The organism is Gammaproteobacteria bacterium (assembly GCA_017999615.1).
Classification (GTDB): Bacteria; Pseudomonadota; Gammaproteobacteria; order JAABTG01; family JAABTG01; genus JAGNLM01.
The window spans coordinates 1-57,671 of sequence record JAGNLM010000002.1 but is presented as its reverse complement, the minus strand read 5'-3'; the positions used below and the strand labels follow the sequence as shown (position 1 = coordinate 57,671).

At 71.5% G+C, this 57,671-nt stretch carries 42 protein-coding genes and 1 tRNA gene (1 of these 43 running past the window's edge); 20 read left to right on the top strand and 23 right to left on the bottom strand.

Annotated elements, in window-relative coordinates; genetic code table 11:
* The 5 genes from mgtA to KA217_03450 all read right to left on the bottom strand — a co-directional run.
* A protein-coding gene (gene mgtA, locus KA217_03470; protein ID MBP7711511.1) for a magnesium-translocating P-type ATPase crosses the window boundary here: on the bottom strand, positions 1 to 647 show its start. It extends 1,843 nt beyond the left edge of the window; only the first 647 of its 2,490 coding nucleotides appear in the window; it begins with the start codon at positions 645 to 647; its stop codon lies beyond the left edge, outside the window.
* A gap of 57 nt (positions 648 to 704) precedes the next feature.
* On the bottom strand, positions 705 to 4,601 hold the full coding sequence (gene purL, locus KA217_03465) for a phosphoribosylformylglycinamidine synthase (protein ID MBP7711510.1): 3,897 nt from the start codon (positions 4,599 to 4,601) through the stop codon (positions 705 to 707).
* An 896-nt stretch (positions 4,602 to 5,497) separates the two neighbouring features.
* Positions 5,498 to 7,510: an HDOD domain-containing protein gene (locus tag KA217_03460; protein ID MBP7711509.1), complete on the bottom strand. Its 2,013-nt coding sequence runs from the start codon at positions 7,508 to 7,510 to the stop codon at positions 5,498 to 5,500.
* A gap of 112 nt (positions 7,511 to 7,622) precedes the next feature.
* Entirely contained in the window at positions 7,623 to 10,073 is a 2,451-nt protein-coding gene (gene lon / locus KA217_03455; protein MBP7711508.1) for an endopeptidase La, read from the bottom strand.
* A 7-nt stretch (positions 10,074 to 10,080) separates the two neighbouring features.
* Positions 10,081 to 10,485: an Hsp20/alpha crystallin family protein gene (locus KA217_03450; GenBank protein ID MBP7711507.1), complete on the bottom strand. Its 405-nt coding sequence runs from the start codon at positions 10,483 to 10,485 to the stop codon at positions 10,081 to 10,083.
* A gap of 197 nt (positions 10,486 to 10,682) precedes the next feature.
* On the opposite strand from KA217_03450, the gene KA217_03445 reads away from it, so the two are divergent.
* Positions 10,683 to 12,107 carry a glutamine synthetase gene (locus KA217_03445; GenBank protein ID MBP7711506.1) on the top strand — a complete coding sequence of 475 codons (1,425 nt, stop codon included), beginning with the start codon at positions 10,683 to 10,685 and terminating at the stop codon, positions 12,105 to 12,107.
* Between the two features lie 27 nt (positions 12,108 to 12,134).
* Here KA217_03445 and KA217_03440 read toward each other — a convergent pair whose 3' ends face one another.
* The 4 genes from KA217_03440 to KA217_03425 form a co-directional block, all read right to left on the bottom strand.
* The gene (locus KA217_03440; GenBank protein ID MBP7711505.1) at positions 12,135 to 12,986 is read right to left on the bottom strand and encodes a hypothetical protein; all 852 of its coding nucleotides are present in this window, start codon (positions 12,984 to 12,986) and stop codon (positions 12,135 to 12,137) included.
* Positions 12,983 to 13,492, bottom strand: coding sequence for an acyltransferase (locus tag KA217_03435; GenBank protein ID MBP7711504.1), 510 nt, complete (start codon positions 13,490 to 13,492; stop codon positions 12,983 to 12,985). Before KA217_03435 ends, KA217_03440 begins: the two co-directional genes overlap by 4 nt.
* A complete protein-coding gene (locus KA217_03430) occupies positions 13,492 to 14,796 on the bottom strand; it encodes a hypothetical protein (protein ID MBP7711503.1) in 1,305 nt (434 codons plus the stop codon). The genes KA217_03435 and KA217_03430 overlap by 1 nt, the downstream gene beginning before the upstream one ends.
* A 118-nt stretch (positions 14,797 to 14,914) precedes the next feature.
* A complete protein-coding gene (locus KA217_03425) occupies positions 14,915 to 15,862 on the bottom strand; it encodes a transglycosylase SLT domain-containing protein (protein MBP7711502.1) in 948 nt (315 codons plus the stop codon).
* 296 nt (positions 15,863 to 16,158) lie between these two features.
* On the opposite strand from KA217_03425, the gene soxA reads away from it, so the two are divergent.
* The 3 genes from soxA (at position 16,159) to KA217_03410 (ending at position 18,805) form a co-directional block, all read left to right on the top strand.
* Entirely contained in the window at positions 16,159 to 17,247 is a 1,089-nt protein-coding gene (gene soxA / locus KA217_03420; GenBank protein ID MBP7711501.1) for a sulfur oxidation c-type cytochrome SoxA, read from the top strand.
* 119 nt (positions 17,248 to 17,366) lie between these two features.
* Positions 17,367 to 18,308, top strand: coding sequence for a glycosyltransferase (locus tag KA217_03415; GenBank protein MBP7711500.1), 942 nt, complete (start codon positions 17,367 to 17,369; stop codon positions 18,306 to 18,308).
* A gap of 86 nt (positions 18,309 to 18,394) precedes the next feature.
* Positions 18,395 to 18,805 carry a GtrA family protein gene (locus tag KA217_03410; protein ID MBP7711499.1) on the top strand — a complete coding sequence of 137 codons (411 nt, stop codon included), beginning with the start codon at positions 18,395 to 18,397 and terminating at the stop codon, positions 18,803 to 18,805.
* Positions 18,806 to 18,813: 8 nt separating this feature from the next.
* Here KA217_03410 and KA217_03405 read toward each other — a convergent pair whose 3' ends face one another.
* Positions 18,814 to 19,692, bottom strand: a complete 879-nt coding sequence (locus KA217_03405) for an RluA family pseudouridine synthase (protein MBP7711498.1) — start codon at positions 19,690 to 19,692, stop codon at positions 18,814 to 18,816.
* A 57-nt stretch (positions 19,693 to 19,749) separates the two neighbouring features.
* On the opposite strand from KA217_03405, the gene KA217_03400 reads away from it, so the two are divergent.
* From KA217_03400 to KA217_03390, 3 genes are all read left to right on the top strand, one after another.
* Entirely contained in the window at positions 19,750 to 21,201 is a 1,452-nt protein-coding gene (locus KA217_03400) for a potassium transporter (GenBank protein ID MBP7711497.1), read from the top strand.
* Between the two features lie 84 nt (positions 21,202 to 21,285).
* The gene (locus KA217_03395) at positions 21,286 to 21,750 is read left to right on the top strand and encodes a CBS domain-containing protein (protein ID MBP7711496.1); all 465 of its coding nucleotides are present in this window, start codon (positions 21,286 to 21,288) and stop codon (positions 21,748 to 21,750) included.
* Entirely contained in the window at positions 21,747 to 23,093 is a 1,347-nt protein-coding gene (locus KA217_03390; GenBank protein MBP7711495.1) for an ArsB/NhaD family transporter, read from the top strand. Before KA217_03395 ends, KA217_03390 begins: the two co-directional genes overlap by 4 nt.
* 64 nt (positions 23,094 to 23,157) lie before the next feature.
* On the opposite strand, the gene KA217_03385 is transcribed toward KA217_03390, so the two are convergent.
* Complete coding sequence (locus KA217_03385; GenBank protein MBP7711494.1) at positions 23,158 to 23,886, bottom strand: Crp/Fnr family transcriptional regulator; 729 nt, start codon at positions 23,884 to 23,886, stop codon at positions 23,158 to 23,160.
* A gap of 306 nt (positions 23,887 to 24,192) precedes the next feature.
* On the opposite strand from KA217_03385, the gene KA217_03380 reads away from it, so the two are divergent.
* The 7 genes from KA217_03380 to KA217_03350 all read left to right on the top strand — a co-directional run bounded on the left by KA217_03380 (position 24,193) and on the right by KA217_03350 (position 35,136).
* Positions 24,193 to 25,875, top strand: coding sequence for an ammonia-forming cytochrome c nitrite reductase subunit c552 (locus tag KA217_03380; GenBank protein MBP7711493.1), 1,683 nt, complete (start codon positions 24,193 to 24,195; stop codon positions 25,873 to 25,875).
* A 115-nt stretch (positions 25,876 to 25,990) separates the two neighbouring features.
* Entirely contained in the window at positions 25,991 to 28,399 is a 2,409-nt protein-coding gene (locus KA217_03375; protein ID MBP7711492.1) for a heme lyase CcmF/NrfE family subunit, read from the top strand.
* Positions 28,396 to 29,310, top strand: a complete 915-nt coding sequence (locus KA217_03370) for a tetratricopeptide repeat protein (protein ID MBP7711491.1) — start codon at positions 28,396 to 28,398, stop codon at positions 29,308 to 29,310. Before KA217_03375 ends, KA217_03370 begins: the two co-directional genes overlap by 4 nt.
* A 158-nt stretch (positions 29,311 to 29,468) precedes the next feature.
* Positions 29,469 to 29,933 (top strand): peroxiredoxin, encoded by a 465-nt coding sequence (locus tag KA217_03365; GenBank protein MBP7711490.1) that lies wholly within the window; start codon positions 29,469 to 29,471, stop codon positions 29,931 to 29,933.
* Between the two features lie 40 nt (positions 29,934 to 29,973).
* Positions 29,974 to 31,806: a M61 family metallopeptidase gene (locus tag KA217_03360; GenBank protein MBP7711489.1), complete on the top strand. Its 1,833-nt coding sequence runs from the start codon at positions 29,974 to 29,976 to the stop codon at positions 31,804 to 31,806.
* A 70-nt stretch (positions 31,807 to 31,876) separates the two neighbouring features.
* Positions 31,877 to 32,593 carry an ABC transporter ATP-binding protein gene (locus tag KA217_03355; GenBank protein MBP7711488.1) on the top strand — a complete coding sequence of 239 codons (717 nt, stop codon included), beginning with the start codon at positions 31,877 to 31,879 and terminating at the stop codon, positions 32,591 to 32,593.
* Entirely contained in the window at positions 32,590 to 35,136 is a 2,547-nt protein-coding gene (locus KA217_03350; GenBank protein MBP7711487.1) for an ABC transporter permease, read from the top strand. The genes KA217_03355 and KA217_03350 overlap by 4 nt, the downstream gene beginning before the upstream one ends.
* Positions 35,137 to 35,182: 46 nt before the next feature.
* Here KA217_03350 and prsT read toward each other — a convergent pair whose 3' ends face one another.
* From prsT to KA217_03320, 6 genes are all read right to left on the bottom strand, one after another.
* On the bottom strand, positions 35,183 to 37,963 hold the full coding sequence (gene prsT / locus KA217_03345) for a PEP-CTERM system TPR-repeat protein PrsT (protein MBP7711486.1): 2,781 nt from the start codon (positions 37,961 to 37,963) through the stop codon (positions 35,183 to 35,185).
* A gap of 239 nt (positions 37,964 to 38,202) precedes the next feature.
* Complete coding sequence (locus KA217_03340; GenBank protein ID MBP7711485.1) at positions 38,203 to 39,147, bottom strand: PEP-CTERM sorting domain-containing protein; 945 nt, start codon at positions 39,145 to 39,147, stop codon at positions 38,203 to 38,205.
* A 433-nt stretch (positions 39,148 to 39,580) separates the two neighbouring features.
* Entirely contained in the window at positions 39,581 to 40,369 is a 789-nt protein-coding gene (locus tag KA217_03335) for a matrixin family metalloprotease (GenBank protein ID MBP7711484.1), read from the bottom strand.
* Positions 40,370 to 40,776: 407 nt separating this feature from the next.
* A complete protein-coding gene (locus KA217_03330; GenBank protein ID MBP7711483.1) occupies positions 40,777 to 41,769 on the bottom strand; it encodes a hypothetical protein in 993 nt (330 codons plus the stop codon).
* A gap of 215 nt (positions 41,770 to 41,984) precedes the next feature.
* Positions 41,985 to 42,986: a UDP-glucose 4-epimerase GalE gene (gene galE / locus KA217_03325; protein MBP7711482.1), complete on the bottom strand. Its 1,002-nt coding sequence runs from the start codon at positions 42,984 to 42,986 to the stop codon at positions 41,985 to 41,987.
* Positions 42,983 to 44,521, bottom strand: a complete 1,539-nt coding sequence (locus KA217_03320) for a sigma-54-dependent Fis family transcriptional regulator (GenBank protein ID MBP7711481.1) — start codon at positions 44,519 to 44,521, stop codon at positions 42,983 to 42,985. Before KA217_03320 ends, galE begins: the two co-directional genes overlap by 4 nt.
* Positions 44,522 to 44,730: 209 nt before the next feature.
* Between KA217_03320 and KA217_03315 the strand changes: the two genes are divergently transcribed.
* The 3 genes from KA217_03315 to KA217_03305 all read left to right on the top strand — a co-directional run bounded on the left by KA217_03315 (position 44,731) and on the right by KA217_03305 (position 46,142).
* Entirely contained in the window at positions 44,731 to 44,892 is a 162-nt protein-coding gene (locus tag KA217_03315) for a hypothetical protein (GenBank protein ID MBP7711480.1), read from the top strand.
* Positions 44,893 to 45,481: 589 nt separating this feature from the next.
* Entirely contained in the window at positions 45,482 to 45,973 is a 492-nt protein-coding gene (locus KA217_03310) for a L,D-transpeptidase (protein MBP7711479.1), read from the top strand.
* Positions 45,974 to 46,050: 77 nt separating this feature from the next.
* Positions 46,051 to 46,142: transfer RNA gene (locus tag KA217_03305), tRNA-Ser, on the top strand.
* A 56-nt stretch (positions 46,143 to 46,198) separates the two neighbouring features.
* Here KA217_03305 and mtgA read toward each other — a convergent pair.
* From mtgA to KA217_03285, 4 genes are all read right to left on the bottom strand, one after another.
* Positions 46,199 to 46,894: a monofunctional biosynthetic peptidoglycan transglycosylase gene (gene mtgA / locus KA217_03300; protein MBP7711478.1), complete on the bottom strand. Its 696-nt coding sequence runs from the start codon at positions 46,892 to 46,894 to the stop codon at positions 46,199 to 46,201.
* A gap of 120 nt (positions 46,895 to 47,014) precedes the next feature.
* Positions 47,015 to 48,046 carry a c-type cytochrome gene (locus tag KA217_03295; protein MBP7711477.1) on the bottom strand — a complete coding sequence of 344 codons (1,032 nt, stop codon included), beginning with the start codon at positions 48,044 to 48,046 and terminating at the stop codon, positions 47,015 to 47,017.
* A 194-nt stretch (positions 48,047 to 48,240) separates the two neighbouring features.
* Entirely contained in the window at positions 48,241 to 48,672 is a 432-nt protein-coding gene (locus KA217_03290) for a hypothetical protein (GenBank protein ID MBP7711476.1), read from the bottom strand.
* 41 nt (positions 48,673 to 48,713) lie between these two features.
* A complete protein-coding gene (locus tag KA217_03285) occupies positions 48,714 to 49,466 on the bottom strand; it encodes a Crp/Fnr family transcriptional regulator (GenBank protein MBP7711475.1) in 753 nt (250 codons plus the stop codon).
* 243 nt (positions 49,467 to 49,709) lie between these two features.
* Between KA217_03285 and metH the strand changes: the two genes are divergently transcribed.
* Positions 49,710 to 53,399 (top strand): methionine synthase, encoded by a 3,690-nt coding sequence (gene metH, locus KA217_03280; protein ID MBP7711474.1) that lies wholly within the window; start codon positions 49,710 to 49,712, stop codon positions 53,397 to 53,399.
* Positions 53,400 to 53,492: 93 nt separating this feature from the next.
* Positions 53,493 to 55,682 carry a carboxy terminal-processing peptidase gene (locus KA217_03275; protein MBP7711473.1) on the top strand — a complete coding sequence of 730 codons (2,190 nt, stop codon included), beginning with the start codon at positions 53,493 to 53,495 and terminating at the stop codon, positions 55,680 to 55,682.
* 72 nt (positions 55,683 to 55,754) lie between these two features.
* On the opposite strand, the gene pbpG is transcribed toward KA217_03275, so the two are convergent.
* Entirely contained in the window at positions 55,755 to 56,675 is a 921-nt protein-coding gene (gene pbpG, locus KA217_03270; protein ID MBP7711472.1) for a D-alanyl-D-alanine endopeptidase, read from the bottom strand.
* Between pbpG and KA217_03265 the strand changes: the two genes are divergently transcribed.
* Positions 56,668 to 57,084 (top strand): hypothetical protein, encoded by a 417-nt coding sequence (locus tag KA217_03265; protein ID MBP7711471.1) that lies wholly within the window; start codon positions 56,668 to 56,670, stop codon positions 57,082 to 57,084. The two genes, pbpG and KA217_03265, sit on opposite strands and share 8 nt — an antisense overlap.
* A 131-nt stretch (positions 57,085 to 57,215) precedes the next feature.
* Here KA217_03265 and KA217_03260 read toward each other — a convergent pair.
* Positions 57,216 to 57,671 (bottom strand): hypothetical protein (locus KA217_03260; protein MBP7711470.1); only part of this gene is annotated, 456 nt, incomplete at its 5' end.

The window sequence follows — 57,671 nt, the reverse complement described above, 5'->3', positions numbered from 1 at the left end:
GGTGGCTGCGACTTCAGTTGCCTGGCGACGGCGCCGAAGGCCGTGTCCAGGCCGGTCTTCACGACCAGCACCGTGGCCGTGCCACTGCGTACCGAGGTGCCGAGGAATACGCAGTTCGTCCGGGCGGCCAGGGGTGTCTGCGCTGGCACGACACCGGGACGTTTCTCCACCGGCAAGGATTCGCCGGTGAGACTCGCCTCGGTCACCAGGAAGTCCCTCGCCTCGACGATGAGTCCGTCTGCGGGAACCAGGTTGCCCGCGCAGAGCTCGATCACGTCGCCCGGCACGATGGCGCTGGCGCTGGTCGTTCGGGCCGAGCCGTCGCGGCGTACCTGCGCGGTCAAGGCCAGTCGGCGACGCAGCTTGGAAATCGCGGAGGATGCCCGGTGCTCCTGGACGAACCCGAGCAGGGCGCTGCCGATCACGATGGCCAGGATGATCGCGGCGTCGACCCAGTCGCCGGCGAGCATGGAGACGGCGCCGCCGAAGACGAGGATCAGCACCAGTGGGCTCTCGAACTGGTGCAGCAGGAGCCTGGCGGAGGTTCGTTGGGGTTGCTCCTCGAGCGAGTTGGCTCCGTATTGCCGAAGCCGTTCCGCTGCCGTGGTGGCGGGCAGTCCCTGCGGGCCGCTCCCCAGCTGGTCCATCACCACGCGAGCCTGCTCGCTCCAGTAGGAAGCGTGCGGCCCCTGCCTCGTCACGGCTCAGCCCACCCAGGTGCGGGCGTTGCGGAAGAACCGCATCCAGGGTGAGTCCTCGCCCCAGCCGTCGGGGTGCCAGGACCACTGGGGCGTGCGGAAGAGCCGCTCCGGGTGGGGCATCAGGATGGTGAAGCGGCCGTCCGGGGTGGTGAACCCGGTGGCGCCGCCCGGGGAGCCGTTGGGGTTCTCGGGGTAGCGCTCTGCCGGCCGGCCGCGCCCGTTTACGTAGCGCAGGGCCAGCAGGCCGCCGGTGCCGACGGCCGCCGCGTGGGCGGCGTCGCGATGCTCGACCCGCCCCTCGCCGTGGGCCACCACGACCGGCAGGCGCGACCCCGCCATCCCGGCGAAGAAGAGCGACGGGCTCTCGGTGACCTCTACCATCACCAGGCGCGCCTCGAACTGCTCCGAGCGGTTGCGCAGGAACCGCGGCCAGGCCTCGGCGCCCGGGATCAGGTCGTGGAGGAGCGAGAGCGTCTGGCAGCCGTTGCAGACCCCCAGGGCGAAGGTGTCCGGGCGGACGAAGAAGGCCGCGAAGGCGTCCCGGGCCCGTGAGTTGAAGAGGACCGAGCGGGCCCAGCCACCTCCGGCCCCCAGGACGTCGCCGTAGGAGAAGCCGCCGCAGGCCACTAGGCCGCGGAAGCCCTCCAGCCTTGAGCGCCCGGAGAGGACGTCGCTCATGTGCACGTCCACTGCCTCGAAGCCGGCCCGGTCGAAGGCCGCTGCCATCTCCACGTGGCCGTTCACCCCCTGCTCGCGCAGGACGGCCACCCGCGGGCGGGCGCCGGCGAGGTGGGGGGCCGGGGGCGCGGCGGGGTCGAAGGTGAGCGTGACCGAGAGCCCCGGGTCTTCCCCGTCGAGCAGGCGGTCGTATTCCTCGCGGGCGCAGTCCGGGTGGTCGCGCAGGGCCTGCATCCGGAACGTCGTCTCCGACCAGGTCCGGTGCAGCTCGACCCGCGAGAGGTCGAGCAGGATTTCGCGGCCCTGGCGCACGACCACCCGCCCGTGGGTCGCGGGCGCTCCGATGCGGTGCACGTGGCCGCCGAGCCCGGCGCCCTCAAAGGCGCCGAGCACCGCCTGGCGGTCCCCTACGCGGACCTGCAGCACGGCGCCCAGCTCCTCGCTGAAGAGGGTCTCCAGTGACCCGCCGGAGAGGCCGGTCAGGTCCACCTCGAGACCGGTGTGGCCCGCGAAGGCCATCTCGCAGAGCGTCGCCCACAGCCCGCCGTCCGAGCGGTCGTGGTAGGCCAGCAGGAGCCCGTCGGAGCTCAGCCGCTGGACGGCCGCGAAGAAGCCCTTCAGGTCCCCGGGGTGGTCGAGATCGGGCACCTGGTCGCCCAGCTGGCCGTAGACCTGGGCGAGCGCCGAGGCCCCCAGGCGGTTCCGCCCGCGGCCCAGGTCCACGAGCAGCAGGTCGGTCTCGCCCCGGTCGGTCCGCAGCACCGGGGTCAGGGTGCGGGCGATGTCCGCGACCGGCGCGAACGCCGAGGCGATGAGCGAGAGGGGGGCGGTGACGGCGCGCTCCTCTCCGGCCTCGTGCCACACGGTCTTCATGGAGAGGCTGTCCTTGCCCACCGGCACCGCGATCCCGAGGGTCGGGCAGAGCTCGAGCGCCACCGAGCGCACGGTGTCGAAGAGGGCCGCGTCCTCACCGGGGTGCCCCACGGCGGCCATCCAGTTCGCCGAGAGGACCACCTGGCCGAGGTCCTCCACGGCGGCCGCGGCGAGGTTCGTGATGGCCTCCGCCACCGCCATGCGCCCGGATGCCGGCGCGTCCACGAGCGCGAGGGGGGTGCGCTCGCCGATGGCCATCGCCTCGCCCGTGCGGGACCGGTAGCCGGTCGCAGTGACGGCGCAGTCCGCGACCGGGACTTGCCACGGGCCGACCATCGGGTCCCTCGCCACCAGACCGGTCACGCTGCGGTCGCCGATGGTCACGAGGAAGGTCTTGTCCGCGACGGCCGGCAGCCGGAGCACTCTCAGGGCCGCCTCGCGCAGGTCGATGCCCGTGAGGTCGAGGGGCGGGCGGGGCGGGCGCACGTGGGCCGCCTCCCGGTGCATGCGCGGCGGCTTGCCGAGCAGGACCTCGAGCGGCAGGTCGATGGGGGTGTTGGCGAAGTGGCGGTCGTGCATCACCAGGCGCCCGTCGTCCGTCGCCTCCCCGAGCACGGCGTACGGGCAGCGCTCGCGCTCGCACAGGGCCGAGAAGCGCGCCAGGTCCTCGGGGCGCACGGACAGCACGTAGCGCTCCTGGGACTCGTTGCACCAGATCTCGAGCGGCGACATCCCGGGGTCGTCGCTCGGCACGGCGCGCAGCTCCAGCCGCCCGCCGCGGCCGCTCTCGTGCAGCAGCTCGGGGACCGCGTTGGACAGGCCACCGGCGCCCACGTCGTGGACGGCCACGATGGGGTTGGCCTCCCCGAGCTCCCGGCAGCGGTCGATGACCTCCTGGGCCCGGCGCTGCATCTCGGGATTGGCCCGCTGCACCGAGGCGAAGTCGAGCGCCTCCTCGCTCGCCCCGGAGGCCATCGATGAGGCCGCGCCGCCGCCGAGTCCGATCAGCATCGCCGGTCCCCCGAGGACGATGACCTTGGCTCCCGTGGGGATGTGCCCCTTGGCCACGTGGGGCGCGCGGATGTTGCCGACCCCGCCGGCCAGCATGATGGGCTTGTGGTAGCCCCGGACCTCGGGGCCGCCGACGCCGGGGACGCTCTGCTCGTAGGTCCGGAAATACCCCACGAGGTTCGGGCGCCCGAACTCGTTGCCGAACCCCGCGGCCCCGACCGGGCCCTCGATCATGATGTCGAGTGCGGAGGCGATCCTGCCCGGTTTCCCGTGGTCCACCTCCCAGGCCTGCTCGAAGCCCGGGATCCGCAGGTTCGAGACCGAGAAGCCCACCAGACCGGCCTTGGTCCGGGCCCCGCGGCCGGTGGCGGCCTCGTCGCGGATCTCACCCCCCGTGCCGGTGGCGGCCCCGGGGCCGGGGGAGATCGCGGTGGGGTGGTTGTGGGTCTCCACCTTCATCAGGATGTGGACCGGCTCCTCGACGTAGCGGTAGCGCCCGTCGCCGGGGTCGGGGGCGAAGCGGGCGGCGGGGAAGCCGCGCACCACGGCCGCGTTGTCCCGGTAGGCGGAGAGGACGTCCCCGGGGCTGCGGCGGTGCGTCTCCTTGACCATGCCGAAGAGGGTCCCCTCGCCCGGGGCGCCGTCCAGGGTCCAGGTGGCGTTGAAGACCTTGTGGCGGCAGTGCTCCGAGTTCGCCTGGGCGAACATCATCAGCTCGACGTCGTGGGGGTTGCGCCCGAGGGCCCGGAAGCTGGCGAGGAGGTAGTCCACCTCGTCGTCCGAGAGGGCGAGGCCGAGCTCCCGGTTGGCCCGCTCGAGGGCTCCCCGGCCGCCCTCCAGGAGGTCCACGGACTGCAGGCGGGCCGGCTCGGCGTGCTGGAAGAGCCGGCGTTCGGCCTCCGCGAAGTCCGCCGTCACCACCTCCGTCATGCGGTCGTGGACGAGCCCCTGGACGACCGCCAGTGCCCGCGGGTCGAGCCCAGCGCCCGCCTCGCTCTCGAGATACCAGGCGACGCCCCGCTCGATGCGCGACACCGCCGCCAGGCCGCAGACGTGGGCGATGTCGGTGGCCTTGGTGGACCACGGCGAGATGGTGCCGGGGCGGGGGACCACGAGCTGGAGCTGCCCCCGGGGCGGCAAGGAGGTGGGGGGTGGGCCGTAGTCCAGCAGTTGGCGCAGGACGGCGAGGTCTCCTGGGGCGAGGGGCTCGCGCAGCTCGACGAAGTGGACGTACTCGGCGAAGGCGCCGGTGAGCGCGCCGGCCCCTGCGGCTCGGGCCTGGTCGAGGGTCTTGTCCAGGCGAAATCGGGAGAGGGCGGGGGAGCCGCGCAGGTACATGGCTGGGCCTCGGGTGGGAGCGAGCCCCAATGATAGGTCAGGGTCGCCCCGGGCGCGCGGGCGGGGCGCGTCCCTGTGCTAACCTCTCGGCTCCACGCCGGACCAGACCGTCAGGAGTGCGCGACGATGGCCCATTCCGAAACCACCCCCCCACCAGGCCTGGAGTCCCCGGTTCCGCCGGGCTCCGCCGGCCCCTCGCCGCGGACCGCCGTCCCCGGCCAGCTCCCCGAGGTCTCCCCGGAGCGTGAGGCGGCCATCCGGGCGCGGATGGACGAGCTGGGGCTCTCTCGGGACTCGCTCTCGCGGCGCCCCGCCGGCCGGCGCGGGCGCAGGGGGCTCCTCCTGGGGGTGGCCGGGGCCGCGGTGGTCCTGGCCCTCGTCTGGCTCGTCGGCGGCCCGCCGGAACCGATGCCCGAGACGAAGGGGGCCCGTACGGGGTCTTCCGCCGGGACGCCTGCGCGGCCGGCCGCGGCGACCAAGGCCGAGCGGCCCTCGGCGGCGGCGCTCCCGGACCCCGTCTGGCCTGCTCCCGCCCCTGGGCCCGTGCCCTCGGCTGCGCGGGGCTCTGCGCCTGCGCCTGCGCCCGGGTCCGGTCCGGCAGCGGTGCCTGCGCCCGTGCCTGCGTCGGCCTCCGCGTCCGCGTCCGCGTCCGTGCCGGTGTCCGCTCGCGAGCCTGCGCCCGCATCCGGGGCAACGCCCGGGTCAGCGTCCTCTGCCGCGCCGGCACCCTCGTCCGCCTCCGCAGCGGCTGCTGCTGCGTCCGCCCCGGCGTCCTCCTCCGCACCGGCTGCCGCGTCGGCACCTGCGCCCTCGTCCGCCCCGGCGTCCTATCCCTCCTACCCCGCATACCCGGGGTATTCCTCCCCGTACGGCTGGGCCCCCCAGCCCTACTACCCCTACGGGGCGCCGGCTCGCAGCCCGTAACGGGACAACAGCCGGCGCCACCAGCGCCGGCCAGCCTTCGGGGGCTGGGGACCGGGGGCCGCCCCGGTCGTCCGGGTGGGTGGCTCCAGCGGCGGGGCCGGCGGTGCGGGGGTGGAGGAGGGGTCGGTGCCCGGGCCGAGCGCCCTGCGCACGACCTCGCAGGCGTTCGGCTCGAAGCCGAGCACGGGGCCGAATTCCCCGACCTTGCCCGCCGCGGCCGCGACGACGGCCACGAGTGCCGGACTCCGCGACGGGAAGACCACGGCGTACCGCTCGGCGAGCCGGGAGAGAGCCTCGCCGACGCCGTCGGGCGGGGCGTCCGCCAGGGCGTCACAGGCTTCGTTGGCGAGGGCCGCGAAGCGGTGCATCCGTTCCTCCAGCGAGCGCGGGTTTTCGACCTCCCCTTCCGGGGGCGCCTGGATGGCCTGGGTCAGGGTTTCGGGGAAGCGCCAGCTGCGGGCCACCGCGACGCCCAGTTCGTGCAGGGACAGCTCGAGCACGCTGCGCGCGGCCGCGTCCCAATCGAGCCCCTGCTCCCGGAGCCGGCGCCGGATCTCGGCGTATTCCTCGGGGAAGTACACGAGGGTCAGGCTGCGGCCGAGATTGTGGAAGAGGCCGCAAAGAAAGGCGTCTTCCACCGCCTCGAGACCGGCGGCGCGCGCCAGGTGGCGGGCGACGAGCCCGCTCATGAAGGCCGCCGCGATGGACTCCCGGCCCTCCGAGGTGCTGCCGATGCCCATCCGTTGGCCGTAGATGAGGCCGGTCGCCGCCGCGCGGACCTGCCGCAGACCGAGGACCTTGACGGCCTCGGAGACGTTCCGCACCGGCCGGGCCACGGGGCCGTAGAAGGCCGAATTGGCCAGCCGCAGCAGGCGCTTGGTCAGGGCGTAGTCGCGCAGGATGACGTTCGCGAGCTGGGCGGTCGAGGCGCGGGTGTCGGCGGCGGTGAGGCGGTTGAGCTCGCCGAGGGTCTGGGACAGGGCCGGGAAGTCGCCCTTGTGGCGCATGCGCAGCAGCAGGAACTCGAGGGCCGGGATGCGTTCCTCCCCGGCGGCGGGCGCCCGGGGGCCCGCGGCCTCGGCAGGGGAGACCTCCTCCAGCGCCAGGGCCATCGCCCCGGCGTCGGGATAGCGGGCCGTCCGGTCGCGCTCGAGGGCCCGGAGCACGAAGGCGTCCAGCTTCGGGTCCAGGTCCGGCACGACGCTGGAGGGCGCGGGCAGGGGGCCCTCCAGGAGCTCGGCCCGCACCGCCTTCAGGTCGTCTCCGCGGACCAGCCTGCGCCCGGTGATGAGCTCGAAGGCGAGGAGCCCGAGCGCGAAGACGTCGGAGCAGGGCCCCGGCTCGGAGCCGGTGACGTGCTCGGGGCTGAGGTAGTGGAGGGTGCCCATGAGGACGTGGCCTGCGGGGCGCGCGGCCTCCAGCAGGCGCGAGGTCCCGAGGTCCGCGATGCGCGGCGTGCCGTTCGTGGTCAGCAGCACGTTCGCCGGTTTCAGGTCCAGGTGCGCGATGCCCTGCGCGTGGGCGTGGGCGACCCCCGCGAGGACCTGGCGCAGCAGGGCCAGGGCCCGGGGCAGGGGCAGGCGCCCCTCGCGCGCGAGCAGGGCCGCGAGGGTCTCGCCCTCGACGTACTCGAAGACGAGGAAGGGCGCGCCCTCGTGCTCCCCCACGTCGAAGAGGGTGACGACGTTCGGGTGCAGCAGCTTCCCGGCGTTGCGGGCCTCCTGGGGCAGCCGCTCGCGCCAGCCCTCCCCGGCGAGCGCGCCGGAGTGAAGGCGCTTCACGGCGACCGGCCGGTCCAGCACACGGTCGTGGGCGAGGTAGACCTTGCCCTCACCGCCCTCGCCGATGCACCGGTCGAGCCGGAACCGGTCCAGCCGCGTCAGGCCGAAGTTGCCCTCGGAGCGGCCTTCGATCCCGGGAACCCCGGCAGGGGGATGCCCAGCCCTGTCCGAGCTCGTGCCTCGCGCATTCCTGGCGCCCGCCATCGCCCGCTCTCCGCCACCTTGTCTGAGGGAGGTTGTCGGACACCGGCCGGCAAGATTGAGCGCCGGCCGGCGCGGGCGGGAGGCGAGGGGCGCGCCGCGGGGCCGGTGGGCCTCAGCCGGGGGACGAGCCGGGGTCGGCGGACGAGCCGGGGTTTGCCGGCGAGCTGGGGTCCGCGGACGAGGCGGCGCCCGAGGACGGCAGGGTGTCCGAGAACGCGGCGGCGATGGCGTCGTCGACCGTCTCCAGCCAGATGAGCTCGAGCTGCCCGCGAGCGGCGGCCGGGATCTCCTCGAGGTCCTTGCGGTTGCGCGCCGGGAGGAGCACGCGCTTCAGCCCCGCCCGGGCCGCCGCAAGCGTCTTCTCCTTGATCCCGCCCACCGGCAGCACCAGCCCGCGCAGGCTGATCTCACCGGTCATGGCGGTGTCGTTGCGCACGGTTCGGCCGGTGAGCAGCGAGACCAGCGCGGTGAACATCGCCACCCCCGCGCTGGGGCCGTCCTTCGGGGTCGCTCCGGCCGGCACGTGCACGTGGACGTCGCTCTTCTGGAAGGCCTCGCCGTCGATGCCGAGCGCGGCCGAGCGGCCCTTGACGAGGGTCAGGGCGGCCTGGGCGCTCTCCTTCATGACGTCGCCCAGCTGTCCGGTAAGAATGAGCCGGCCGGCTCCCTCGACCCGGCTCGCCTCGATGAAGAGGATGTCGCCGCCTACCGGCGTCCAGGCGAGCCCCGTGGCCACGCCGGGGACGGACAGGCGCATCGCGACCTCTCCCTCGAAGCGGCGCGGTCCGAGGACCGGCGCCAGGTCATTGGCATCCAGGTGCACGGCCGCCGAGGTGCCCTCGGCGACCTGCATCGCCACACGGCGGAAGACCTTGCCGATCTCGCGCTCCAGGTTGCGCACCCCCGCCTCGCGGGTGTAATCGCGGACGATCGCGCGCAGGGCCTCGGCGGTGAGCGAGGCCTGCTCGGGCGTGAGGCCGTTGGCCTCGAGCTGGCGCCTGACCAGATAGCGTCGGCCGATCTCGACCTTCTCCTCCTCGGTGTAGCCGGGCAGCTCGATGACCTCCATGCGGTCTCGCAGCGGGCCGGGCACGGTGTCCATCATGTTCGCGGTGCCGAGGAACATGACCCGGGAGAGATCGAACGGCACGGCCAGGTAATTGTCCCGGAAGGTGGAGTTCTGCTCCGGGTCGAGCACCTCGAGCAGGGCCGAGGCCGGGTCGCCGTGGAAGCCGCCCATGCCGAGCTTGTCCAGCTCGTCGAGCATGAACACCGGGTTGCGGGTGCCCGCCTTGCGGATCGCCTGGATGACGTTGCCGGGCAGCGCCCCGAGATAGGTCCGCCGGTGCCCGCGGATCTCGGACTCGTCGTGCACGCCCCCGAGGGCCACCCGCACGAACTTGCGTCCCGTGGCGCGGGCGATGCTCTGGCCGAGTGAGGTCTTGCCGACGCCGGGGGGGCCCACCAGGCACAGGATCGCGCCGCGGCCGCCGGGGTTGAGCTTGCGCACCGCGAGGAACTCGAGGATGCGCCGCTTGACCTTCTCGAGCCCGTAGTGGTCCTCGTCCAGGATCCGCCGGGCCTCGGCGATGTCGATGGGCGTCTCCGCGGGCTCCGCCCAGGGCAGCGCCGTCAGCCAGTCCAGGTAGGTCCGCACCATGGAGTACTCGCCGGAGGCCTCCGGCATGCGCTCCAGGCGCGTCAGCTCGCGCCGGGCCTGCTCCTCCACCTCCGGGGGCATCTTCGCCCCGGCGATCGCGGAGCCGATCTCCTCGAGCTCCGCCGCCTTCGGCTCGATGTCACCCAGCTCGCGCTGGATCGTCTTCAGCTGCTCGCGCAGCAGGAATTCCCGCTGGCGCTTGTCCACCGACTCCTTGGTCTGGCGGTCGATCTCGTGCGACAGGCGGAGCACGGCCAACCGGTGGGCGAGGAGGTCCGCGACCCGGGTGACGCGCTGCTCCACGTCAAAGGTCTCCAGGAGCCCCTGCTTCTCCTCGGGCTTGATGTCGAGGAAGTGGGCCACGAGATCGGCGAGCGCCCCCGGCGCGGGGATGGCCTTGATGGTGCCGGAGAGCTCGGTGGGGACCTGGGGCAGCAGCTCGACCGCCTCGAGGGCCTCGCGCCGGAGGTGGTCCATGCGCGCCTCGAGGGCGGGCGTGAGCGTCTCCGGGTCCTCGATCCGCTCCACCCGCGCCACGAAGAACGGGTAACCGTCCAGGAACTCGAGGACGCGGAAGCGGTGGTCACCGTGCACGATCAGGTGATGGGACCCGTCGGGGGCGGTGACGTACCGGAGCAGGGTCGCCACGGTGCCGACGGTGGAGAGGTCCGAGGGCGCGAGCTGGTCCAGTGCGGGGTCCCGTTGTTGCAGCACCCCGATGGGCCGCTCGGACTTGACCGCCTCCTGGGCCGCGGCGACCGAGCGCTTGCGCCCCACCGAGAGGGGGATCACCACGCCGGGGAACAGCACCGTGCTGCGCACGGGCAGCACGATCACGGCGTCGTCGGGGATCTCGGGGACCACGGCCGGCGCGGCGCCGCCTTCCTTCTCTTCTTCGCTCATGGCGTCCTCAGGGAACCCGGGACAGGCTCAGGACCAGGCAGCCGTCGACCATTTCGTGCCGGTCCACGCGAAAGCGCCCGGCGGGCAGTTCCAGGCGGCGCTCGAAGCGGCCCTGGGGGATCTCGAGACGGTGGACCTGGGCCTCGCGGACCGCAGCGGGCAGGGGCCGCTCTCCGGAGACGATGACCGTGCCACCCTCGACCCGTACCTTGACCCGGTCGACCGGCACTCCGGGGAGCGCGACCACGAGCCAGAGGTCGCGCTCCGTCTCGAAGACGTCCACCGGCGGGTGCCAGGCCGTCCGTCCCCCGCGGGGTGCGGGGCGGAAGAACTCGCGGCGCATCCGCTCGGCCTGCTCGAGCATCTCGCAGGCCTCCGCCCACATCCAGTTGCGAGGGTCACGTCCAGGCATCACGGTACTCCCCGAGGCTCCCGTCCAGCATACCGACCGCGGCTGCGGCGGTCGAGGGCGCGGGCGGCGCGCCCCGGGGGCTGCAACCGCTTGCATTGGAGCCTGGGGCGTGCTGAGCTTCCCCGGGCCCCGATGGCCCCCTTGCCGGCGGTCGCCACTGTGCCGCTCGGCTCACGTCGCGCGCAGCGAGGACAGGAATGGATACGCCGCTCCGTCGTTTTCTGGAGATCCCGTACGAGCAGCTCGAGGAGGCGAATCTTCAGGCCAAGGCCGAGCGCGTGGCCGGAGAGGACCCGGGAAGGATCCGCGAGGCGCGCGTCAAGCGGCTGACCGACGAGAAGGGCATCAAGGCCGTGACCGTCTGTTTCACGGACCTCGAGGGCCGCTTCCACATGCTGGACTACGACAAGAAGTTCCTCCTGAAGTCCCCCGACAACCTCACCTTCGACGGCTCCTCCATCCGCGGCTTCTCGCGCCAGGCGGAGTCGGACTTGCGGCTCGGTGTCGACTGGGCGGCGCTGTACTGGCTGCCCTCGGATGTCTTCGGACCCGGCAAGGTGCTGGTCTTCGGCGACGTCCAGGACCAGGGCGGGACCCCCTATCCCGGCGACTTCCGGTCGCGGCTGAAGGCCTTCGGTGGGGAGCTGCGCCAGAAGGGGATGGTGGCCCACGTGGCGAGCGAGATCGAGGGATTCCTCTTCCGGGGCCGTGACGCCGAGCGCCGCTACTTCGAGACCGGCCAGTTCGAGTACGTCTCCACGGGCGGTTACTACCATTCACTGCCCGGCGACGCGCTGCGCCGCTTCATCGACACCTCGGCCGAGGTCCAGCGGGCGCTCGGGTTCGGTAACGAGAAGGACCACCCGGAGGTCGCTCCCTCGCAGTTCGAGATGAACTACGCCTACACCGAGGCCACCGTGGCTGCGGACCAGGTGCAGCTCTACAAGCTGATCGCCCGGCAGGTCGCGGCCCAGATGGAGCTCACCGCCTCGTTCCTGCCGAAGCCGGTCGCCAACGTGAACGGCAGCGGCTGCCACACCAACGTCTCCATCGCCCGCAACGGCAGGAACCTCTTCCACGACGGCAAGGGGCAGTACGGGTTGAGCCCCCTCGCGTGGGGCTTCGTGAATCGGGTGCTGGCGACCGCGGGCGAGACCTGCCTCGTCTTCAATTCCAGCGTCAACGCCTACCGGCGTCTCGACCCCCACTTCGAGGCCCCCAACCAGATCAAGGTCTCCGCGTCCGACCGGGGGTCGATGGTCCGGGTCCCCATCGGCAACGAGCGCGCGGCCCGCATCGAGGTGCGATCGATCGCGCCGGACGCGAATCCCTATCTGGCGATCTTCGTCCTGTTGAAGACCGGGCTCGAGGGGCCCGGGGGCGACGGCGCGAAGTCCCAGCGGGTGCGCCTGCTCCCCGGCAACGTCTACGAGGCGCTCCGTTCCTTCGAGTCGAGCAGATACCTGCGGGAGCTGCTGGGGCGCGAGGTGCACGCGAAGTACGCCGAGCTGAAGCTCGCCTGCGCCGAGCGCTGCCCGAAGGCGCTCGGCTCGCGCGTCAAGCGCGGCGAGATCCAGTTCCACCACGAGGTGACGAACCAGTACCTCTGGGGCCAGTTCTGAGGCATTCCGTGCCCGGCGCCGCGGGCGTTACGGCACCTCGTCGACCCGCAGGAGGATGACGCGGTTCGTCTCCCCCCGGCGCCGGGTCGAGTAGACGGTGCCGGTCCCGCGGTCCTGGGCGGACTCCACGGAGCTGGCGACGACGACCCACTCGCCGAGCCGGGTGGAGACGACGGTGCTGGCCGCCTGGGTGTCCACGACCCCCCCACCCACGCCCGCGGGGCGCGCGGCGAAGGGGGAGAGCTCCAGCGTCACACGGTCGGCGCTCAACCGGGGGAGGGCGTAGAAGCCGGTCGCGAGGTCGAGATAGCGCACGGTGCCCGCAACGCCGGCGCCGCCTGGGCCGACGAAGACGTACTGCTCGCCGACGGGCACCGAGGTCCCGGCACGCACCAGGGCGGCCCGGCCCTCCAGGGTCTGCACCTTCTGGGTCGTCACCCCTTCGTCGCGGGAGTCGGTGCCGTAGACCTCGACGCGGGCGCGGTTTCCCGCACCGGGGCCGGTGCGCCCCGCCGAGACCGTCGCGTCCCCCACGCGGACCCGGGCGCCGACGGAGGCCCCGAGGGCGTCCAGGTTCTCTTCCCGCTCCTGGCGCACGCTGATCATCAGCCGCCGGGGCTCCCGGTCCAGCTGGCTCAGGACCTCCTCGACGGTGGAGAGATTCTCGGGGGAGGTCTTCACCACCAGCCGGTCGCCGAGGCCGGTCACCGCGCCGGGCTCGGGCACGAGCGGGCGCAGCACGGGGGCGACCTCCTCCACGGTGCGGTATTGCAGGGCGTACACCTGGATGACGAGCTCCTCGGCCGCCGCGCCGCGCGCGCCGGCGCCGAGGACGAGAAGGAGGACGAGGCCGAAGACCGCGCGGTGCAGTTCTCTCATACGCCCAGCGTCCGGAAGCTGGGGTCCGGCTCGGCCGTGTCCCAGATGGGTTGGAAGGCCCGGAGCAATTCGCGGGCCCTGGCGGGGGCGTGGAACGACGCCTTGCCTTCGTAGCGGTCGGCGAGACCACGGTGCAGATACCCGGTGCCGTCGGCCACGACGAAGGCCTGGTTGAAGGTGCGGTACTCCTCCGCCGGTACCCGGATCTGCAGGAAGCTCGGCAGGCGCTGGGAGAGCGTCACCAGGCGGTGTCCGTCCCGCAGCACCGGCTCCACGTCCTGCACGAGGATGCGTACCTGCGCCCGCCGTGAGCGAAGGACCAGGCGCGTCACGGCCTCGGCGAAGTCGGCCGTATCGAAGATCCGCGGGTCAATCTGCCGGCTCAAGATGTCCAGGGTCCGCGCGGCCTGGCGGGCGAGGGCGAGCGCCACTGCCGCGGCCTCCTCGGTCGTCGTCACCTCGAGCGGCTCGGGCGTCTCACCGAGCCTGTAGCCGTCCAGCCGCATCAGCCCCGGCCTGCGTGCTGGACCAGGAACGCCTGGAGGTCGTCGACCCAGAGGTCCACCGTGCCGCCGACGGAATCGCCGAGGAGCCGTTGCCAGGCGCTCCGGTGCGCCGCCAGTGTCCCATGGGCCGCCGCCTCGACGTCGTCGCGGCGCACCGCGGCCGTCGCCGCGTGGACCAGGTAGTCGACCCCGAGACCTGCCGCCCCGCCCAGGGCGAGACCCAGGGGGCCTCCGCCGGCACCGACGCTGGCCCCCGCGACGCTCCCCGCCAGGCGAGAGAAGGCCGGTGCGGCGAGCCGTGAGCCCACGCGGGCGGCCGAGGGCGCGAGCGCCCGGCCGGAGACACCCTGGGCGAGGGCTCGCCCCGCGGCCGCGCCCACCGTGCGCCCCGCCATGGCCCCGGCCGCGGCGAGGGAGAGCCCGCGCAGGGACTCGAAGCCGGTCTGCCCCAGGTCGGGGACGACCAGCTTGCGGGTCCAGGCTGCCCAGTCGAGGGTGAGGTGCGGGGCCGCCTGGGCCGAAGGGCTCTCCAGCACGCGGGACTCCCGGCCCAGGAACCGCAGGAATTCGGCGTCCGTCTGGGCCGCGAGGGCCAGGGTCCGCCGGTGGGCGTCCACCAGGGCCTGCTCGTAGGCGGCGCGCACCAGGGGGTCGGACTCCTCGGGCTTCAGCACGAGGTCCCGATACCGGCCCTCCACGTGGCGCTCCACGTCCTGGGCGACTGCGTCCCGCAGGCCCATGACCCCGGGGGTCACCGCGTGGCCGGCCGCCGAGACCAGCGCCACCCGCAGCAGTTCGTAGCCGGTGCCCCAGGCGAGGTACCAGTCGGTGAAGGCCGCCACACGGGCCGCCATCGTCTCGAAGAGGGGAGTGACCGCCTCCTCCGTGTCCGCCCGCGCCGCCCGGCGCAGTTCCGCGCGCGCCGACTCGAGCTGGTACACCTGTCCGGCGAGAAACGCCCCCAGGCGCTCCTCGTCGACCAGGGCGCGGACCTCGCGGCCATCCGCGGCGCGGTACGTGAGCCACGCGAGCGGCCGGGCCTCGCGGCGCACGCCGGAGTCGGCGCTCGACTGGTCGGGGTGCACGGCGCTGAGCCACTCCAGCCGGTCGAGGACGCTGTCCCACAGCCCCCGGCCGAGCCCCAGGGCGAGCAAGACGAGGAGGGCGCCGACGAGAACCGTCGAGACCCGCAGGCGGCGCCGGGGCGAGGGCCGGACCTCGGCCCGCAGCCCGGCCAACGGAGCCAGCTCCGTGACCGCGGCGGGGAGAGAGTGGCGGGACGAACCCTGGAGCAATGTCCGCATCGAGCTCACCTCGAGGAGTGCGCGCTCCGCCTGGATGCGGAGGCGACCGTTCGAAGGGCGATTATCCCACGGATGCTGGGCACGGATGCCGGGGCACGCATGCCCGCGAGCCGGCCCTTCAGGAGTCTCCCTGGCGCGCGGGCGCGACCCGTCGCGCGATCGAAGCCCCCTCGCCGACCGGGTGACTCGGGTGCGGGTAGTAGGAGGTGACGCGCTGCACGTAGGTCTGGGTCTCCTCGTACGGGGGGATCCCGCCGTAGCGGCTCACCGCCTGCTCGCCCGCGTTGTAGGCGGCGACGGCGTGCACCACGCTGCCGTCGAACTGGCGTAGCAGCCAGCGCAGGTAGGCCATGCCCCCCTTCAGGTTGTCCTCCACGTCGAAGGGGTCCCGAACTCCGAAGCGCTCGGCGGTGTCCGGCATCAACTGCATGACCCCCATGGCGCCCTTCGGCGACACGGCCCTCGGGTCGAAGGCCGACTCGGCCTGAATGACCGCGAACACGAGGTGCGGGTCGAGGCCGTAGCGGTCGGCCAGACGCTTGACCGTGTCGACGACGGCCTTGCGCTGGGGGGATTTCAGATCGATCCGTGCAGCCATGAGGGGGCGGGTCAGCGGTGCCTGCGGTCCGACGCAGCGGGCCTTCACCGGCTTCGCCGGCATCGCCACGTGCTGGAGCATGCGCCCTGCGTGCTCGTCGCCCTGTTTTGCCGCGAGCTGGAACCAGGCCGCGGCGAGCCCGTCGTCCCGGGTGACTCCCCTGCCATTCGCGTACATCCAGCCGAGCCGGTACTGGGCCCGCGGGTTGCCCTGGCGCGCCGCCGCGCAGTAGAGCTGGACGGCCTTTCCGTAGTCCTGGCCGACCCCTTCCCCGTGCTCGTAGCGCTCGCCCCAGGCGGTCTGGGTGACGGCGTCGAAGCGCAGGATGCGCTGGACCGAGGGGCTGGCGCTGGCGCCCACCGCCGCGAGGGCTGCGGTGAGGCCGAACAGGAGGGCGGAGATTCGGTGAGAGGCCACGATCCTCCTCAAGGCAGGGGGGCGGAACCGGACCGCCCTGAATGAAAGCATCCTGTGTGCCAGGGGCGCAACAACCCCGGCGCCCCAGGGGCTTCCGGATGCCGCCGCCGGGCCGCGACCCGTGGGTGTCAAGTCTATCGACACCGCGACGTCCGGTCTTGAGCCGAGGACAGGCTAGCGCCGCCGGCTCGCAGGGGTCAACCAGGGTGTGGTGCGCAGGCCCTGCCCCCCCCCGGAGGGAGGGACCGGGGGGGCAGGGTGTGACATCCCCTTCCCGTGGTGCTAGCTTTCGGGTGTAGTCCTCAAACGGCCGCCGCTCACGCCGGCGGCACCGAATACAAGCGCGAATGACCGCGAATATAACGAAGGACTACAACAGCCTGCCCCGGCTGGACGTGGCCCCGCCTCCGCCGAAGGAGCCGGTCAAGATGGAGAACGTGGTGGGTGACGCCGCCAAGGGACTCGAGATCTCGAAACGGCGCGGGCACTGCATGACCTGCCACGTCATGGGCGACAAGAGCGACCAGGCGGGCAACCTGGGCCCGGACATCTCTCAGATCGCGACCTACCGCGACGACACCTGGCTCTACAACTATCTGAGCGACCCTCGTGTCTACAATCCGCTGAGCGCCATGCCGCCCTGGGGCACGAACAAGCTCCTGAACGAGGAGGAGATGAAGGACATCGTGGCGTTCATGAAGACGCTGAAGGCGCCCGCGGTATTGCCGAACCCGACTCTGGACGACCCGAACGTGCGGCCGGTGCCCGTGGAAACCCGGGACAATCTGGACCCGACCGAGAACCCGGGCATGTTCAGCGTCGACGAGGGCAAGGCCCTGTTCGCGAAGGTGGGCTCGACCGGGAAGTCCTGCGCTTCCTGCCACGAGAAGCCCGAGCAGGCGTTCAAGACCTGGGCGGCGTCCATGCCGAAGTGGGAGCCGCGGATGAACAAGGTCATGGTCATCGAGGAGTTCGTGGCCCGGCACGCCAAGGCGACCACCGGTGCGGACCTCCTGATGGAGACGCAGCCCAACATCGACATGGCGGTGTACTTGCGGTATCTGGCGAACGGCACGCCGATCAATGTCGACCTGGAGAGCCCGGAGGCGAAGGCCGCCCTCGAGCGGGGAAAGAAGCTGACGGCCGTGAAGGTCGGGCAGCAGAACTTCACCTGCAACGACTGCCACGAGACCGGCGCCAACCGCTGGGTGCGGGGCCAGTACCTGGCGGCCTACAAGGGAGCGTACGCCCACTTCCCGACCTTCCGCACGAGCCAGGGGGCGGTGTGGGACTTCCCGCGCCGGCTGCAGTGGTGCAACGTTGCGGTGCGGGCGAACGAGTTGATGCCCGACGCGCCCGAGTACGGTGAGCTGACGCTGTTCATCGCGGGCCAGAACCAGGGTATCCCCCTGAATGTGCCGGGGATTCGGCACTGACAGGGCCAGCGCCCCGGCGAGGGGCAGAGCGCCGTAGGGCCGGTCAGGCGCCCGGGAGCCGCCCGGGGGCCTGACCGGCCCGAGGGAATCGAGACTCGATGAGCGAGGCTGCCGAGCGGATGCTGCTGACGACGAGCCGGGCCGGCCTGCGCGTGGCCGTCCTCTTGCCCTGCTACAACGAGCAGGAGGCCATTGGCCAGGTGGTGCGGGACTTCCGCCAGGCCCTGCCCGAGGCCATCGTCTACGTCTACGACAACAACTCTCAGGACGAGACCCGCGCCCGGGCCGCGGCCGCCGGGGCCGTGGTGCGCAGTGAGAGCCAGCAGGGCAAGGGCTTCGTGGTGCGGCGGATGTTCGCCGACGTGGAGGCCGACGTGTACGTGCTCGTGGACGGCGACGACACCTACCACGCCCCGTCGGCCCCGCTGCTGGTGGAGCGCCTGCTGGCCGATCAGCTCGACATGGTGGTGGGGCGGCGGGTCACGGAGATCGAGCAGGCGTACCGCCCGGGCCACCGCCTGGGCAACCGGCTGCTGACGGGCGTGGTGGCGAGGGTCTTCGGCGACCGCTTCAAGGACATCCTCTCGGGGTACCGGGTGTTCTCGCGCCGGTTCGTGAAGTCGTTCCCCGCCCTGACCAAGGAGTTCGAGATCGAGACCGAGCTCACCGTGCACGCCCTCGAGCTCGACATGCCGATCGCGGAGGTCGACACCCCCTACAAGGACCGCCCCGCGGGGTCGGCGAGCAAGCTGAGGACCTACCGGGACGGGGTGCGGATCCTCACGACCATCCTGGTCCTGTTCAAGGAGGAGCGGCCGCTCGCCTTCTTCGGTCTCGCGGGCCTCGCCCTGGCGCTGCTCGCGCTCGGCCTCGGCTACCCGGTCCTGACGGAGTATCTCAGGACCGGGCTGGTTCCGCGGTTTCCGACTGCGATCCTGGCGACCGGTCTGATGACGCTGGCGTTCCTCAGTTTCACTTCCGGGCTGGTGCTGGAGACGGTGACGCGCGGGCGCAAGGAGCTGAAGCGGCTCGCCTACCTGACCATCCCGGGCCCGCGCTAGCCCGGTCCGCACCCGTGACCGGTTCGGCGCCGGAGTCGGCGTTGCAGGGATCCGCGAGGGGGGAGCCCCCTGTGCGCGAGTCCTCCTTGCGGGAGTCCACGGGCCAGTTCCTGCGCTTTGCGGTGGTGGGCGTGCTGGCCTTCCTCGTGGACGCGAGCGTCCTGCAGGCAGCGCTCGCGCTGGGGCTCGACCCCTACAGCGGACGCGTCGCCTCCTATCTCTGCGCGGCGACCGCCGCCTGGGCGATGAACCGCCGATACACCTTCCGGGTCCCGGGGCGAGAGGGGCTCGCCGGCGAATGGCTCGCCTATCTGGCCGCGAACGCCATCGGCGGGCTCGTGAACTACGGGACCTACGTGCTCGCGCTCTGGCTCTCCGGGGCGGTCCGGACCTGGCCGGTCCTGGGGGTGGCCGCCGGCTCGGTCGCCGGCCTCGCCTTCAACTTCGTGGTGAACAAGTACTGGGTGTTCCGGCGCAGTTGGCCCGCAAGCGCCTGAAGGTCTCCTCAATCGGTCGCGAAGGCCATCCGGTCTCCGCGCAGCGGGCAGCGGAAGGTGAGCCCCGCGGCCACGAGCTGCAGCCCCCGCGGGTCGGCGTTGCCCCGCCCGTAGCGGGGGTCGCCGAGGACCGGGTGCCCGAGGGCGGCGAGGTGGCGGCGGATCTGGTGGGTGCGGCCGGTCCGGATCCGGATCTGCACCACGCTCGCGTCACGCGCCCGGTCGTAGCGCTCGACGCGGTACTCGGTCAGGGCCGTTCGTCCGTCGAGCGGCAGGTCGATCCGGCCGATCGTACCGTGGCGTGCCGCGAGGTCGCCCCGGACCTCCGCCCGGTAGGTCTTTTCCGTGTCTTCGGCCTGCAGGGTCGCCGCCAGCCGGCGGGCGGCAGCGGGCGTGTGCGCTACCACCATGATGCCCGTGACCTCCCGGTCCAGCCGATGCACCGGGAACACCGGCCGCGGTCGCCCGCCCGCCTTCTCTGCCTGACGCAGCAGGCTCGCGTGGTCGCCGAAGCGGGTACCCTGGGCGAGCAGCCCGGCCGGCTTGAGCCACACGGTGTAGTCGCCGCGGTCCTCCAGGAGCGTCGCGTCCGGGGGGACGACGCCGAGTATCGCGGGGTCGTGGCAGAGGGTGATGTGGTCGCCCGGCTTGAGCTCGGTGGTCGCGCGGCGCAGGCGCCGTTCTCCGCCCGGGGTCCCGGGACGCCGGAGCCAGACCGCCCCCTTCACCATGGCGTCCTTCACCGCGCTCCGGGACAGCCCGCACAGGCGGGCGAGGAGCTCGCTCGCCGCCGCCTCTTCCCCGGGCAGCACGCGGTGCTCGAGGACGAAGCGCCCGGCCTGGGGGCCGGGGGCGGGCGGTGAGGACGGGGGAGTGGGGATGGGCATCGGCGGTCGGCCGGGCTGGCCTGGCGAGGTGGGACAGCGGCTAGAATAGCCGCCACCATGCGCCTGCGCACCGTCCTCTACCTGCTGGGGCTGCTGACGATGATGTTCAGCGTCTCCATGCTCCCACCGATGGCGATCGGCTGGTGGTACGGGGACGGCGAGACCGCCCCCTTCGGGGTCGCCTTCGGGCTCATGCTGGTCATCGGCTTTGTCTTCTGGGTGGTCACGCGTGGCCGCCGGCCCGAGATCCGGGGCTCCGACGGGTTCCTGGTGGTCACCCTGTTCTGGGTGGCGCTCTCGCTCCTGGGCGCTCTCCCCCTCATGCTCTCGGACCGGCCGCACATGGAGCTGGTCGATGCGTTCTTCGAGGCGGTCTCCGGCCTCACGACCACCGGAGGAACGGTCCTCGCGAGCGTCGAGAACCTCCCCCACAGCATCAATTTCTACCGCATGCAGCTGCAGTTCATGGGCGGCATGGGCGTGGTGGTCCTCGCCGTGGCCCTGTTGCCCATGCTGGGGATCGGCGGCATGCAGCTCTACCGCGCGGAGACCCCGGGGCCGATGAAGGAGGACAAGCTGACGCCTCGCATCACCGAGACCGCCAAGAGCCTCTGGGTCGTCTACGTCGGTGTGAACGCGGCCTGTGCCGTGGCCTTCTGGATCGCGGGGATGGACCCCTTCGACGCGGTCACCCACGCCTTCGCGACCGTTTCGCTCGGCGGTTTCTCGACCCACGACGCGAGCATCGGGTTCTTCGACAACGCGGCCATCGAGGTCGTGGCCGGCCTGTTCACGCTGATCGCGGGGGTGAACTTCGCGCTGCACTTCCTCTCGTGGCGCTCCCTGAGCGCACGGGTGTACACGAGCGACCCGGAGTTCCGGCTCTATGCCGCGGTGATGGGCGGGCTCATCGTCGTGACGGTGGCTGTCCTCTACGCCAGTGGCACGTTCCCCTTCTGGGAATCCCTGTATCACGGTTTCTTTCAGGTCCCTTCGATCGTGGCCACCAACGGCCTGGCGACCGCGGGGTTCCCGGGCAGCTGGCCGGTCTTCGTGGTGATCCTTCTGGTGCTCGGGAGCTTCTTCGGGGGGTGCGCGGGGTCGACCTGCGGTGGCATCAAGTCCATCCGCTTCCTGCTCCTGTACCGCCAGAGCGGCCGGGAATTGAAGCTGCTCATCCACCCGCGCGGGAGCTTTGCCATCAAGCTCGGCAACCGCGTCATCGACGAGCGGGTGATGACGGCGGTGTGGGCCTTCTATTTCCTGTACATCCTCTCCTTCTGCGCGCTCTCGCTCGCCCTGGTGGCCACGGGGGTCGACGGTGCGACGGCACTCGCCTCCGTCGCCGCGGGGCTGAACAACATGGGCGTCGGGTATGGGGGCACGGCGGCCGGCTTCGGCGGACTGAACGACATCGCCAAGTGGCTGCTCAGCTTCTCCATGCTGCTCGGTCGCCTCGAGGTCTTTCCTCTCCTGATGCTGTTCTACCCGGGCTTCTGGCGGCGATGACCCGCCTGCGGAGGCCCGCCTTCACGGGCCGCGAGCCCGATGGCCTCGCGGCCGAGTGCCCTTTCTGACAGGGAGATAGCGCGCATGACGGCACGGCAGTTGATGAAGGAAAGACCCATGGTTCTCCCGCACACGGCGCGCCTGCGGGACGCCGCACGGCTCATCCTGGAGCACCGCTTCCGCAACGTCCCGGTGGTGGACGAGTCCGGCAGGTACCTCGGGGTGGTGAGCGCGAACCGCTTGCTCCAGATGGTCCTGCCGAAGGCTGCCTTCATGGAGCGGTCGGGCATCGACAGCCTGCCCTTCGTCAAGGACACGCTCGCGGATTTCCGGGAGCGGTGGCGGGAGGTCGCCTCCACCCCGGTCCTGGAGTGCCTCGACACGGACCTGGAGACCGTGACCCCGGAGACCCCGATTGCGGAGACCCTGCTCTCGCTGTACCACAATCGCACCAGCTTGCCCGTGGTGGACGCCACGACGATGCGGCTCGTCGGGATCGTTTCGCACTGGAGCGCGGGCGCTGCGATGGTAGGGGAGGGGTCGCCATGAGTCCGGATACCGTCCACTCCGTACAGTCCGTCGTCTTCGGCCTGGATCCGCGCTGGGTCGCGGGGGGGCTGTTCGTCGTCACCTACGCGGTCGTCATGAGCGAGCGCGTGAACCGCGCCATCGTCGCGCTGCTGGCCGCCGGCCTGATGATCTTCGCGGGCATCCTGACCCAGGACGCCGCGATCGACGGGGTGGACTTCAACACCCTGGGCCTGCTGACGGGGATGATGGTCATCGTGGCGGTCACCAAGCGCTCGGGGGTGTTCCAGTACCTGGCGATCTGGTCGGCCAAGAAGGTCCAGGCCCGACCCTGGGGCATCCTGGTGATGCTCACGCTCGTGACCGCACTGCTGTCCGCGTTCCTCGACAACGTCACGACCGTCCTTCTGATCGCCCCCGTCACCCTCCTCATCGCCGAGGAGCTGCGGGTGAGCCCCTACCCCTTCCTGTTCAGCGAGATCTTCGCCTCCAACATCGGCGGCACCGCGACGCTCATCGGCGACCCCCCGAACATCATGATCGGGTCGGCGGTCGACCTCACGTTCAACGACTTCGTGATGAACCTGAGCCCGGTGGTCTTGGTGGTCCTCCTGGTGACGCTGGTGCCCATCTACCTCATCTGGGGCCGGAAGATGCACGCCGAGCCCCAGTATCGGGAGCGGGTGATGAGGTTCGACGAGCGCGAGGCGATCACCGACCCGCGGCTCCTGAAGCAGTCGCTCTCCGTGCTGGGGCTGGTGCTCACTGCCTTCGTGCTGGCCCACCCGCTCCACCTGGAGCCGGCGACCATCGCCATGTTCGGCGGGGCGCTCCTGCTGCTCCTTGCCAACTGGCCTCACGGCGCCGACGAGCAGGCCCGCAACGTCCACCACGCCTTCACCGAGGTGGAGTGGGTGACGATCTTCTTCTTCGTGGGGCTGTTCATCGTGGTGCACGGGCTCGACTCCACCGGGCTGCTGCGGATGCTGGCCGAGTGGCTCGCCGCGGCGACCGGGGGGGACCTGACCGTGACCGCGCTGTCCATCCTCTGGGTCTCGGCCATCGCCTCGGCCGTGGTCGACAACATCCCGTTCGTCGCGACCATGATTCCGCTCATCAAGTCGATGGCGCCGACCTTCGGGGGGCCGGAGGGGTTGATGCCGCTCTGGTGGTCGCTCTCGCTCGGGGCCTGCCTGGGAGGCAACGGGACCCTGGTGGGGGCCAGCGCGAACCTGATCGTGGCGGGCCTCGCGGAACGGGCCGGGCAACCGATCCGCTTCGTTCCGTTCCTGCTCGCCGCTTTTCCCCTGATGCTGCTCTCCATCGTGATCAGCACCGTATACATCTACCTGCGCTATCTCTAGGCGCGGGGGGGCGAGACGTGGGAGCACGGGGCCCCGCAGGGCCGGGGGCGCGGGCCCCGGGGGGTCAGCGGCGCGGGCGCTTCAGGGTGTCCTGCAGCGCGTCGGGCTCGGAGACCACGATCTGGTGGTCTGCGGTCTCGATCCAGCCCCGGCGCCGGAAGCTGGCGATCACCCGGCACAGGGTCTCGGTCGTGAGGCCGAGCATCGACGCCAGCTCCGAGCGCCGGGAGGGGTTCCCGCCGATGGGGAGCGCCGGCTCCTCCGGGTCGTGGTTCGCCAGAAGGTAGGAGGCCACCCGCTGCTCGGCGCTGTGCAGGGAGACGCTGCGGATCTGGCCCACCAGGGCGTGCAGGCTCCGGCTGATGACCGCCAGCATCTGCCAGGTGAGCTCCGGGTGCTGGCGGAGGTGGCGCATCAGCGAGAAGGCGTCGATGGCGACGAGACGGGTGACGTCCAGGGCCACGGCGTTCACAGGGTAACCCTGGCCCGAGAACATCGCCGCCTCCGCGAAGGTCTGGCCTGCCCCGACGAACTCGAGCGCCTTCTCGTGCTGGTCGGAGCCGAGGAGATAGAGCTTGACGAGGCCGCTGATGCAGCAGTACACGGCGCTGCAGGGCTCCCCCTCGCGGAAGAGTTCCTCCTCGGGGCTGAAAGAGGCCAGCCGGGAGAAGCGCGCCACGGCCTCCAGGTGGGCGTCGGGAAACGCCGAGAAGAGGGTGGTGGCGCGCAGGGTCTCCGTCACCAGGGGTATCGGTGTGGTCGTCCCGGAGCCGTTGGGAGCCCTCATCCTCATGGGCCTGAATGGTACCTCGACTGGCCTTTGATGCGGATCAATCGGTCCATTGTCGACCCCACGAGCGGTGGGTCATCCTTCGAACGCAGCCCGATTTGTGTACTTTTTTTGCCTCTGCCGGGAACTTCGGCGGTGTCTGCTTTGTCGAAGGGCGTCGGCCCGGGTGGCGCGGGAGGTCTGCGGGCTTGCAGGGTGTGGCGAGTGCCTGATCGGGGTGAGCCCCCGCTCAGGCCCTTGCACAGAGGAAGGCAGCGGTTCGGGCGGTTTGGACGGGCGCTGCCGGTTGGGTTCACGAGGGGTCGAGCCATGCTACAAAAGAAGTGGGTGCACGTGGCGACGGGCCTGCTTTTCCTCGCCGGCGGCGCAGGGAGCGCCTGGGCGGCGGATAAGCCGGCACCGACACAGACGGTTCCCGCGGCGAGTTCCGGGGCCGTCAAGCCCGTGCAGGAAGAGGTTTGCTACGGGTGTCACGTCCAGATCAAAGAGATGCACGTTGCCGGCAAGCACGCCAGCATCAACTGCGCGTTCTGCCACACGGGAAGTGAGGAGCACATCGCCAAGGGGCCGATGTCCAAGCCGGTCACCCTCACGGGTCACTCCGTGTGCGGCACCTGCCACGCGGACCAGTACGGCTCCTTCCTCGAGATGCAGCTGAAGTCCGCGGCGCGCATCGAGAAGGCTTCCTTCGGAAGCCGGTCGCCGATGTTCGACAAGCTGATCCAGGGCCACGGCTTCGCGTTCGAGCACTGCGAGCCGCGCCAGCACGTGTTCATGTTGATGGATCACCTGATCGTAGACCGCGCCTACGGCGGCCGGTTCCAGCTGAAGAACTGGACCGAGGTCACCAACACGAACGCGGCCTCCAAGGACCTGTGGTCGATCCTGGTGGACGTGGAGCCCTCCACCGACGAGCAGAAGAAGTTCCTCCCGTACTCGGCGACGGCGGCGAACCCGGTCTGCTTGACCTGCAAGACCCAGGACCACATCCTGAAGTGGAAGTACATGGGCGACCCCGATCCTCGCGCCAAGTGGGATCGCACGTCCAAGACGGTGGCCTTCGCGCGTGACCTGAAGCACGGCCTGAACTGCTTCTACTGCCACGACCCGCACTCGACCGCGCCGCGCGTCGTTCGCGACGGCCTGATCCAGGCGGTGGTGGACCGCGGCCTCGGGACCTACCCCTACGACAAGGCGAAGAGCGAGAAGAGCCAGATCAAGAAGGTCATGTTCCGGGACTTCCGGGCCATCGGCCTCCTGAGCCGGCCCGACTCCAACGTCATGTGCGCCCAGTGCCACGTGGAGTACAACTGCAACCCGGGCTTCGACACCCGGACCGGCGAGTACTCCGTGAAGATGGACAGCCAGCTGACCAACTTCTTCCCGTGGGCCAACATGCTGGACTACAAGGCGACCATGGACAAGGTCTTCTTCCGCGACTTCAAGCATGCGGTGACCGGCGCCCTGATCACCAAGATGCAGCACCCGGAGGCCGAGACCAACTGGGGCAGCAAGCACGAGCGTGCGGGTGTGGAGTGCAAGGACTGCCACATGCCGAAGGTGAAATCGGGCCTGCAGGGCAAGACCTACACTTGGCACGGTCAGCGGAGCGCGAAGTACCAGCTCCACGACACCTGCTCCAAGTGCCATGCCTGGACCGAGGAAGAGGCCGAGTATCAGATCGACAACATCCAGAACATGATCAACGGAAAGATCATCAAGGCGGAGTTCTGGATCTCGCAGTTCATCGATGCCTTCGCGAAGGCCAAGGCCGCGTGCGTGGACGAGGAGACCCTGAAGAAGGCTCGCGACATGCACGAGACCATGCATCCGCTCTGGGAGTGGTGGACTGCCGAGAACTCGGTGGGCTTCCACAACCCGGCGATCGCGCGTGAGTCCCTGTCGAAGGCGATCACGCTGGCCCAGGACGGCATGAAGATGCTGAACGAGGCCGCTGCGAAGGCGTCGAAGTGCGCCGTGGCTGCGAAGTAATGTAGGGCTCGTTCCCCTGAAGGACGGGGGGGCCGGCGGATGCCGCGCCCCCCCCTTTTTTTGTCGTATCCTCCGGACGGTTCCGGAACCTCCCGTTCTTCGCGCGGCCTCCACGATGATTCCCGAACTCGGCCACTTCGCCCTGGTTCTCGCGCTGGTCCTGGCGGCGGTCCAGGGGCTCGTGCCGCTGGCCGGTGCCGCCCGCGGCGATTCGCTCTGGATGGGGATGGCCCGGCCGGTCGCCGTGGGGCAGTTCGCGTTCGTCGCGCTCGCCTTCGCCGCGCTCGCCTACGCCTTCCTGGTCAACGACTTCTCGGTGGAGAACGTCGCCCACAACTCGTATTCGAAGCTCCCGGCCATCTACCGTTTCACGGCCCTCTGGGGGTCCCACGAGGGGTCGCTCCTCCTGTGGACCCTGTTCCTCGCGGGGTGGACGGCCGCGGTGGGCCTCGTCGGCCGGCAACTCCCACGCGACCTCCTGGCACGGGTCATCGGGGTCATGGGGCTCGTCAGCACCGGCTTCCTGCTCTTCCTGCTGACGACCTCGAGCCCCTTCCGCCGTCTCTCCCCGGTGCCCATGGAGGGCGCCGACCTGCACCCACTGCTTCAGGACCCGGGTATGGTGGTGCATCCGCCCATGCTGTACCTGGGTTACGTCGGTTTTTCGGTCGCCTTCGCCTTCGCGGTCGCCGCACTGATCGCCGGCCGGCTCGACGCGGCGTGGGCCCGCTGGGCGCGGCCCTGGACCACCGCGGCCTGGGTTTGCCTCACCGCGGGGCTTGCGCTCGGCAGTTGGTGGGCCTACTACGAGCTGGGCTGGGGTGGGTGGTGGTTCTGGGACCCCACGGAGAACGCCGCGCTGATGCCCTGGCTCTCCGGGACCGCCCTGGTGCACTCGCTGGCGGTGGTGCACAAGCGAGGGTCGCTCCGGGTCTGGACCCTGCTGCTCTCGATCACCACGTTCGCCCTGAGCCTCCTCGGCACCTTCCTGGTGCGCTCCGGGGTGCTGTCCTCCGTGCACGCCTTCGCCATCGACCCCGCCCGGGGCGTGTTCATCCTGACCCTGCTGACCCTCGTGGTCGGTGGCCCCCTGCTGCTCTTCGCCCTGCGCGCGCACCGCCTTGCCGGGGCCCGCGGCTTCGCCCCGCTGTCCCGGGAGTCGCTCCTGCTCGCGGGCAACGTGCTGCTGCTCACCGCCGCCGCCTTCGTGCTGCTCGGGACCGTCTACCCCCTGGTCCTCGACGCCCTCGGTTTCGGCAAGGTCTCCGTGGGGCCCCCGTACTTCGAGGCGGTCTTCGTGCCGGTGGCCCTGCCGTTCCTCCTGTTGCTGGGACTGGGACCCCTGACCCTCTGGGGCGAGGACAGGCCGGGTGCTCTGTGGCGGAGGGTTCGTGGCGCGGCGTTCCTGAGTGTGGCCATCGCGCTCGGGGCGGGCCTCGCGCTCCACATCTGGCGTCCCCTGCCCGGGGTCGGTCTGGGGCTCGCGGCCTGGATCGCGGTGACGACCCTCGCCAGCGTGCTGGCGCGCTGGCGTGCCGCCCCCGGCGGGCCGTTCGCGCGGACCGCGGCGCCGCCCGCGAGCTTCTACGGCATGACGCTCGCGCACCTGGGCGTGGCCGTGGCCGTGATCGGCGTCAGTCTCGTCGGTGGCCTCGCCTCCGAGCGCCACGTCCGGATGGCCCCCGGGGACACCGTCAGCCTCGGCGGCTACACCCTGCTCTTTTACGGCGTGGCCCGCGTGGACGGCCCGAATTACGTGGCGGCGCAGGCCGCGGTCGAGGTGACGGGGGCCGGGCGGGAGTCCCACCTCCTGCGTCCCGAGAAGAGGGTCTACAGCGCCTCGGAGATGACCATGACCGAGGCCGCGATCGACTCGCGCCCCAGCCACGACCTCTATGTCTCCCTGGGTCAGTCGCTCGGCAACGGGGCGTGGAGCGTCAGCGTGTACCTGAAGCCGTTCGTGTCCTGGATCTGGGGCGGTGCGCTGCTCGCCGTCCTGGGCGGGCTGGTGACCCTGGCGGGCCGGCGGGGCCGGGCGGGCCCCGTGATGGGGGTGTTCCTGGCCGCCTCGCTTGCGGCGGGGGCGTCCTTCGCGCCGGACGCAGGGGCCCGCGAGGCCCAGCCGCTTGCCGAGGACCCGGTGAGCGAGGCACGCCTCGTGCGGCTCGCCCAGGAGCTGCGCTGCGTGGTGTGCCAGAACGAATCCCTCGCCGGCTCGCGGGCCGACCTCGCCGAGGACCTGCGCCGCGAGATCCGCGACCTGATGCGCGCCGGGCACTCGGACGAGGAGGTCGTCGAGTTCCTGGTCCAGCGCTACGGTGATTTCGTGCTGTACCGTCCCCGGGTCAAGCCGGAGACGTGGCTGTTGTGGTTCGGACCGGCAGTGATTGCGGCCTCGGCAATCGCCGGCCTGCTCGCGTACCTGCGTCGTGCCAGGGCCACGAACGTGCCCCCCGCCGAGGGGGCGACCTCGCCGGCGCAGCCGGAATCCCTTCCCCTCGACCCGGAGTCACACCCCTCATGACCATGCCTCGAGAGACCATCCTGTTCTGGGTCCTGGCGGCCGCCCTGGTGGTGGTCGGACTGGCCTTCATCCTGGCGCCGCTCCTGCGCCGGCGCGACGCGGCCGAAGCTGGAGGCACGGCCCGGGGGCGCCTCGCGCTCCTGCTGGCCGTCCTGGTCCCCGCCGCGGCCATTGGCCTGTACGTGTTCCTGTCGCGGGTGGAGCCGCCCCGGCCCGCGGCGGAACCGGCCGTGGGCGCGAGCGCCGAGGCGACCGCCGCGGTTTCCCCTGGCGAGGCGACGGCGGCTGCCCCCGTGCCCGGGACTCCGGCAGCGGCGGCGGAAGGCGCCCCGGGCGTCCCGGCGGAGGGGACTCCGGCCGTCCCCGGGGGGGAGGGGGCTGCCCTGCCGGCCGAGCCCACCCTGCCGGAGCTCGAGGCGCGGGTCCAGGAACGCCCCGACGACGGAGAGGGCTGGCTGCTGCTCGGCAGGCACTACGTGCAGGCGGAGCGGGCCGAGGACGCCGTCCGGGCCCTGAAGCGCGCCACCGAGCTCCTGCCCGAGCAGGCGAGCGCGTGGTCGGCGTACGCCGAGGCCATTGCCATGGCGCGGGGTACCGACCTGGAAGGCGAGCCGATGGCCCTCGTGTACAAGGCGCTGGAGCTGGACGTGACAGACCCGAAGGCCCTGGAGCTCGCCGGGCTGCACCACTTCAGCAAGGGCAACTACAAGCAGGCGGGCTTCCACTGGAAGCGCCTGCTACGCGTCCTGCCCGAGGGTACGCCGTTCGCCGAGGAGATCGCCTCCGCCGCCCGGGAGGCCCGGCGCCGCGCGGAGGCGGGTCTTGGCGTGACGCTCGGAGAGACGCTGCTGCCGGCGCAGAGCCCCACCCCCGAGGCCGCCCCGGTGGAGACCGTCCCGCCCGCGCCCTGATCCGTTACGTCTTCCCGGCTACGCGGCCGCCGCCAGCCTCTTGCGGCGGCCGTTTTTTCCCAACATCATGCCGCCGCCCGCGGTCCCGGTCCGGCATCCGCCCGAGCCTGCCTGCGGCGCATTCGAGCACAGGCGCGGACTGGATCGGAGGGGACGGCATGCTGGGCCCAGGCGACAAGGCTCCCGATTTCTCATTGCCGGACACCGAGATGCACCTGCGCACCCTCGGCGAGTTCGCAGGGCGCAAGCTGGTGCTGTACTTCTACCCGAAGGACGACACCCCGGGGTGCACCCTGATGGCCACGGATTTCACCGAGCTCCTCGACGAGTTCGAGGCCGAGGGCGCGGACGTGACCGGGGTGAGCCCCGACGACTGTTTCAGCCACCAGGCCTTCCGGGACAAGTACGGCCTGAAGGTCACTCTCCTCGCGGACGTGGACCGGGAGGCGTGCGCCAGCTACGGGGTGTACCAGGAGAAGGAGAAGAACGGGCTCAAGGCCATGGCTATCGTGCGGTCGACCTTCGTCATCGACCCGGAGGGGAAGGTCCGTATCGCCGAGTACGGGGTGTCCCCGAAGGGCCACGCGGCGCGGGCCCTCGAGTGGGTGAAGGAGATGGGGTGAGGGGGGCCGGGCAGCGCACCTGCCCGCCGGGGCCGCTCTCATGACCGATCCGGAGCCCGTCGTCTACCGCGTTGCCGCCGCGGAGCCGGCCGCCCACCGCTTCCAGGTCACCTGCACCGTCTCGGACCCTGACCCCGAGGGCCAGCTCTTCCGTCTTCCCGCCTGGATCCCGGGCAGCTATCTCATCCGGGAATTCTCGCGCCACGTGCTCGGTTGCCGAGCCGAGGCCGGCGGGAGGCCCGTCGCCGTTTGGAAGGTCGACAAGCAGAGCTGGCGTTGCGCCCCGGTGGCCGGGCCGCTGTCCCTCGTCTACGAGGTCTACGCGCACGACCTGTCGGTGCGCGGCGCCTACCTGGACGCCGACCGCGCCTACTTCAACGGCGCGAGTCTCCTGGTCTACGCCGTGGGGCGGGAGCACCGCCCCTGCCGACTGGAGCTGGTATGCCCCGGGGCCGAAGGGGCGCGAGACTGGCGGGTGGCGACCACGATGCCCCGCGCAGGGGCCGTGCCCGGGGGGCTCGGGACCTACGCGGCGGCTGACTACGACGAGTTGATCGACCACCCGGTCGAGGTGGGCCGGCTCACGCTCGTGGAATTCGAGGCCGGCGGGGTCCCGCACGAGGTCGCGATCTCGGGCGGGCACCGCGTGGATTGCGAGCGTCTCGCCCGGGACCTTCGCCGGGTCTGTGAGTGCCACTGCGGTCTCTTCGGCGGCGCCCCCCCGTTCGAGCGCTTCCTGTTCCTGGTCACGGCGGTCGGCGAGGGTTACGGGGGGCTCGAGCACCGCGCCAGCGCGAGCCTGCTCTGCCGGCGGGACGACCTCCCGCCGCCCGGGGACGGGCCCGTCGCGGAGGGATACCGGACCTTCCTCGGGCTCGCGAGCCACGAATACTTCCACGCCTGGCTGGTCAAGCGGATCCGGCCCGCGGCCTTCACTCCCTACGACCTGACCCGGGAACAGTACACCACGCTGCTGTGGGCCTTCGAGGGAGTCACGTCCTACTACGACGACCTGGCGCTCGCGCGGGCAGGGGTCATCGAGGTGTCGGACTACCTGCAGCTCCTCGGCGAGACCGCCACTCGTGTCTGGCGCACCCCGGGGCGATTGCGCCAGACGCTCGCGGAGTCGAGCCTCGACGCCTGGATCAAGTTCTACCGCCCCGACGAGAACACCCCCAACGCGGTGGTCAGCTACTACGCCAAGGGGGCGCTGGTGGCCCTCGCGCTGGATCTGACCCTGCGCCAGCGCACGGGGGGCGCCCGGAGCCTGGACGACGTCCTGCGGGCACTCTGGGAGCGTTACGGACGCACCGGCGTCGGAGTCCCCGAGGACGGTGTGGAGCGTGAGGCCGAGGCCGTGGCGGGAGCGCCGCTCGGGGAGTTCTTCGAGCGGTTCGTGCGCGGGACGGAAGACCCGCCGCTGCGCGAGCTGCTCGCCTGGGTCGGCGTCGACTTCCGCCTGCGACCCGCCGAATCGGCGGAGGACCGGGGTGGGCGACCGGCGAGCGGCCCGGAGCGGGCCGAGCGGCCCGCGCTCGGCGTGCGCACGGAGGCCGCGGAGGGCGGGGCGCGTCTGACGCACGTGTACGATGGTGGCGCCGCCCAGGCCGCGGGGCTCTCCGCCGGAGACCTGCTGGTGGCCCTGGACGGGTTGCGGGTGAGCCACGGGACCCTGGACCGGGCGGTGTCCCGGCACGCGGTCGGGAGCCGAGTCCAGGTCCACGCCTTTCGCCGGGACGAGCTCGTCGAGCGGTCCGTGACGCTCACCCAGGCCCCCCTCGACACCTGCGTCCTCACCCTGCGGGAGGACGTGGACGAGGCGACCCGCGAGCGGCGCGGCGCCTGGCTCGGGGTGGGTCGGCCCGCCAGCTGAGGGGCGTGACCGAGGGGAGACAGACCACCGGCTGAGCCCGTTCCCGGGGACCCGGCCGAGGAGGGAGAGAGTGTCCGAGACGACCCCTGAGCGCCGCGACGTCCTGGTGTCGTTGCAGGGTGTGCGCAAGGGCTACCGGGAGGGCGACCGGGAGCGGGTGGTCTTCGCCGGCCTGGACGCCGAGATCGAGCGGGGACGGGTGACGGTCCTCCTCGGGCGCAGCGGCACCGGCAAGTCGACGCTGCTCAACCTGGTGAGCGGCATCGACCTGCCGGACGCCGGCGAGGTCATCGTGGACGGCCGGAGCCTGACCGCGCTCGGGGAGCGGGAGCGCACCCTGTACCGCCGGCGCCACATCGGTTTCGTCTTCCAGTTCTTCAATCTGGTCCAGACCCTGACCGTGCGCGAGAACTTGCGCCTGCCCCTGGAGCTGAACGGGGTGCGCGGGGCGCGGGCCGACTCCGCCGTCACGGCCCGCCTGGAGCAGGTGGGGCTGGCCGACCGGGGGGAGAGCTTCCCCGACCAGCTCTCCGGGGGGGAGCAGCAGAGGGTCGCCATCGCGCGGGCACTGGTGCACGACCCGCTGCTGCTCCTCGCCGACGAGCCGACCGGGAATCTGGACGGGGAGACGGGGCGGGGGGTGCTGGAGCTGTTGGGGCGCCTCGTCCACGGGACCGGGCGCACGCTGGTCATGGTCACCCACAGCAGCGAGGCGGAGGCCTACGCGGACCGCTGCCTGGTCCTGGTGGACGGACGCCTGCAGGAGCGGGGGCGGGGGGCGGTGTGAGTCCTTTGCTCGGTGTCGCCGTATGGCGCCACGCCCTGCGTCACCCCGTGCAGCTCGCCCTGGCGGTGCTCGGCATCGCGCTCGGGGTGGCCGTGGTCGTGTCCATCGACCTCGCCAACGGGAGCGCCCTGCGGGCCTTCGAGCTCTCCGCCGAGGGGTTGGCCGGGCGGGCGACCCACGCCATCGAGGCGGGTCCCGCCGGGTTCCCCGAGCAGGTCTACGTGGACCTGCGTCTGCGCGCCCGCGTGCCCGCCGCGCCGGTCGTCCAGGGCTACGTGGCGCTGCTCGACCACCCGGGGCGCGCGCTCCTGCTGCTCGGCGTGGACCCCTTCGCGGACCAGCTGGTGCGCTCTTTCGTGGCCGGCCCCGGGGAGACCGGCGCGGCGCACCTGCCGGCCCTGCTCACCCGGCCGGGGACGGTCCTGCTGTCGGTCCCCCTGGCGCGCGCGCTCGGCGTCGGCGAGGGCGGCCGGCTGGCCCTGCGGGCCGCGGGGCTGCGGGTGGCGGTCACCGTGGCGGGGCTCCTGGAGCCCGCGGACGAGCTGGCGCGCCAGACCCTGGAGGGGGTAATGGTGGCCGATGTGTCCACCGCCCAGGAGGTGCTCGGGCGGGTGGGGCGCCTGTCCCGGATCGACCTCGCCCTGGGCCCGGATGCCCAGGGCGACCTGGAGCGGGTGCGGGCCCTGCTTCCGCCCGCGGTGAGCCTGGGGCCGGCCGGCTCCCGGGCCACCGTGCTCGACCAGATGACGCGCGCCTTCCGCCTGAACCTGACCATGCTGAGTCTGCTGGCGCTGCTGGTCGGGGTCTTCCTCATCTACAACACCATGACCTTCTCCGTGGTCCAGCGCCGGGCCCTGTTCGGAACGCTCCGCGCGCTCGGCGCCACCCGGGGCGAGGTCTTCGCGGCCGTGCAGGGCGAGGCGCTGCTGGTGGGCGCGACCGGTACCGCCCTCGGGCTCATGCTTGGCGTGGTCCTCGCGGACGCCTTCCTCGCCCTGGTCACGCGCACCATCAACGACCTCTACTTCACCCTCCACGTGCGCGCCGTGCACGTGGAGTGGCTGTCGCTGGCCAAAGGGGTGGCCCTGGGGGTCCTGGCGACCGCTGCTGCCGCGGCCCTGCCGGCCCGCGAGGCGACCCGTATCCCGCCCCGGGCGACGCTGGCGCGCTCCACCCTCGAGTCCGGCGTGCGGCGCCGCCTGCCGGCCGCCGCGCTCGTGGGGGCGGGGATGCTGGGCGCGAGTGCCGCCCTGCTGGCCCTGCCGGGGGGCAGCCTCGCCGTGGGCTTCCTCGCCCTCTTCGGGGTGATCCTGGGGTTCACGCTCCTCACCCCCGGTGCCCTGGTCCTGGTGCTGCGCCCCCTGCCGGCGTGGCTCGGGCGCGCCGGCAGCGTGCTCGGCCCGCTCGCGGTGCGCGGTGTCTCCGCGGGGCTGAGCCGCACCGGCGTTGCGGTCGCGGCGCTGATGGTCGCCGTGGCCACGACCGTGGGCGTCGGGGTCATGGTCGACAGCTTCCGGCGCAGCGTGGCCGTGTGGCTCGAACAGACGCTTCGGGCGGACGTCTACGTCTCCGCGCCCACCGCCATGTCCGCCCGCGGCGGCGGCAGTCTCGATGCGCGCCTGCTGCCGCGCCTCGCCGCCGTTCCCGGGGTCGTGGGCACCAGCACGGCACGCACACGCGAGGCGCTCTCCTCGCTCGGGCCGGTCAGGCTGAGCGCCTACGCCCTGAACCCGAGCAGCCGGAGGGGCTTCCGGTTCCTGGAGGGTGACCCGGCGACGGTCTGGCCCGACTTCGAGGAGCAGGAGCGGGCCATCGTCTCCGAGTCCTTCGCTTACCGCCACGGGGTGGGGCGGGGCTCGCGGCTCACGCTCCACACGGACCGGGGGGAGCGTGAGCTCACCGTGGCCGGGGTCTACCGGGACTACGGCTCGGACCGGGGGGTAGTGGCGGTGAGCCGCCGGACCTACGACCGCTACTGGGACGACCCCGGGGTGGCGGCCGTCGGGCTCTACGCCGGGCGGGGCGTCGACCTGGCCGCGCTCCTGTCCGAGGTCCGCGCGGTGGTGGGGGCGGACGAGGCGGTGGTCGTCCAGTCCAACCGCGACCTGCGCCAGGCCTCGCTGGCCGTCTTCGACCGCACCTTCGCGATCACCTACGCGCTGCGGGGACTGGTCACCCTGGTGGCCTTCGTGGGGGTCCTGAGCGCGCTGATGGCCCTCGAGCTGGAGCGGGGCCGGGAGGTCGCCATCCTGCGGGCCATCGGCGCGACCCGCGGCCAGGTCTGGGGCCTGGTGCTGTCCCAGACCGGGCTGCTGGGCACGCTCGCGGGGCTCTTCGCCGTTCCGCTCGGCCTCACCCTCGCCTTCATCCTGATCCAGGTGATCAACCGCCGCTCCTTCGGCTGGACCCTGGACGTGCACGTGGACCCCTGGCTGCTCCTCCAGGCGGTCGCCCTCGCGGTCGTGGCCGCGATCGCGGCGGGTCTCTACCCGGCGCGGCGGATGGCCGGCACGTCGCCCGCCCGGGCGTTGCGCGAGGAGTGAGGTCGGGACGTCCCTGTCCCGGGCCGGCGCGCCTCCGCGTGCGCCGCTAGGGCAGGAGGTCCAGCAGCCGCTTCGCTTCCGTCTTCCAGGCTGCCTCGCCGGCGCCCGCAACCGCCGCCTCCAGCTCCTGGCGCGCGCGAGCCATGTCGCCCGAGCGGGCCAGCGCAGCCCCCAGGTGATACCGGATCTCCGCCTCCCGCGGGGCCTTCTCCGCCGCCTGGCGCAGGAGCTGCACGCCCTGTTCCACCTGGCCCTGCTGCACCCGGATCCAGCCGACGGTGTCCAGGATGGCGGGGTTCTCCGGGGCCTCGGCGAGGGCGCGTTGCGCGAGGTCCGCCGCCCGCGGGTCCTTCGATTCGAAATAGAGCCAGGCCAGGTTGTTCAGGGCGACGGCGTTCTTGGGCTGCTGCGAGACCAGGAGCTCGTACTCCTTCGCCGCCGCATCCCGCTGGCCCGAGGCCTGGAGGGTGCTCGCGAGCGCCAGGCGCACCGCGCCGTCCTGGGCGTGCTGGGCGAGCCAGTCGCGCATCGCCTGCAGGCCGCCGGCCTCGTCGCCCTCGGCCCGGCGGGCCTGGGACAGCTTCAGCACCACGTCCGCGCCGCCTCCCTTGGCCAGGGCGTCCTGGTAGGCTGCCGCGGCCTCGACCGGTTGCCGGGCGGCGAACAGCATGTCCCCCTCGAGGCCCGGGCCCGCAGGGGACGCGGGGTAGAGGGCCTTCAGCCGATCGACGCGCTCCCGGGCCGCCTCCGGCTTCCCTGCGGCGATGTCCAGGCGCCCGAGCCCCAGGAGGGCCCCCGCGTGCTTGCCCTCGGAGAGCTCGAGCGCGCGGGAGAACGAGGCGCGAGCCTCCTCCCGCTTGCCGGTCGCGAACTGCGCGGCAGCGAGGCGCGCGTGCAGGTCGGGGGTCTTCACGCCCTTCGCCACCAGGGCAGCGAAGGTGCGCGCCGCATCGGCCGGGTGGCCCGAGAGCAGCTCGGTCTGGCCCTGCAGCCCCAGCGCGACGGTGTTCTCGGGGGCGAGCTTGACCGCCTCCTGCGTCACCTCGACCGCCTTCGCGAGAGGGCCGTTGTCGAGATAGTAGGCGGCGAGCATCAGCCGGGGCTCCAGGGCGTTCGGGTGGTGCTGGCGCGCTCGCTCCAGGAGCTCCACCGCCCGCGGCCCGTCGTTCGCCTCGCCGGCCAGCCGGCCGAGGCCGACCAGCGCCTGTACGTTGTGCTCGTCGCGGGAGAGCACCGACTCGTAACGGGCGCGGGCAGCGTCGCGTTTGCCCTCGCGCACGTCCAGCTGAGCCAGGTTGAGGGCGGCCGGCGCGAAGGCCGCCGAGACCTTCAGGGCCTGCTCGAAGGCGGCCCGGGCGCTCGGCGTGTCCTGCTTCGCGAGGTAGGCCGCGCCGACGAGATTGTGGGCCAGGGGGTTCTCGGGCTGGCGCTCGGCGAGCCTGCGGGCCGCCGCCAGGGCCTCGTCGGTCTGGCCCTGGCGCAGGTGGGTCAGCACGAGCAGGACCTCGGCCTGCCCCGTGCCGGCGCCGAGGTCGACCGCCGACTGCAGCTCGGCCACGGCCTCCTTGGCCTCGCCGGTGGCCAGGTGGGTCAGGGCGAGCTGGGTGCGGATGGCCGCGACGTCGGGCGCCAGCTGGCTCGCCTGGGTGAGGTACTCCTCCGCCCGGGCAGCGTCACCCTTGCGCAGGTGGGCCGTGCCGAGGAGCGCCAGGAGTTGCGGGTCCCCGGCGGCCTGTTTCGCGGCCGGGGCGAGCGCCTCGAGGGCCCGGTCGGGCTCGTTGCGGGCGAGCCGCACCGCCGCCAGGAGCTTGCGCGAGGCCATGTGGTCCGGGACCGCGGCGCTGTAGTGGGAGAGGTGCTCCTCGGCCTGTTCCAGCCGGCCCTCGGCGTAGTCCACCGTGCCGAGCAGCAGGAGGCTCGGCAGGTGATCGGGGACGACCCGCAGCACGTCGCGCAGGGCTTCCTGGGCCCCGCTCATGTCCTTGCGCTGGTAGGCGATGGCCCCCCGGAGGTAGTTGGCGAGCGGCTCCTGGGGCGACTGCTTGCGTACCTGCTCCACCTGCGCCGAGGCCCCATCCAGGTCCCCCCGGGCGAGCTTGGCGCGGGCGAGGGCGAGACGGGCGGACGTGTTGCGCTCTCCGCCCACCTCGAGGGCCTTCGCGAAGGCCGCCTCGGCGCCCTCCAGATCGCGGCGTGCCAGCAGCAGCTCACCGCGCAGCAGCAGGGACCGGAGGTCGTCGGGGCTCTTCTCCAGGGCCAGGGTCACCTGCTTCTGCGCATCCTCCGTGCGGCCCTCGGCGAGGGCGAGGCTGGCGAGACCCAGCCGCGCGGCGGTGAGGCCGGGCTCGGCCTCCAGCGCCCGGTTGAAGGCGGCGCGGGCCTCCTCCCGCTGCCCGAGGCCGAGATGCGCCTCGCCCTGCAGGACCAGCACCCGCGCCGAGGGTGGGTCGGCCGGTGCCTTCGCCAGTTGGTCCAGGGCCTCCTGGTACTTGCGTTCCAGCAGCAGGGCGCGGGCGAGCGTGAGGGGCAGCTCAGGGTCCGAGGCGCCGAGCCGCCCGGCGCGCGCCAGCTCTTTCTCGGCTCCGGCGCCGTCGCCGAGGTCCAGGTAGACCCTGCCGAGCAGCAGGCGCGCCTGGGCGTTCTCCGGCTCCTTCTGCAGGGCGTTCTTCAGCTCGATGACCGAAGCGCTGAGATCCCGCTTGTCCACGAAGGCCCGGGCGCGGTCGACGTGCTCGGCCGCCGTGGGACCCGCGTCGCAGGCGGGCAGGGCGATGGCGAACAGGACGGGGAGGGCGAGGCTCTGGCGTAGGCTCGGGGTGCGCGGCATCGGTCTCTCTCGCTGTGCGGGGGGGCGTCAGCAGACGCCGACGGGACCCCACTGACGTGGCTGGGCGGCCGGCGCAAGCCGGCCCCATCCGAATGGATAGCGTCCGGCGGGGCAGAGGATACACCCGAGAGAGGGTGGTTACGGGGAGTGACCCGTTGGCGGGGTCCCCCGCAACGAGGAAAGGGCGGCCCGGAGGCCGCCCTGTTCCCGAGGCCCGCTACGGGGCCTGGCGGCGCGCCCTATCGCGGCGCGCGAAACGCTTTCTCGCGGCCCTTTTCGCGGCGCGCGTAACCGATGCCGGCGAGGCCGAGGCCGAGCAGCGCCAGGGTGGTGGGCTCGGGGACGCGTTGCTTGGGAAGGTTCAGGGCCCGACCCTCGATCACGTCGTTGGCACAGGTCTGGCCCCAGTGCAGCGCCAACTGGTCCTTTCCGGCGAGCGACGTTCCGGCCAGGTCGAGCTCGAATCGCAAGAAATCAGACTGAACCGTGAAGAACGCGTTGTTGGATAGCCGCTCAACCTTGGAGTTATCCACGGTATCGACCGCGACCACCTGTTTGTTGCGCCAGGTCGCGTTGAAGAGATAATCGTCACTCAGGTAGGCGTTTTCGTCGTTGGTCCCCCTGAGTTGGTAGAGCGTGACCGCTGTCCTCGTGGTCGTTTTTCCGCCCCAGCGCAGACCGTCACCGATCGAGATCGCATAGGTCCAAAGGGTGCCGTTGGTGCTGTCGTCCTTGTTGTAGGTCGGGTAATCCCCGTTTTGGCCGCTTGCCCCTTCCGCATGCGGGGTCCAGGACTCTGCCAGGAAGAGATCCCCGTAGCCGATGCCTTTCTGGTCATTCGTATGCGATTCCGGATTCCGTGTGTAGCCAGTAAACCAAACGCCCGCTTGGGTGGCGAAGGCAGTGTAGATGTCCACCGTCAGCCAGGTTCCCGCAAGCGTGACCTCGGCTTTTCCAATGTTGAACCTGCCAGCGTCGCCGATCACGTCGCCCCAGCCGTGGTCATCCGCTCCCCAGTAGGTGTCAAAAATGGTCGCGTCGGGATTTGCCCGGGCAGGAGAGGCAGTAGCCAGCCCCAGGAGGCCGACGGCGAGGGCGCAGAGGCGGAGGTGGGTCTTCACGGGGTGCTCCTTGGTAGCCAGGTTCGGGTGTCTGGTGCCACTGAAGCACGTGCTGTGCCACATCCAAAAAAATAGCTATTGCAGTGCGTTGGGTGTCTTTTTGGTCTCTCCGGTCCGTGGACTGTAACGCCGCCCGACGGTCGGCGTGACGCACGTCACACTCAGGACGGGCGGCATTCGTGGCTGAAAAAAGGCAGCTCGGCGGGTGGTCTTCTCCATCGCGCCGGGGCGCTCGACGCGAGCACCAGGACGGTGCCTACCCGTGGCTCGCGCAGCATGGAGTTGACCAGCGCCGGCCCACCCCGCCGGCGGCCCCGCAGGGGGAAGGGGGCGCGCGCCCTATCCGCGCTGGGTCAGAGCCCTTCGAGGGCTTCCTGATCACTCCACCCCCTCGGCGGCGCGTCAGGCGTTCGCGAAGCGATAGCGCGCTGATTCTGTGCCGTGAGCAAGCTGGAGTGGCCGACCGGCTGGCAATCCGGTCAGGGGGCCTCTTCCCTCACCGGGGGAGTCGCTGGCGGCGACGCGCACCGGCCAGGAAACCGAGCGTGCTGGCAAACAGGACAAGGCTCCCGGGTACCGGCACTGCCCCCGTCGGCGGCCCGTAGAGGTGCTGGATTCCGGCGATGTCGTCGCGTTGCGGACCGATGAGGCTCACATTGTAGGTGGGTGACATCAGGCGCGAGGTGAGCGGGTCACTCCCGTAGGGGCCCAGGTCAGGGCAGGCGGGCGAGCTGCCGCAGCCCGGGTGGTGCAGTCCAAGGGCATGTCCAATCTCGTGCACCGCGACCAGATAGACGCTGATCCCCGTCCCGGCGTCCGAGTTGAGCCGCCAGTCCACCTGGCTGTTGAAGTGGAGGTCGCCGGCGCCGGAGCCGCCGAAGCTCGGTGGGAAGAATGCGTCCGCCAGGATGTCGGTGGGCCCGTAGTCGACCCCGCTGATGCGGATGTTGACCGCATCCGCGCCGATATTGTAGGCGCCCACGCCGGGGTCCAGCGCCTCCACGAAGCCGAGGTTGGCCACCGCCGACCAAGCCGCGAAGGCGCTGCGGATGTCGTCCTCGAACCCCCCCGGCATAAACGTGGAGAAGTCGACGCTCGTCCGACCGGAACCGGTATCGAGCCCTGCCCCCATCAAGCTGTAGCTGATGACGGCCCCGGTGCCGAAGGCGGGGTCGCCCCACTTCCCCGGCGCAGACTGGCTGAGCGAGTACGCCGGAGCTTCGGCGGTTACCAGAGTGGCGGCAAGGAAGGCCAAGCGCGCGGCGTGTCGGCTGGTCGGATGCATCAGCGTATCCCCGGATGACGGACTCGGTCTGCGGCGCCCCGTGGCCGTGCCGGGTGCCTCCCAATCGGGTCGGCGCACAGCAAGACTCACGCCATCCTGCGGGTAGGACAGTGGTTTCAGGGGGTTCCAACCGTGTGGGGCGAGTCTCACACGCCGGTGTGTAAGGCGCACCGACAGCGGCGGCAGGAGAACCTGGGTGATCCGCCCGCTGTACGGCAGGGCCGCGATCACGCGAGCGACCGTCCAGGATGTGTTGGACCCTCCGGGGCGAGTCGCGACGGCGGTCCTTTCCGTACCGCGCCCGTCCGCGTCAGGCGGGCAGCAAGGATGATTGGAGCGTAAGCCCCGCGAAGCCCCGACAGTCCGTCCGCGTCCGCCCGAGGGGCGTCGGTGGCCTTTGCGGTGACTCAGGGGGGTGGCTGCGCTCGCCTGCGCAGACCCGCGGTCAGTACGAGTGCCGTTCCGAGGAGCACGACCGACGCCGGTAGCGGCGTGGGGGTCATCGACGCGGCCGGCGCGGCGGGGATGGAGGCCGACGCGAAGGCCGTCTCGCTCGAGAGGGCCGCGCCGGGAACGACCTCCCAGCCGACGTCGGCCAAGCCCGCCCAGTCCAGTTCCGTGAAGTACTTGCGCGTGCCGGCCGAGAGGGTGGGGTCCATGGCGGCTTCCTGCGAGCCGCCGAGCGCCAGGCTTTGCAGACCGCTCGCCCAGTGCCAGCGGTCGGCCAGGGGCACCGGGCCGCCGAAGGCCGACCGGGCGTTCGCGCCCGTGACGACCTTGTCGACGACTTGGTCGACGACCTGGTTCGACCAGGACGTTGCTGTGCCGTAGCCGAGCAGGTGGCCGAGCTCGTGGATGGCGGTGGAGAACAGGTCCCACCCGGAGAACGACTCGACCGTCGACGGGTCCGGGTCGGCGTACCAGTTGAACCCGGGGTTGAAGGCGATGCTGCCGCCCCAAGGGCCGAAGTCGGTGCCCGGACCTTGGCCTCGATTTCGGGCCAGGCTGACGAACGCCTCATCGCCCGATGCGCTCGTACCCCCGGGACTACCCACCGCGAGCGTGCTTGCGCCAAAGGCATCGTTGGCGCCGACGAAGACCACCAGCGTGTCCGCGGGGACGCTGGAAATCCGTGCGCTGCCTTTGCCGGTGCCGGGGTAGAAGGTCGACCCGAGAAACGACTCTTCCCCGACGGGGTGGATGGCGGCAAGCCTGTCACTCAGCCGGGACCCGACGTAGGTGCCTGCGGCCTGGATGACGCTCTCGCGCTCCGGTGTGAAGAAACCGGCCGACACCGCGTCGCCGACGAACTGGATGTCGATGGTGATGCCGCTGGCGCACGGTGTCGAAGCGACCAGAATCAGGGACAAAACAACCTGCCGAGCGGTGACGCTCGCCATGTCCTCCTCCCGATCTTTTTATTGTGACCTCGTCCACAAATGAAGCAATTTTTGCGCCCTTCGTCACACTTTATTTGTGATCAGGGGCTTGGATCGGGGCCCACGAAGGCGGACAGCGAACACTGTAAAACCTGCCGACAAGTCAAGGCACGCCTTCCCTTCCGCCCACTGCGGGTGGGAGGTGTGGCGCGAGGGTCGGAGGGGGGCGGGTGAAGCTAGGGCCTTGCGGATGGAGTCCCGTACCGGGGCGCACGCTCCCACTGCAGGGAGGTGCGCACGATGACCTCCAGGTCGTCGTAGCGGGGGGTCCAGCCGAGGACCTCGCGCACGCGAGAGGCCCCGGCGACGAGGCTCGGCGGATCGCCCGCGCGCCGGGGCTGCTCGATGACGTGAAGGGGGGCGCCGTGCACGCGCGCGACCGCGTCCAGCACCTCGCGTACGCTGTAGCCGTGGCCGTAGCCGCAGTTGAGGGTGACCGACTCGCCGCCACCGGCGAGGTAATCGAGCGCCTTCACGTGCGCGGAGGCGAGGTCCTCCACGTGGATGTAATCGCGCACGCCGGTGCCGTCCGGGGTGGGGTAGTCGGTGCCGAAGATGGAGACCGACGGGCGCTTGCCGACCGCGTGCTCGCAGGCGACCTTCACGAGCAGCGTCGCTTCGGGGGTCGACTGACCGATCCGCCCGCCCGGGTCGCTTCCGGCGACGTTGAAGTAGCGCAGGATCACGTGCCGCAGGGGGGTCGCGAGGGAGAGGTCCCGGAGCATGTGCTCGCTCATCAGCTTCGACATGCCGTAGGGGTTGATCGGCGCCGTGGGTGAGTCCTCGGTGGCCGGCATGTGCTCGGGGATCCCGTAGACCGCGGCAGTCGAGGAGAAGATGAAGTGGCGGACGCCCGCCTCCGCGCAGCACTCCAGCAGGCTGCGGGTGTTGCAGGTGTTGTTGCCGTAGTACTTGAGCGGTTTCTCCACGGACTCCGGGACGATGGTGTGGGCCGCGAAGTGCAGGACGGAGTCGATGGCGTGCTCGCGCAGCAGCCGGCTGACGAGTGCCCGGTCCCCGGTGTCGCCGACGACGAGCTCCGCGCCGAGCACCGCCTCGCGAAACCCCTTCGAGAGGTTGTCGAGCACCACCACCCGGTGGCCGAGCTCGGCGAGCTGGCGCGTCACGTGGCTGCCGATGTAGCCGGCGCCGCCCGTCTGCAGGATGTTTCGGGTCATGCCTCTCTCCTTCGCAGTTTCTTGTGCAGCCCCTGTCGCGTGATGCCCAGCAGTGCCGCGGCCCGGGTGCGCTGGCCGCCGCTCGCGGCGAGGGCGCGCCGGATGAGCTCGGATTCCAGGGCCTCGACCTGCCGGGGCAGATTCAGTCCGTTCCCCTCGGCCACGGCGGGCACTCCTGGCCAGTGGCGCAGCTCCTCCGAGCAGCGCTCCAGCCCGAGGGGCTCCCCCGGCGGGGTCAGCGCCACCAGGCGCTCCACCTCGCGCTTGAGCTGGCGGACGTTCCCGGGCCAGGGGTAGGCCTCGAAAAGGGCCAGCACCTCGGGGCTGAGGGTGAGCTGGGGGCGTCCGAAGCGCCGGGCGGTGTCCACCAGGAAGGCCCGGGTCAGCTCCGCCACGTCCTCGGGCCGCTCGCGCAGGGGCGGCACTCGGACCTCGACCGCAAACAGCCGGTAGAAGAGGTCCTCGCGGAACGCCCCGCGGGCGACCGCCGCCCGCAGGTCGCGGTTGCTCGCGCTGATGACCCGGAAGTCGTAGCGGCGGACCTGCCCGCTGCCGAGGCGCGTCCCTTCGCCCTCCTGGATCGCGCGCAGGAACTTGGGCTGGATGGAGAGGGGCAGGTCGGCGACCTCGTCCAGGAACAGGGTGCCGCCCGCGGCCTCCTCGAATCGCCCCCCGCGGCTCGCCACCGCACCGGTGAAGGCGCCGCGCTCGAAGCCGAAGAATTCGCTCTCCATCAGCGTCTCCGGGATCGAGGCGCAGTTGACGGCGACGAAGGGGCGTTCGCGCCGCTCGCCGAGGTCGTGCAGGAGCCGGGCGACCACCTCCTTGCCGGTGCCGTTCTCGCCCTGGACGAGGACGTTCACGGGGGTCGTGGCCAGCGTGCGCACCATCTGGATCACCGAGCGCATCGCGGGGCTCTCCGCCACCAGCGGCACGTCGCCGAGGTAGTTGCTGCGCAGGCGCTGGACCTCCTGGTCGAGCCCCGCGCCGACGGCGCGGATCTCCCGGTTCACAAGGACGCTCTCCACCGCCGCGCCGAGCTGCCCGGCGACCCGCTCCAGGAGGGCCACGTCGGCCTCCCCGAACCCGCCCGACCGGTGGTTCAGCACCTCGACGGCACCGATGAACCCGTGGCCTGAGGGGCTCGGGATGGGGACGCAGGCGAGGTTGCGGGTCTCGAAACCGGTGCGGGAATCCGTCTCCCGGTGGAAGCCGCCCGAGCGGCTCGGCCGGTTCTCCACGACCGGCCGTCCGGAGGTGACGGTCTGCCCGACGACGCTCTCGGCGCGCGGGGCCTCGATCTGGCGCTCCCGGATCCCGGTGCCGATCTTGGCCCAGATGGGGGTCTCACCCGGCTCGGCGACGAACACCGTGGCCCGCTCGCTGTCGAGGGCGGCGGGGAGGAGCTCCACCAGAACTCTGATCAGGGCCTCGTAGCTGCCCTCCGCCCAGCCGCGGCTGACGTGCTCGAGGCGCGCGCGCAGGGCGGCGAGGCGCTGGTGCAGGTCGGCGGGGGCGGGGAGGCGATCGGGCATGGCGGTGGCAACTCCGTTACCTTCAGCGTCAACGCGCGTTGACGCTTTAGCCCTCGCGAGGTCCAAGCAGGACCCGCGGCCGGTAGCCCCGGGTGGCGGCGACGGGCCGGAAACGCCCCTGGGCTTGGCAAATCGGCGGAGGGAGACAGGGCGGGCACGAAGGTTGCCTTGCCGAAGGGGGTCACTCATCCCACGCGCTCGAGACGCCCATGATCCGGTTCCTCCTGCTCGCACTGGCGTGTGTCGTGGCGGCGCAAGGCGGGTTCGGCGCCTTCGCCGACCAACTGGGCGTGCCGGGCTTCGGCGACCACCTGGCGGCGCTCACGATCGCGTGGCTGATGCTGCCGTTCCTGACGGGAGTCGAAAACTGACCTGCTGGGAGTCGAGACCCGACCTGCCGGACGAGGGGCGCCCCGGGGGCCACCTTCGAGGGGACGCCGGCAGGCGCCGGCCGCCTCAGGCAAACAGGTCGACGAAGAGCGAACGGGGCAGGAGCCTCGGGGGTAGAAGCCCTCCCAACGCCAGGTAGTCGTCCACTCCCCCCTCGAGAGTCCGGGGACGCGCGAGGACCTCTCCCCGCAGGGGTCCCTCGTCCAGGCTGGGTACCGGGAGCGCACGAGCCCGTGTCGGCCAGGCGGGAGCCCGCCGCGAGGTCAGCGTCGCGAGCGCCCTCCCGCCGCCGTGCCCCGGGCGCGGCAGGGCACCCGAGGTGGGAGGCAGCGAGAAGGAGTCTTCGGCGCCCATCTTCGGAACCGGCATCGCCCGCGCGGCGGCCCTTTGAGGCCGATCGGGAGTGTAGCAGAGCGCGGGCGGAGATCGCCCCTTGCCCAGCCGGTTACGCGTGCCCGCCCGGTTTCGTCAACCGAAGAGACCCTCGCCGGGTCGCCGCTTCCGGGGCGAGCCCCGCGCCGGGTACGATGGGGGTGCGCAGGCCGCGCCGCGGCCGGTGGTGGCTCGTCGATGGACCTTCCCGGGAACGTGCTCGAGGTGTCGATCCAGGACCAGCGCCTGCGCCACTGGCGCGACGGTGCGCTGCTGGCGGAGTACCCTGTCTCCACCGCCCGCAACGGCCCCGGAGAGACCCTGGGCAGCGGTCGCACGCCGCGCGGGTGGCACCAGGTGCGGGCTCGGATCGGCGCCGGTGCGCCCCTGAACACCGTCTTCGTGCGCAGACGGCCGACCGGCGAGGTCTACTCCGAGGCCCTTGCCCGGGAGTTCCCGGGGCGGGACTGGATCCTCACCCGGATCCTCTGGCTGAGCGGCCTGGAGCCAGGCCGCAACCGGCTGGGGGACGTGGACAGTTTCCGGCGCTTCATCTACATCCACGGCACGCCGGACGGTGTCCCCATGGGCGTGCCCGGCTCGCGCGGCTGCGTGCGCATGCGCAACCGCGACCTCCTGGAGGTCTTCGATGCGGCCTCCCCGGGCACCCGGGTGCTCATCCGGGGGTAGGGGGCCGAGCAGGGGACGGCCGGCGCACGCGTGAGTCTTGGCGTCCGCCCCGGGGACACCGTATCCTTACGCGTTCTGGAGAGGTGCCGGAGTGGCCGAACGGGCTCGACTCGAAATCGAGTGACCCCCTCGCAGGGGTCCGTGGGTTCGAATCCCACCCTCTCCGCCAGAAAGTCTCCAACCGAGTGGCCTCCTGCGCTTCGAAGGAACCCTCGGGCTCGGGTCCTACAGGATCGCGTTCAGGTAGAACGCCCCGAGCTGCCCCATCTGGCGCTCGACCCAGTCGGCCCGGGCGCGGACCCGAGGCGAGGGTGCCGCCGCGTCGAACGCCTGCGGGTTCGGCAGCACCGCCGCCAGCCGGGCACTCTCCTGCGGGGTCAGGTCGCGGACCGGCTTGCGGAAGGAGCGCTCGGCCGCGGCCGAGGCGCCGTAGGTGCGGGGCCCGAACTGGGCGAAGTTCAGGTACATCTCCAGGATCCGGCGCTTCGGCCAGGCGAGCTCGATCAGCGCGGTGAGCCAGGCCTCCAGGCCCTTGCGCACCCAGCTCCGGTCGCGCCAGAGGAAGAGGTTCTTCGCCACCTGTTGGGAGATGGTGCTGGCCCCCCGCACGCGCTGCCCCGCGGCCCGCTCCTCGATTGCGTCTCGGATCTCCCGCAGGTCGAAGCCGTGGTGGTGCGCGAAGCGCTGGTCCTCCGCGGCGATGACGGCGAGGAGCAGGTGCTCCGGCATGCGCTCGAGCGGGACCCAACGGTGCGCGACCACGCCGCCGCCCTTCCCGGCGAAGAGATCGGGCAGCATGAACGCGGAGACCGGCGGGTCCACCCAGCGCAGGAGGAGCACCAGCGCGACGCTGGCGCCCAGCACCGCGAGGGTGGTCGCTGCTGCCGCTCGACCGAGCCGCCGGAGCGCCGATGTGCGCAAGGTCCTCTCCGGGTCCTGGGGATACGCCGCCCGGCGCGCAAGGCCTCGCGCGCACCAGGGGTCGGGTGATTGCGGGGAGGGGCGGGAGAGGGACGAGCCCTTCTCCCGCCGGCAGGATCGTCAGTCGAGGATCGTGTACCCGATCGTCGGGGGCAGACGGGGCATCGTCTGCTCCGGGAAGGGGCCGGTCAGCGCGTCCAGGAACGCGGCCACGTCCTGCGCCTGCTCGTCCAGCAGCTTCTTGTTGAGCTGGGAGGGCGCCATGACCCGCACCGCCTCTTCCAACGTCTTCACCTTCCCATTGTGGAAATAGGGGGCGGTGAGGGCGATGTTGCGCAGGGTGGGCACGCGGAACTTGTGGTGGTCGGCCTCGTTCTTGGTGACGAGGAAGCGGCCTTCGTCGTCCCGCAGGTCATACATCTTCACGTATTCCGAGGTGTGGAAGGGGAAGGAGATGAAGAATCCCTTGCCGCCGGGCATCTCGGGACCGTTGAAGGCGGGCCCGCGGTGGCAGGCGGTGCAGCCGAGCTCGTCGAAGGTCTTCATCCCCCGTACCTGCTGCGGGGTCAGGGCCGAGGCGTTGCCCTTCACGTAGCGGTCATAGGGGCTGCCCGGGGTGATCAGCGTGCGCTCGTAGGCGCCGACTGCCTTGGCCGCGTTGTCGGCGTTGACCGGGTCGTCGCCCCCGAAGACGGCCTTGAACTGCGTCACGTAGCCCGGGATCTGCCGGACGCGGGCGAGGGCATCGTCGAGAGAGTTCATCCCCATCTCGACGCCTGCGACCACCGGCCCCTTGGCCTGCTCTTCCAGGGTGGCCGCGCGCCCGTCCCAGAACTGGACCGAGTGGAAGGCGGAGTTCCAGACCGTGGGGGCGTTGCGCGGGCCGGCGAGGCCGTGCACTCCCATGGAAGTCGACCGGCTGTCGTCACCGCCCGTCATCAGGTTGTGGCAGGAGTTGCAGGAGACGGTCCCGGTCGAGGAGAAGCGGGGGTCGAAGAAGAGCTGTTTGCCGAGCTCGAGCTTCTTCGCGGTCGGGGGGTTGTCGGCCGGCGCGGGGGCCTTGTCCGGCAGGGCCTGCCACTCGTAGGCGGACGAGGCTGCGGAAACGGCCAGCAGAGTGGCGGCCAACGGGACGAGCACGGGGCGCTTCATGGGGCTCTCCTCGAGTGGGCACGGGTTTGCGGGAGAGCCGGACAGATACGCGCGTGCCGGCTGGACCCGACGACGGGGCAACGGTACACACTATACGGGTGCAATCCCTTCAGGCGACACCCCGTTGACGGAAGTCAAGGCGCTGGCCCGGCAACAGGGCCACCAAAGGGTGCCGCTGAGGCGGGGGCCTTCGCTCAGTTGCCGTCGAGTGGGGCGAGGACGGGAGGGTGGCTGGCCCTGGCGCGCAGCCAGTTGACGGCCTTCAGGACCCCGGGCTGGCGCACGAGCCGCTTCTCCAGTCCGTACTTGCCCGGGAAGTCGGTGAGCATCAGGCCGATCAGCAGGGTCAGGAGCCCCTGCCCTGGGAGCAGGAGCATGCTGACCCCGGCGAGGACCAGGGCGACCCCGAGCACGTTCTTCAGTACGACGAGCGTGTGGTGCACGAGGGGGCGCCCCTCCTGCGCGTAGTCGCGCACCCGGTGCCGATGGCGGAAGTACTCGGGGGGGATGCGGACCACCAGCACGGGCAGGAGGACCAGCGTGGCGATGAGGGAGAGGACCGAGAGCGCACCGAGCGCCCCCAGCAGCACGCCGTTGTCAGTGACCCAATTCCAGGCGTTGCCCATCGGCCGTCTCGGTCAGCGGGGGCTTGCGGAATGCCGTCCGGTCAGAGGATGGGCCGCCGGCTGAACGAGTCCGGGCGAAAGCCCGTCATCTCGATCAGGGCCGCGCGGTTCTGGATCCGGAGTATCCCGCCCCGGAGGACCACCATGCCGGCCTCGCGCAGGGTCCGCAACGTCCGGTTGACGTGGATGGTGGTGAGGCCAAGGGCGTCGGCGATGTGTTCCTGCTTCAGCGGCACCGGGATCCCTGCGCGCTCGTCCACGGGTCCCCGGGCGGCCAGCCGCTGCTGGATCTCCAGGAAGAGGTGGGCGATGCGCTCCTTGGCCGGACGCCGGCCGAGGCTCGTCATGTGGTCGTGGGCCAGCGCCTCGTCCCGCGAGGCGATCCACGCCATCTGGATGGCGAGCATCGGGTGCTCACGGAACATTTCCATCAGCGAGTCCTGACGGAACACGCAGACCCGCACCGCCGTGAGGGCCTGGGCCGAATGCAGGACCGGACTCTCGGGGTCCGGCTGGAACCCGATGAAGTCTCCCGGCAGGGCGAAGCGGAGCACCTGACGGCGGCCGTCGCTCAGGGTGCGGTGCAGCATCACCCAGCCCTGGAAGACCGTGAAGCTCTCGTCCAGCCGGGCATCCTGGGGGTAGATCAGGGAGCCAGCCGGGATGTCGCGCTGCTCGAGGCGGTGCTTCTGCATCAACTCGAGCAGACCGTTCGACAGGGGCTCGAAGAGCGCCAGCCGCCGAATGGGACACTCGGCGCAGGGGGTGGGGTTTGCCGTGGGGGTGCCCGCCATGGAAGGTCTGTCCGCCAGGGGTCGAGACGAAGCCGCGGACGACGCCGCAACACTGAGGATACTTGCACGGCCCTCCGGGGACAAGGTTCGGGTGGGGATGTTTCCGTTTCGGTGGTCAGGCCCCTCCGCTACAATGCCATCCCAGGGGCCGGGGTTCCTCCCGGCCTGTTTCCACGGGCAAATTCCATGGTCGACAGGCAGCGGGCAGGCCGGTGGGCGCAGCCACGCCGGGCAATCTGATTCATGGCTGATCTCCGCCAACGCATCGAGGCGCTCGCCCGGGAGCGGATCCTCCTGTTGGACGGCGCCATGGGCACCATGATCCAGCGCTACCGGCTCGGCGAGGCGGACTTCCGGGGCTCACGCTTCTCCGAGCATCCCTCGGACCTGAAGGGCAACAACGACCTGCTCTGCCTGACCCGGCCCGAGGTGATCCGGGAGATCCACTCGGCCTACCTGGACGCCGGGGCGGATATCCTCGAGACCAATACCTTCAACGCGACGTCCATCTCGCAGGCGGACTACCGGCTGGAGTCCATCGTCTACGAGCTGAACGCCGCCGGCGCCCGGCTGGCCCGCGAGGCCGCCGACGCGGCGACCGCCCGGGATCCCCGGAAGCCTCGCTTCGTGGCGGGAGTGCTCGGCCCGACCAACCGCACCGCCTCCATCTCGCCGGACGTCAACAACCCCGGCTTCCGCAACGTCACCTTCGACGATCTGGCAACGGCCTATCGCGAGGCCGTGCGCGGTCTTCTCGACGGGGGAGCGGACCTGCTGCTGATCGAGACGGTCTTCGACACGCTCAACGCGAAGGCCGCGGCCTTCGCGGTGGCCGAAGTCCTGGAGGAGCGCGGGCTCGACGTGCCGCTCATGATCTCCGGCACGATCACCGACGCGAGCGGCCGCACGCTCTCGGGGCAGACGGTCGAAGCGTTCTGGAGCTCCCTCGCGCACACGCGGCCCTTCACCATCGGGCTGAACTGCGCCCTCGGGGCGCGCGAGCTGCGCGCGCATGTGGAGGAGCTCGCGCGGGTCGCCGACACCCGGGTCTCCGCGCACCCGAACGCGGGTCTGCCGAACGCCTTCGGCGAGTACGACGACACCCCGGAGGGGATGGCCCGTGAGATCGGGGACTGGGCCCGGGAAGGGTTCCTGAACGTGGTCGGTGGCTGCTGCGGGACCACGCCCGAGCATATCGCCGCGATCGCCCGGGCCGTGGCCCCCTATCCGCCGCGCTGGGTCCCGGAGGTGCCGAAGCGCTGCCGGCTCGCGGGCCTCGAGGCGCTCAACGTCGGTCCGGAGTCGCTCTTCGTCAACGTGGGCGAGCGCACCAACGTGACCGGCTCGGCGGCCTTCAAGCGCCTGGTGCTCGCGGGGGACTTCGAGGGGGCGGTGGACGTGGCGCGCCAGCAGGTGGAGAACGGCGCCCAGGTCATCGACGTGAACATGGACGAGGGAATGCTGGACGGCCGCGAGGCGATGGTCCGGTTCCTCCACCAGATCGCGTCCGAACCGGCGATCGCCCGTGTCCCGGTGATGATCGACTCCTCCCGCTGGTCGGTGCTGGAGGCAGGGCTGAAGTGCCTCCAGGGCAAGGGGATCGTCAACTCCATCAGCCTGAAGGAGGGCGAGGAGCCCTTCGTGCGGCAGGCGCGTCTCGCCCGCCGTTACGGCGCGGCGGTCGTCGTTATGGCCTTCGACGAGGCGGGGCAGGCGGACACCCTGGAGCGCAAGGTCGGCATCTGCAGCCGGGCCTACCGCATCCTCACGGAGCAGGTGGGCTTCCCGCCCGAAGACATCATCTTCGACCCGAACATCTTCGCGGTCGCCACGGGGATCGAGGAGCACAACGGCTACGGGGTCGCTTTCATCGAGGCGACGCGCCGGATCAAGGCGACCCTGCCCCACGCCCTCGTCTCCGGGGGCGTTTCCAACGTCTCCTTCGCCTTCCGGGGCAACGACGCGGTGCGCGAGGCCATCCACGCCGTGTTCCTCTACCACGCCGTCCAGGCGGGCATGGACATGGGGATCGTCAACGCCGGCCAACTGGCGGTCTACGCGGAGCTCCCGGAGGAGCTGCGCGAGCGCGTGGAGGACGTGGTGTTGAACCGGCGCGCGGACGCCACCGAGCGCCTGCTCGAGGTGGCCGGGCGCTACCGAGGAGAGGGGGGGGGCGCTACCCGGGAGGCCGACCTCAGCTGGCGGGCCTGGCCCGTGGAAAAGCGCATCGAGCACGCGCTCGTGCAGGGCATCGATCAGTGGGTGGTCGAGGACGCCGAGGAGGCGCGCCAGAGCCTGCCGAGCCCGCTGGCCGTCATCGAGGGGCCGCTCATGAGCGGCATGAGCACGGTGGGCGATCTCTTCGGCGCGGGGAAGATGTTCCTGCCCCAGGTGGTGAAGAGCGCCCGCGTGATGAAGAAGGCGGTGGCCCATCTGGTGCCCTTCATCGAGGCGGAGCAATCCCAGGGATCCCGCGTGGCCGGCCGGATCCTGATGGCGACGGTCAAGGGGGACGTCCACGACATCGGCAAGAACATCGTGGGCGTCGTCCTGCAGTGCAACAACTTCGAGGTGATCGACCTCGGCGTGATGGTGCCGGCCCAGGTCATCCTCGACGCCGCCCGGCAGCGTGGGGCCGACGTCATCGGCCTGTCGGGCCTCATCACCCCCTCGCTGGACGAGATGGTCCACGTGGCGCGCGAGATGCAGCGCCAGGGCTTCACGGTGCCGCTCCTGATCGGTGGGGCGACGACCTCGGCGATGCACACTGCCGTCAAGATCGACCCCCAGTACGCCGGTCCCGTCATCTACGTGAAGGACGCCTCGCGCGCGGTCGGTGTCGCCCAGAGTGTGCTGAGCCGGGAGCAGCGGGGTGCCTACGTGGAGCGGGTGAAGTCCGACTACGCGGCCAAACGCGAGCAGCACGCCGCTCGCAGGCAGCAGGCCGCGGGCCTCCCGCTCGCGGCCGCCCGGGCCAACCGCACGCGCATCGACTGGGTGGGCTACCTGCCGCCCGCGCCCCGTCAGCCGGGGGTGCGGACCTTCCTGCGCTATCCGCTGGCCGAGCTGGTGCCGTACATCGACTGGACGCCGTTCTTCAAGGCTTGGGAGCTGCTCGGGAGCTTCCCCGCGATCCTCGAGGACCCCGTGGTGGGTGGCGAGGCGCGCACCCTCTACGCCGACGCCCGGGAGATGCTGGCGCGGATCGTGGCCGAGGGCTGGCTCGAGGCGCGCGCCGTGGTGGGGATCTTCCCGGCGAACGCCCTCGGCGATGATCTCGAGGTCTACGGGGACGAGGGCCGTGGGGGCGTGCTCCTCACCCTGCACCACCTGCGCCAGCAGGCCGTGCGTCCCGACGGCAAGCCCAATCAGTGTCTGGCCGACTTCGTCGCACCGGTAGAGACGGGGCTCGCCGACTGGATCGGGGCCTTCGCGGTGACGGCGGGACAGGGCATCGAGGGCAAGCTCGCGGAGTTCGAGGCGGCACACGACGACTACCGGTCCATCCTGTTGAAGGCGCTCGCCGACCGCCTGGCGGAGGCCTTCGCCGAGCGCCTGCACGAGCGGGTCCGCCGGGAGTTCTGGGGGTACGCCCCCGGGGAGCGCCTGGACGGCGATGCCCTGGTCCGCGAGGAGTACCAGGGCATCCGGCCCGCCCCCGGCTACCCCGCGTGCCCCGACCACACGGAGAAGGACCTCCTGTGGGAGCTCCTCGACGTGGAAGCGGTCACGGGGATCCGGCTGACGGAGACGCGGGCGATGATGCCCGCGGCCTCGGTGAGCGGCTTCTACTTCTCCCACCCCCAGGCCCGCTACTTCGCCGTGGGACGGATCGACCGCGACCAGGTCGAGGACTATGCTCGGCGCAAGGGCATGACGGTGGCTGCCGTGGAGCGTTGGCTCGCCCCGAACCTCGCCTATGACCCAACGTAAGGAAACTCCTGGCGCGGCCGACTGTCGCATGAGGAGGGCGGGGGAGCCCGGCAGGCACCCCCCGGGGAGCGGTCCGTGCGGTCCGGTACAGGCATGCAGAGTCTTCCCATCTTGACCCCCGGCGGGGCCGGGTCCGTGCGGCGGTGGGCCCTGCTGGGCGGCGGCGTCGCGCTCGCGGTTCTCGCCCTCTCGCCCGCGTGGGCCGACCTCCCTGCGCTCGCCCCGACGGCGAGTCAGGTGAAGGCCACCGGTCTCATCACCCGCATCATCGACAAGCAGCATTACCTGAACGTGAGCCTCGACGACGCGTTCTCGACCCGCGTGTTCGAGAGGTATCTGGAGAACCTGGACCCGAATCGCAGTTATCTCCTGGCGGAGGACGTCGCCCGCATGTCCCGGTACCGGGACAAGCTGGACGACGCGTTGCGCCAGGCCCGCCTGGATGCCGCGTATCAGATCTTCGCGGTCTATCGGGCGCGGCTCGGCGAGCGCGCGCGTCAGGCGCTTGCGTTGCTCGACGGGCCCTTCGATTTCACCCGGGACGAGGATTTCCGGATCGACCGCAAGAATGCCCCGTGGCCGCGGGACCGCAAGGAGCTCGACGAGGTCTGGCGTCAGCGCGTGAAGAACGACGTGCTCAATCTCATGCTGGCGGGGCGGACCCAGAAGGAGGCCGAGCGCACGCTCAGGCGCCGTTACGAGGCCCTTGTGCGCAGGGCGGAGCAGTTCAACGCGGAGGACGTGTTCCAGATCTTCATGAACGCCTACGCGGGCAGCATCGAGCCACACACCGCGTATCTCTCCCCGCGCAACTCGGAGAACTTTCAGATCCAGTTGAGCCTGTCCCTCGAGGGTATCGGGGCGGCGCTGCAGGGCGAGGACGAATACACCGTCGTCCAGCGCATCATCCCCGGCGGACCGGCCAGCCTGAGCGGCCAGTTGCAGGCCCAGGACCGCGTCACGGCGGTGGGGCAGGGGCCGGACGGCCTGCTGGTCGACGTGGTCGGTTGGCGCCTGGACGACGTGGTCGAGCTGATCCGCGGGCCGAAGGGCTCGACGGTGCGGCTCGAGGTGTTGTCGAAGGGTGCCCCGGACGGTGGGCCCCGCAAGCTCGTGACGCTCACCCGCGACCGGGTGCGTCTGGAGGAGCAGGCGGCCAAACGCTCCGTCATCGAGGTCTTTGGACTGCACGGGGCGCCGCGGCGCATCGGGGTGGTCAGCATCCCGACCTTCTATCTGGACGCCGCCGCGCGGGCCCGGGGCGAGACCGACTACCGGAGCACCGCCCGTGACGTCGCGCGGCTCCTCGCGGAGCTGGAGAGGGAGGGGGTGGACGGTGTCGTGCTCGACCTGCGGGGGGACGGAGGGGGAGCGCTCAGCGAGGCGGTCGAGTTGAGCGGGCTGTTCATCCCCACGGGTCCTGTGGTGCAGATCCGTGACGCGACCGGCAAGGTCCAGGTCCTGGAGGACGGGGATGACACCGTCGCCTACGCGGGACCGCTGATGGTGCTGGTCGACCGGGAGAGCGCCTCGGCCTCGGAGATCGTCGCCGCCGCCCTGCAGGACTACGGTCGCGCCCTCGTCGTAGGGGAACCGACGTTTGGCAAAGGCACCGTCCAGAGCCTGATCGACCTCTCCCGGCTCGCCCGCGGGGCAGCCGGCGACCTGGGGCAGCTCAAGGCCACGGTGGCGCAGTTCTTCCGGGTCAACGGCAGCAGCACCCAGCACCGGGGCGTGGTGCCCGACCTGACGCTCCCGACCGCCTCCGACCCGTCGACGGACGGTGAGCGCTCGTTCGACAACGCCATCCCCTGGGCGAAGGTGGAAGCGGCGCGCTATCGGGCCGCTGGTGACCTGCTGCCCCTGTTACCGACCCTGCGCGCCCGCCATCAGTTGCGGGTGGGGGTCGACCCGGGCTTCCGCTGGCTGCTCGAAGAGGGTGCGGCGCAGCTGGCCGGGTCCAACCGTTCCACGACCTCACTCGCGGAGAACCGCCGCCGCGCCGAGCGGGAGGCGGAGCGGCGGGCGAGCTACGAGCGGGAAAACCAGTTCCGCCTGGCGCGCGGCCTCGCGCCCCGCAAGGAGAGAGAAGAGGTGGACACGGACGCCTCGGCTGCGAAGAGCCCCGAAGAGGACGTCTGGCTCAGCGAGACTGCGCACATCCTTGCGGACATGGTGGACCTGGCCCGGTCCTCGCCCCAACTGCGGACCGTGGGTGGCGGCGAGGGGGGGCTGGCGGCGGCCTGCGTCTCCGGGCCCTGCGCGGACATCCCCGGACTCTGACGCGGACTCAGAGGGAGGGCAGGCCGTCGCGAAGGGCGTCGTCGCGGAGGGACCCCGGAGCGGCCGAGGTTCTCAGCCGAGCGAGCGTGTCGTCGCGGTGCTCGGGACTGCAGAGATGTGCTGCCGGCGCTGCAGCCAGTCCCGCAGCCGGACCACGTCGGCGAACGGGGTGTATCGGCCGTCTCCGTTCAACAGCACGATCAGCAGGGGCCGTTCCGCGATGTCCGCCTGCATCACGAGGCAACGCCCCGCCTCGTTGATGTAGCCGGTCTTGCTCAGGCCGATGTCCCAGTCCTCCGCCCGCACCAGGCGGTTCGTGTTGCGGAACTCCAGGCTCCCCGAGTCCTGGGGAAGTGCCAGGGTGTACTGGGGGGTAGTGGTCACTTGACGGATGGTGGGATACGCGTAGGCGGCCTTCACCATCCGCACGAGGTCCTGGGCCGTGGACGTGTTCCCCGGGTTCAGGCCCGTCGGATCCTCGAAGCGGCTGTCCACCATGTCGAGGGCCCGGGCCTTGCGGTTCATGGCCGCAACGAACGCGGGCTTGCCTCCGGGGTAGGTGCGCCCGAGGGCCGAAGCGGCCCGGTTGTCCGAAGAGACGAGGGCCAGGTAGAGCAGTTCGTGGCGGCTCAGTTGGGTGCCCAGGGGGAGCCGGGAGCGCGACCCCTTCAGCCAGTCCACGTCCTCCTCGGTCACCTCGAGGGTCTCTTCCAACGGCAGGCGGGCGTCGAGCACCACCATCGCGGTCATCAGCTTGGTGATCGAGGCGATGGGCAGCCGTGTCTCGCTGTTCTTCTCGTAGAGCACGGCGTTCTGCCGCTGATCGACGATGAGCGCCGAGCCGGAGGCCAGGTGCAGGTGCTCCGGACTCGACTCGGCCGGTGAGGAGAGCGCGGGTTCGTGCGTGGGCCGGTGTGCCAGGCAGAGGGCGGCTCGCCCGCGGGGAGAAGAGGCCCGTGTGAGCGCGGGGGCGTTGCGGCGCGACTTGTTCACCGCCACCCGTGGTGGCGCCGACCGGGAGCCTGAGGCAGTCCGGGGACTGGTACGGGCGACGGCGGTGGGAGTCTTCCTCGGTGTCGCGCGGGTGGCCGTGGCCCTGGTGGACGATGCCTTGGCGCCGGTAGCCTTGGCCGGCGTGCTTCTGGCCGCCGCGGCTTTGGCGGGTGCGGCTTTGGCGGGTGCGGCTGCGACGGTCCGGGTCTGGGCCGCGGCGCGGTTGTTCGCCGGGCGCACGGCCGTCGCCTTGTTCGGGGAGGAGACCTTGCCGGTCGCCGGCGCGCCCAGAGCCGGCGTGCTGGCGAGAAGGAGCATGCTCAGAATGGTTGCCACCGTTCGCACGTTCGTGTCCCTCCGTTGCACCCGCTGTCTGGTGAACCACGCCGGCCAGACTTCGAAAGTATAGAGGGTTATGCGCGCACCCTCATCACGCCCCTTAAGTATTGAGCCAGGAACGCCAGCGGTCCAGTCCCTCGGCGGCGCGTCGCTCGGCCCATCGTCAGGTTAGCGGACGCGGCGGCACCGCCTTCACCCGGATCACCAACGGAGCTCGAGCAGGTCGCGGAACCATGCGCGCAGGGCGCCCCAGCGGGCGGCGAGACCCCGGCGCTCGAGGTGGGCAATGCGCTGGTTCATCTCCCGCAGCGTGTAGACGACGACCTCGTCGTAGCTGACGGCCCCCTGCGGGGCTCGGCGATCCGCCTCGAGGGCACGGGAGGCCTGGGAGACCCAGTCCTCGGGTGGGACACCCGCGGCCCGCGCTGCCGCGAGTACCGTTTGCTGGAGGTCGGTCCCCAGGACGAAGGGTGTGGAGGCCGGTGCCAGCGCGGGGGGCGGTGCCAGCGCGGGGGCCGGTGCCAGCGCGGGGGGCGGTGCCGGCGGGGTGACCGGCGCGGGTGTGGGAGGGGGGCTGGGGGCCGCAGGGGGCGGCGCCGGCGGCACGGGCACCTTGGCTCCCAGCTGTTCCCGTGGCGGGCCGAGGCGGGTCACGGG

Bases quoted from the DNA above. Each gene is read 5' to 3' on its own strand.
- purL (MBP7711510.1), bottom strand. From the start codon at position 4,601: ATGTACCTGCGCGGCTCCCCCGCCCTCTCCCGATTTCGCCTGGACAAG.
- KA217_03460 (MBP7711509.1), bottom strand. From the start codon at position 7,510: ATGGCGGGCGCCAGGAATGCGCGAGGCACGAGCTCGGACAGGGCTGGG.
- lon (MBP7711508.1), bottom strand. From the start codon at position 10,073: ATGAGCGAAGAAGAGAAGGAAGGCGGCGCCGCGCCGGCCGTGGTCCCC.
- KA217_03450 (MBP7711507.1), bottom strand. From the start codon at position 10,485: ATGCCTGGACGTGACCCTCGCAACTGGATGTGGGCGGAGGCCTGCGAG.
- KA217_03445 (MBP7711506.1), top strand. From the start codon at position 10,683: ATGGATACGCCGCTCCGTCGTTTTCTGGAGATCCCGTACGAGCAGCTC.
- KA217_03440 (MBP7711505.1), bottom strand. From the start codon at position 12,986: ATGAGAGAACTGCACCGCGCGGTCTTCGGCCTCGTCCTCCTTCTCGTC.
- KA217_03435 (MBP7711504.1), bottom strand. From the start codon at position 13,492: ATGCGGCTGGACGGCTACAGGCTCGGTGAGACGCCCGAGCCGCTCGAG.
- KA217_03430 (MBP7711503.1), bottom strand. From the start codon at position 14,796: ATGCGGACATTGCTCCAGGGTTCGTCCCGCCACTCTCTCCCCGCCGCG.
- KA217_03425 (MBP7711502.1), bottom strand. From the start codon at position 15,862: ATGCTTTCATTCAGGGCGGTCCGGTTCCGCCCCCCTGCCTTGAGGAGG.
- soxA (MBP7711501.1), top strand. From the start codon at position 16,159: ATGACCGCGAATATAACGAAGGACTACAACAGCCTGCCCCGGCTGGAC.
- KA217_03415 (MBP7711500.1), top strand. From the start codon at position 17,367: ATGCTGCTGACGACGAGCCGGGCCGGCCTGCGCGTGGCCGTCCTCTTG.
- KA217_03405 (MBP7711498.1), bottom strand. From the start codon at position 19,692: ATGCCCATCCCCACTCCCCCGTCCTCACCGCCCGCCCCCGGCCCCCAG.
- KA217_03400 (MBP7711497.1), top strand. From the start codon at position 19,750: ATGCGCCTGCGCACCGTCCTCTACCTGCTGGGGCTGCTGACGATGATG.
- KA217_03395 (MBP7711496.1), top strand. From the start codon at position 21,286: ATGACGGCACGGCAGTTGATGAAGGAAAGACCCATGGTTCTCCCGCAC.
- KA217_03390 (MBP7711495.1), top strand. From the start codon at position 21,747: ATGAGTCCGGATACCGTCCACTCCGTACAGTCCGTCGTCTTCGGCCTG.
- KA217_03385 (MBP7711494.1), bottom strand. From the start codon at position 23,886: ATGAGGATGAGGGCTCCCAACGGCTCCGGGACGACCACACCGATACCC.
- KA217_03380 (MBP7711493.1), top strand. From the start codon at position 24,193: ATGCTACAAAAGAAGTGGGTGCACGTGGCGACGGGCCTGCTTTTCCTC.
- KA217_03375 (MBP7711492.1), top strand. From the start codon at position 25,991: ATGATTCCCGAACTCGGCCACTTCGCCCTGGTTCTCGCGCTGGTCCTG.
- KA217_03370 (MBP7711491.1), top strand. From the start codon at position 28,396: ATGACCATGCCTCGAGAGACCATCCTGTTCTGGGTCCTGGCGGCCGCC.
- KA217_03365 (MBP7711490.1), top strand. From the start codon at position 29,469: ATGCTGGGCCCAGGCGACAAGGCTCCCGATTTCTCATTGCCGGACACC.
- KA217_03360 (MBP7711489.1), top strand. From the start codon at position 29,974: ATGACCGATCCGGAGCCCGTCGTCTACCGCGTTGCCGCCGCGGAGCCG.
- prsT (MBP7711486.1), bottom strand. From the start codon at position 37,963: ATGCCGCGCACCCCGAGCCTACGCCAGAGCCTCGCCCTCCCCGTCCTG.
- KA217_03340 (MBP7711485.1), bottom strand. From the start codon at position 39,147: ATGTGGCACAGCACGTGCTTCAGTGGCACCAGACACCCGAACCTGGCT.
- KA217_03335 (MBP7711484.1), bottom strand. From the start codon at position 40,369: ATGCATCCGACCAGCCGACACGCCGCGCGCTTGGCCTTCCTTGCCGCC.
- KA217_03330 (MBP7711483.1), bottom strand. From the start codon at position 41,769: ATGGCGAGCGTCACCGCTCGGCAGGTTGTTTTGTCCCTGATTCTGGTC.
- galE (MBP7711482.1), bottom strand. From the start codon at position 42,986: ATGACCCGAAACATCCTGCAGACGGGCGGCGCCGGCTACATCGGCAGC.
- KA217_03320 (MBP7711481.1), bottom strand. From the start codon at position 44,521: ATGCCCGATCGCCTCCCCGCCCCCGCCGACCTGCACCAGCGCCTCGCC.
- KA217_03315 (MBP7711480.1), top strand. From the start codon at position 44,731: ATGATCCGGTTCCTCCTGCTCGCACTGGCGTGTGTCGTGGCGGCGCAA.
- KA217_03310 (MBP7711479.1), top strand. From the start codon at position 45,482: ATGGACCTTCCCGGGAACGTGCTCGAGGTGTCGATCCAGGACCAGCGC.
- KA217_03295 (MBP7711477.1), bottom strand. From the start codon at position 48,046: ATGAAGCGCCCCGTGCTCGTCCCGTTGGCCGCCACTCTGCTGGCCGTT.
- KA217_03290 (MBP7711476.1), bottom strand. From the start codon at position 48,672: ATGGGCAACGCCTGGAATTGGGTCACTGACAACGGCGTGCTGCTGGGG.
- KA217_03285 (MBP7711475.1), bottom strand. From the start codon at position 49,466: ATGGCGGGCACCCCCACGGCAAACCCCACCCCCTGCGCCGAGTGTCCC.
- metH (MBP7711474.1), top strand. From the start codon at position 49,710: ATGGCTGATCTCCGCCAACGCATCGAGGCGCTCGCCCGGGAGCGGATC.
- KA217_03275 (MBP7711473.1), top strand. From the start codon at position 53,493: ATGCAGAGTCTTCCCATCTTGACCCCCGGCGGGGCCGGGTCCGTGCGG.